At 64.9% G+C, this 54246-nt stretch carries 62 protein-coding genes and 1 other RNA gene (2 of these 63 running past the window's edge); 22 read left to right on the top strand and 41 right to left on the bottom strand.

Annotated features, from left to right (window positions below):
• A protein-coding gene (locus BMI91_RS19260; RefSeq protein WP_078542798.1) for an S-(hydroxymethyl)glutathione dehydrogenase/class III alcohol dehydrogenase crosses the window boundary here: on the bottom strand, positions 1–287 show its 5' portion. It extends 844 nt beyond the left edge of the window; the window shows 287 of its 1131 coding nt (coding positions 1–287); its start codon is at positions 285–287; its stop codon lies beyond the left edge, outside the window.
• A gap of 73 nt (positions 288–360) precedes the next feature.
• On the opposite strand from BMI91_RS19260, the gene BMI91_RS19255 reads away from it, so the two are divergent.
• From BMI91_RS19255 to BMI91_RS19235, 5 genes are all read left to right on the top strand, one after another.
• Entirely contained in the window at positions 361–729 is a 369-nt protein-coding gene (locus BMI91_RS19255) for an I78 family peptidase inhibitor (protein ID WP_078601696.1), read from the top strand.
• 5 nt (positions 730–734) lie between these two features.
• Entirely contained in the window at positions 735–1037 is a 303-nt protein-coding gene (locus BMI91_RS19925) for an I78 family peptidase inhibitor (RefSeq protein ID WP_158522201.1), read from the top strand.
• A gap of 286 nt (positions 1038–1323) precedes the next feature.
• Complete coding sequence (locus BMI91_RS19245) at positions 1324–1671, top strand: DUF2794 domain-containing protein (protein WP_078547833.1); 348 nt, start codon at positions 1324–1326, stop codon at positions 1669–1671.
• A gap of 110 nt (positions 1672–1781) precedes the next feature.
• The gene (gene aroC / locus BMI91_RS19240) at positions 1782–2882 is read left to right on the top strand and encodes a chorismate synthase (protein WP_078606280.1); all 1101 of its coding nucleotides are present in this window, start codon (positions 1782–1784) and stop codon (positions 2880–2882) included.
• Between the two features lie 227 nt (positions 2883–3109).
• Complete coding sequence (locus BMI91_RS19235; protein ID WP_078606279.1) at positions 3110–3730, top strand: TetR/AcrR family transcriptional regulator; 621 nt, start codon at positions 3110–3112, stop codon at positions 3728–3730.
• On the opposite strand, the gene BMI91_RS19230 is transcribed toward BMI91_RS19235, so the two are convergent.
• The 7 genes from BMI91_RS19230 to BMI91_RS19200 form a co-directional block, all read right to left on the bottom strand.
• The gene (locus tag BMI91_RS19230; RefSeq protein ID WP_078571977.1) at positions 3731–4516 is read right to left on the bottom strand and encodes an NYN domain-containing protein; all 786 of its coding nucleotides are present in this window, start codon (positions 4514–4516) and stop codon (positions 3731–3733) included.
• 91 nt (positions 4517–4607) lie between these two features.
• Positions 4608–4955 (bottom strand): antibiotic biosynthesis monooxygenase family protein, encoded by a 348-nt coding sequence (locus BMI91_RS19225; RefSeq protein WP_078606278.1) that lies wholly within the window; start codon positions 4953–4955, stop codon positions 4608–4610.
• Positions 4956–5032: 77 nt separating this feature from the next.
• Positions 5033–5839 (bottom strand): cytochrome c1, encoded by an 807-nt coding sequence (locus tag BMI91_RS19220; protein ID WP_232621623.1) that lies wholly within the window; start codon positions 5837–5839, stop codon positions 5033–5035.
• Positions 5840–5859: 20 nt separating this feature from the next.
• Complete coding sequence (petB, locus tag BMI91_RS19215) at positions 5860–7176, bottom strand: cytochrome b (RefSeq protein ID WP_078520170.1); 1317 nt, start codon at positions 7174–7176, stop codon at positions 5860–5862.
• A gap of 12 nt (positions 7177–7188) precedes the next feature.
• Entirely contained in the window at positions 7189–7749 is a 561-nt protein-coding gene (gene petA / locus BMI91_RS19210) for a ubiquinol-cytochrome c reductase iron-sulfur subunit (protein WP_078520169.1), read from the bottom strand.
• A gap of 377 nt (positions 7750–8126) precedes the next feature.
• Complete coding sequence (locus BMI91_RS19205; RefSeq protein ID WP_078606277.1) at positions 8127–8840, bottom strand: response regulator; 714 nt, start codon at positions 8838–8840, stop codon at positions 8127–8129.
• Positions 8840–9337, bottom strand: a complete 498-nt coding sequence (locus BMI91_RS19200) for a MarR family winged helix-turn-helix transcriptional regulator (RefSeq protein WP_075775697.1) — start codon at positions 9335–9337, stop codon at positions 8840–8842. The genes BMI91_RS19205 and BMI91_RS19200 overlap by 1 nt, the downstream gene beginning before the upstream one ends.
• A 152-nt stretch (positions 9338–9489) precedes the next feature.
• Here BMI91_RS19200 and BMI91_RS19195 point away from each other — a divergent pair, with 152 nt between their 5' ends.
• The gene (locus BMI91_RS19195) at positions 9490–10359 is read left to right on the top strand and encodes a branched-chain amino acid aminotransferase (protein WP_078520167.1); all 870 of its coding nucleotides are present in this window, start codon (positions 9490–9492) and stop codon (positions 10357–10359) included.
• 86 nt (positions 10360–10445) lie between these two features.
• Here the strand turns inward: BMI91_RS19195 and BMI91_RS19190 are convergent, their stop codons facing one another.
• The 14 genes from BMI91_RS19190 to BMI91_RS20265 form a co-directional block, all read right to left on the bottom strand.
• The gene (locus tag BMI91_RS19190; protein WP_078520166.1) at positions 10446–10631 is read right to left on the bottom strand and encodes a hypothetical protein; all 186 of its coding nucleotides are present in this window, start codon (positions 10629–10631) and stop codon (positions 10446–10448) included.
• A 104-nt stretch (positions 10632–10735) separates the two neighbouring features.
• On the bottom strand, positions 10736–11677 hold the full coding sequence (locus BMI91_RS19185) for a DMT family transporter (RefSeq protein ID WP_078606276.1): 942 nt from the start codon (positions 11675–11677) through the stop codon (positions 10736–10738).
• A gap of 46 nt (positions 11678–11723) precedes the next feature.
• The gene (gene queG / locus BMI91_RS19180; protein ID WP_078606275.1) at positions 11724–12764 is read right to left on the bottom strand and encodes a tRNA epoxyqueuosine(34) reductase QueG; all 1041 of its coding nucleotides are present in this window, start codon (positions 12762–12764) and stop codon (positions 11724–11726) included.
• 152 nt (positions 12765–12916) lie between these two features.
• Positions 12917–14443 (bottom strand): FAD-dependent oxidoreductase, encoded by a 1527-nt coding sequence (locus tag BMI91_RS19175; RefSeq protein ID WP_078606274.1) that lies wholly within the window; start codon positions 14441–14443, stop codon positions 12917–12919.
• 213 nt (positions 14444–14656) lie between these two features.
• Positions 14657–15322, bottom strand: coding sequence for an FtsZ-binding protein FzlA (gene fzlA, locus BMI91_RS19170; RefSeq protein WP_078542813.1), 666 nt, complete (start codon positions 15320–15322; stop codon positions 14657–14659).
• Between the two features lie 175 nt (positions 15323–15497).
• On the bottom strand, positions 15498–15842 hold the full coding sequence (locus BMI91_RS19165; RefSeq protein WP_078606273.1) for a TfoX/Sxy family protein: 345 nt from the start codon (positions 15840–15842) through the stop codon (positions 15498–15500).
• Positions 15842–16441, bottom strand: a complete 600-nt coding sequence (recR, locus tag BMI91_RS19160) for a recombination mediator RecR (protein ID WP_078542815.1) — start codon at positions 16439–16441, stop codon at positions 15842–15844. Before recR ends, BMI91_RS19165 begins: the two co-directional genes overlap by 1 nt.
• A gap of 4 nt (positions 16442–16445) precedes the next feature.
• Positions 16446–16790 (bottom strand): YbaB/EbfC family nucleoid-associated protein, encoded by a 345-nt coding sequence (locus BMI91_RS19155; protein ID WP_078520159.1) that lies wholly within the window; start codon positions 16788–16790, stop codon positions 16446–16448.
• Positions 16791–16918: 128 nt separating this feature from the next.
• Positions 16919–18649 carry a DNA polymerase III subunit gamma/tau gene (locus BMI91_RS19150; RefSeq protein ID WP_078606272.1) on the bottom strand — a complete coding sequence of 577 codons (1731 nt, stop codon included), beginning with the start codon at positions 18647–18649 and terminating at the stop codon, positions 16919–16921.
• A gap of 63 nt (positions 18650–18712) precedes the next feature.
• Positions 18713–19624, bottom strand: coding sequence for an MBL fold metallo-hydrolase (locus BMI91_RS19145; protein WP_078606271.1), 912 nt, complete (start codon positions 19622–19624; stop codon positions 18713–18715).
• A gap of 100 nt (positions 19625–19724) precedes the next feature.
• Positions 19725–19821, bottom strand: an RNA gene (ffs, locus tag BMI91_RS19140) — signal recognition particle sRNA small type.
• A gap of 151 nt (positions 19822–19972) precedes the next feature.
• Positions 19973–21019: a YeeE/YedE family protein gene (locus BMI91_RS19135; RefSeq protein ID WP_078520156.1), complete on the bottom strand. Its 1047-nt coding sequence runs from the start codon at positions 21017–21019 to the stop codon at positions 19973–19975.
• 52 nt (positions 21020–21071) lie between these two features.
• On the bottom strand, positions 21072–21371 hold the full coding sequence (locus BMI91_RS19130) for an ArsR/SmtB family transcription factor (RefSeq protein ID WP_078520155.1): 300 nt from the start codon (positions 21369–21371) through the stop codon (positions 21072–21074).
• Between the two features lie 213 nt (positions 21372–21584).
• Positions 21585–22061, bottom strand: coding sequence for a thioredoxin domain-containing protein (locus tag BMI91_RS20265; RefSeq protein WP_244176690.1), 477 nt, complete (start codon positions 22059–22061; stop codon positions 21585–21587).
• 111 nt (positions 22062–22172) lie between these two features.
• On the opposite strand from BMI91_RS20265, the gene BMI91_RS19120 reads away from it, so the two are divergent.
• The 10 genes from BMI91_RS19120 to BMI91_RS19075 all read left to right on the top strand — a co-directional run bounded on the left by BMI91_RS19120 (position 22173) and on the right by BMI91_RS19075 (position 31735).
• Positions 22173–22910: a cytochrome c biogenesis CcdA family protein gene (locus BMI91_RS19120; protein WP_232621622.1), complete on the top strand. Its 738-nt coding sequence runs from the start codon at positions 22173–22175 to the stop codon at positions 22908–22910.
• Positions 22911–22935: 25 nt separating this feature from the next.
• Positions 22936–23490 (top strand): thioredoxin family protein, encoded by a 555-nt coding sequence (locus tag BMI91_RS19115; RefSeq protein ID WP_078606270.1) that lies wholly within the window; start codon positions 22936–22938, stop codon positions 23488–23490.
• A gap of 234 nt (positions 23491–23724) precedes the next feature.
• Positions 23725–24201, top strand: coding sequence for a sulfur oxidation c-type cytochrome SoxX (gene soxX, locus BMI91_RS19110; protein WP_078606269.1), 477 nt, complete (start codon positions 23725–23727; stop codon positions 24199–24201).
• A 37-nt stretch (positions 24202–24238) separates the two neighbouring features.
• Positions 24239–24661 carry a thiosulfate oxidation carrier protein SoxY gene (soxY, locus tag BMI91_RS19105; protein WP_078520152.1) on the top strand — a complete coding sequence of 141 codons (423 nt, stop codon included), beginning with the start codon at positions 24239–24241 and terminating at the stop codon, positions 24659–24661.
• 25 nt (positions 24662–24686) lie between these two features.
• Entirely contained in the window at positions 24687–25013 is a 327-nt protein-coding gene (gene soxZ / locus BMI91_RS19100) for a thiosulfate oxidation carrier complex protein SoxZ (RefSeq protein WP_078520151.1), read from the top strand.
• A gap of 114 nt (positions 25014–25127) precedes the next feature.
• Positions 25128–25988 carry a sulfur oxidation c-type cytochrome SoxA gene (gene soxA, locus BMI91_RS19095; RefSeq protein WP_078520150.1) on the top strand — a complete coding sequence of 287 codons (861 nt, stop codon included), beginning with the start codon at positions 25128–25130 and terminating at the stop codon, positions 25986–25988.
• A 156-nt stretch (positions 25989–26144) separates the two neighbouring features.
• Entirely contained in the window at positions 26145–27836 is a 1692-nt protein-coding gene (soxB, locus tag BMI91_RS19090; RefSeq protein WP_078606268.1) for a thiosulfohydrolase SoxB, read from the top strand.
• Positions 27837–27895: 59 nt separating this feature from the next.
• Positions 27896–29206: a sulfite dehydrogenase gene (soxC, locus tag BMI91_RS19085; protein WP_078520148.1), complete on the top strand. Its 1311-nt coding sequence runs from the start codon at positions 27896–27898 to the stop codon at positions 29204–29206.
• Positions 29187–30308 (top strand): c-type cytochrome, encoded by a 1122-nt coding sequence (locus BMI91_RS19080; protein WP_078606267.1) that lies wholly within the window; start codon positions 29187–29189, stop codon positions 30306–30308. The genes soxC and BMI91_RS19080 overlap by 20 nt, the downstream gene beginning before the upstream one ends.
• 191 nt (positions 30309–30499) lie before the next feature.
• Positions 30500–31735: a glycerate kinase type-2 family protein gene (locus BMI91_RS19075; protein WP_078606266.1), complete on the top strand. Its 1236-nt coding sequence runs from the start codon at positions 30500–30502 to the stop codon at positions 31733–31735.
• A gap of 232 nt (positions 31736–31967) precedes the next feature.
• Here the strand turns inward: BMI91_RS19075 and BMI91_RS19070 are convergent, their stop codons facing one another.
• From BMI91_RS19070 to BMI91_RS19060, 3 genes are all read right to left on the bottom strand, one after another.
• Positions 31968–32561, bottom strand: coding sequence for a retropepsin-like aspartic protease family protein (locus BMI91_RS19070; protein ID WP_078520145.1), 594 nt, complete (start codon positions 32559–32561; stop codon positions 31968–31970).
• 71 nt (positions 32562–32632) lie between these two features.
• Positions 32633–33277, bottom strand: a complete 645-nt coding sequence (locus BMI91_RS19065; protein ID WP_078606265.1) for a MarC family protein — start codon at positions 33275–33277, stop codon at positions 32633–32635.
• A 34-nt stretch (positions 33278–33311) separates the two neighbouring features.
• Positions 33312–33722, bottom strand: a complete 411-nt coding sequence (locus tag BMI91_RS19060; RefSeq protein WP_078606264.1) for a helix-turn-helix transcriptional regulator — start codon at positions 33720–33722, stop codon at positions 33312–33314.
• 187 nt (positions 33723–33909) lie between these two features.
• Between BMI91_RS19060 and BMI91_RS19055 the strand changes: the two genes are divergently transcribed.
• From BMI91_RS19055 to BMI91_RS19040, 4 genes are all read left to right on the top strand, one after another.
• Entirely contained in the window at positions 33910–34137 is a 228-nt protein-coding gene (locus BMI91_RS19055) for a twin-arginine translocase TatA/TatE family subunit (RefSeq protein WP_078520142.1), read from the top strand.
• 77 nt (positions 34138–34214) lie between these two features.
• Positions 34215–34838 carry a Sec-independent protein translocase protein TatB gene (tatB, locus tag BMI91_RS19050; protein WP_078606263.1) on the top strand — a complete coding sequence of 208 codons (624 nt, stop codon included), beginning with the start codon at positions 34215–34217 and terminating at the stop codon, positions 34836–34838.
• Positions 34835–35707, top strand: coding sequence for a twin-arginine translocase subunit TatC (gene tatC / locus BMI91_RS19045; protein WP_078601717.1), 873 nt, complete (start codon positions 34835–34837; stop codon positions 35705–35707). Before tatB ends, tatC begins: the two co-directional genes overlap by 4 nt.
• A complete protein-coding gene (locus BMI91_RS19040; RefSeq protein ID WP_078606262.1) occupies positions 35704–36546 on the top strand; it encodes an ATP-binding protein in 843 nt (280 codons plus the stop codon). Before tatC ends, BMI91_RS19040 begins: the two co-directional genes overlap by 4 nt.
• A 39-nt stretch (positions 36547–36585) precedes the next feature.
• On the opposite strand, the gene BMI91_RS19035 is transcribed toward BMI91_RS19040, so the two are convergent.
• The 3 genes from BMI91_RS19035 to rocF form a co-directional block, all read right to left on the bottom strand.
• Entirely contained in the window at positions 36586–37896 is a 1311-nt protein-coding gene (locus tag BMI91_RS19035) for an NAD(P)/FAD-dependent oxidoreductase (protein ID WP_078606261.1), read from the bottom strand.
• A gap of 69 nt (positions 37897–37965) precedes the next feature.
• Entirely contained in the window at positions 37966–39021 is a 1056-nt protein-coding gene (locus BMI91_RS19030) for an ornithine cyclodeaminase (RefSeq protein ID WP_425274944.1), read from the bottom strand.
• On the bottom strand, positions 39021–39947 hold the full coding sequence (gene rocF / locus BMI91_RS19025) for an arginase (RefSeq protein ID WP_078606260.1): 927 nt from the start codon (positions 39945–39947) through the stop codon (positions 39021–39023). The genes BMI91_RS19030 and rocF overlap by 1 nt, the downstream gene beginning before the upstream one ends.
• A gap of 121 nt (positions 39948–40068) precedes the next feature.
• On the opposite strand from rocF, the gene BMI91_RS19020 reads away from it, so the two are divergent.
• On the top strand, positions 40069–40494 hold the full coding sequence (locus BMI91_RS19020) for an Lrp/AsnC family transcriptional regulator (protein ID WP_078520136.1): 426 nt from the start codon (positions 40069–40071) through the stop codon (positions 40492–40494).
• A 51-nt stretch (positions 40495–40545) separates the two neighbouring features.
• On the opposite strand, the gene BMI91_RS19015 is transcribed toward BMI91_RS19020, so the two are convergent.
• From BMI91_RS19015 to gltX, 7 genes are all read right to left on the bottom strand, one after another.
• Positions 40546–41739, bottom strand: coding sequence for a LysM peptidoglycan-binding domain-containing protein (locus tag BMI91_RS19015; RefSeq protein WP_078606259.1), 1194 nt, complete (start codon positions 41737–41739; stop codon positions 40546–40548).
• A gap of 54 nt (positions 41740–41793) precedes the next feature.
• Positions 41794–42450: a protein-L-isoaspartate(D-aspartate) O-methyltransferase gene (locus BMI91_RS19010; protein WP_078520134.1), complete on the bottom strand. Its 657-nt coding sequence runs from the start codon at positions 42448–42450 to the stop codon at positions 41794–41796.
• Positions 42447–43232: a 5'/3'-nucleotidase SurE gene (gene surE, locus BMI91_RS19005; protein ID WP_078601720.1), complete on the bottom strand. Its 786-nt coding sequence runs from the start codon at positions 43230–43232 to the stop codon at positions 42447–42449. The genes BMI91_RS19010 and surE overlap by 4 nt, the downstream gene beginning before the upstream one ends.
• Positions 43233–43369: 137 nt before the next feature.
• Positions 43370–44044, bottom strand: a complete 675-nt coding sequence (locus BMI91_RS19000; RefSeq protein ID WP_078606258.1) for an SDR family NAD(P)-dependent oxidoreductase — start codon at positions 44042–44044, stop codon at positions 43370–43372.
• Positions 44045–44185: 141 nt separating this feature from the next.
• A complete protein-coding gene (locus BMI91_RS18995) occupies positions 44186–44602 on the bottom strand; it encodes a DUF1284 domain-containing protein (RefSeq protein WP_078606257.1) in 417 nt (138 codons plus the stop codon).
• A gap of 135 nt (positions 44603–44737) precedes the next feature.
• Positions 44738–46033 carry a citrate synthase gene (gene gltA / locus BMI91_RS18990; RefSeq protein WP_078520131.1) on the bottom strand — a complete coding sequence of 432 codons (1296 nt, stop codon included), beginning with the start codon at positions 46031–46033 and terminating at the stop codon, positions 44738–44740.
• A gap of 79 nt (positions 46034–46112) precedes the next feature.
• Positions 46113–47507, bottom strand: coding sequence for a glutamate--tRNA ligase (gene gltX, locus BMI91_RS18985; protein WP_078606256.1), 1395 nt, complete (start codon positions 47505–47507; stop codon positions 46113–46115).
• A 113-nt stretch (positions 47508–47620) separates the two neighbouring features.
• Between gltX and BMI91_RS18980 the strand changes: the two genes are divergently transcribed.
• Positions 47621–49744, top strand: a complete 2124-nt coding sequence (locus BMI91_RS18980) for a ComEC/Rec2 family competence protein (protein ID WP_078606255.1) — start codon at positions 47621–47623, stop codon at positions 49742–49744.
• Positions 49745–49853: 109 nt separating this feature from the next.
• On the opposite strand, the gene lexA is transcribed toward BMI91_RS18980, so the two are convergent.
• The 6 genes from lexA to BMI91_RS18950 form a co-directional block, all read right to left on the bottom strand.
• Complete coding sequence (gene lexA / locus BMI91_RS18975) at positions 49854–50570, bottom strand: transcriptional repressor LexA (RefSeq protein WP_078547774.1); 717 nt, start codon at positions 50568–50570, stop codon at positions 49854–49856.
• A gap of 91 nt (positions 50571–50661) precedes the next feature.
• Positions 50662–51846 carry a molybdopterin molybdotransferase MoeA gene (locus BMI91_RS18970; RefSeq protein ID WP_078606314.1) on the bottom strand — a complete coding sequence of 395 codons (1185 nt, stop codon included), beginning with the start codon at positions 51844–51846 and terminating at the stop codon, positions 50662–50664.
• A 2-nt stretch (positions 51847–51848) separates the two neighbouring features.
• A complete protein-coding gene (gene moaC / locus BMI91_RS18965; RefSeq protein ID WP_078520127.1) occupies positions 51849–52334 on the bottom strand; it encodes a cyclic pyranopterin monophosphate synthase MoaC in 486 nt (161 codons plus the stop codon).
• A complete protein-coding gene (gene trpC, locus BMI91_RS18960) occupies positions 52331–53128 on the bottom strand; it encodes an indole-3-glycerol phosphate synthase TrpC (protein WP_078606254.1) in 798 nt (265 codons plus the stop codon). Before trpC ends, moaC begins: the two co-directional genes overlap by 4 nt.
• Positions 53125–54147 (bottom strand): anthranilate phosphoribosyltransferase, encoded by a 1023-nt coding sequence (gene trpD / locus BMI91_RS18955; protein ID WP_078606253.1) that lies wholly within the window; start codon positions 54145–54147, stop codon positions 53125–53127. The genes trpC and trpD overlap by 4 nt, the downstream gene beginning before the upstream one ends.
• Before the next feature lie 8 nt (positions 54148–54155).
• Positions 54156–54246: the 3' end of an anthranilate synthase component II gene (locus BMI91_RS18950; RefSeq protein ID WP_078520124.1), read on the bottom strand. It continues 503 nt past the right edge of the window; only the last 91 of its 594 coding nucleotides appear in the window; its start codon lies off the right edge, out of view; the stop codon is at positions 54156–54158.

Below are 54246 nucleotides of genomic sequence, written 5' to 3'. Positions count from 1 at the left end.
GGGCATTCGCGGCATTCCGGCGTGTAGAGCGGGATCACGTGATCGCCCGGCTTCAGCGTGGTGACGCCTTCGCCAACCTCGAGCACGACGCCCGCACCCTCATGGCCGAGGATGGTCGGGAAGATGCCCTCGGGGTCAGCGCCCGAGCGGGTGAATTCGTCGGTGTGACAGATGCCGGTGGCCTTGATCTCGACGAGCACTTCGCCCGCTTTCGGGCCTTCCAGCTCCACTTCCATGATTTCGAGCGGTTTTCCCGCCTCGAGCGCGACTGCGGCACGGGTTCTCATGGGCGCATACTCCTTGTATAAATTCCGCAATAGCCTGCGTTATCGGCGCGGCCAATGCAATGAAGGGTGCGACATGTTGAAACGATTTTTCGTCATGGGTTCGATGCTGGCGCTTGCGGCCTGCGATCCCGCGGGTCCGATGAGCGAGACCCCCACGGATGGCGCCGCTCCCGCGCCTCAGGCCGAAGCGCCCGCGCCCTATGTCACCCCGCCTGTCACCCTCACCAAAGGCGGCCTGCAGGAGCGCGAGCCCGACACTTGCGGCGCGGTGAACTACACCTCGGTCCTGGGTCAACCGGCGGCGCAGATCCAGACGCTGGGGATCACCAAACCCTATCGCATCGTGGAATGGCGCGGCGTCGAGGATCAGGTCTACAACCCGCAGCGCGTCGTGTTCCGGCTCGACTCGCGCGGGAACGTCTACAACATCGATTGCGGGTGAGCCTGATGGAACGGGGCAGGGCGCGGATCGGTCTGATCGTCACGCTTGGGGTCGCAGCCTTCGGGCTCGCGGCCTGCCAGCCGTACCGCATGCCGCCGCGGTCGGGTCCGCCCGCGGCCGTCACCTGTCCGCCGCCGGGGCTCGCGGCGCTGGAAGGGCGGCCTGAAGCGGTGCTGGCGGGGCTTACCCTCGCGCGGCCCCATCGGATCATTCATCCGGGCGATGCGGTGACGATGGATTACGCCCCGGATCGGGTGAATTTCGAGATCGACGAGAGCGGCACGATCGCGGCGGTGCGCTGCTACTAGGGCAGAGAGTGCTGCGGATCGGGAAAAGGAAAAGCCCCGTGTCTGACCAGGACACGGGGCTTTTCTGCAGGAGGGAAAAGCGCCCGACGATACGAACTGGGTGGGGGCTGTTTACCGCACCGTCGGGCTTTTAGCGTTTTCCGCTGAATTGAAGGTGGCTTGGAAACCCGGCAGGAAGGCGCAGGAAATCAGGCATTTTCGCGGTCTTATTCCGGCGCGGCAAAGGCGCATGCAACCTTAGCGCGGGTGGGCTTGATTTGCGCCACGCGCGATGTACCCTTTGTAAATGACGGTTCAAACGCCTTCCCCCCATCCGAACCCTTCCGGCGTGCCGGAGCAGATCGCTTTCGATCGCTCCGAGCTTGGCGTGATCCTGTCGCTTTACGGGCGCGCGGTCGCGGCCGGGGAGTGGCGCGATTACGGGATGAGTTTCCTGCGCGATGTCGCGGTCTTCTCGATCTTTCGCCGCGCCGCCGAAGTGCCGATCTACCGGATCGAGAAACGGCCCGCGCTGCGTTCGAAACAGGGGCAATATGCGGTGATCGGGCAGCAAGGGCAGGTGCTTCGGCGTGGCCACGATCTGCGCCAAGTGCTGCGCGTCTTGGAGCGCAAGCTGATCCGCGCGGTGGAGTGAGCGCGCCACGTGCAGTGACGGAGAGTGCCGCGCCCAACGCCATGCGCGTTGCCTCGCAGCCCCTGACTTGCTAAGCCAGCGTCGAAGGAAACCTGCGAGGCGCGTGTCCCATGTCGTTCAACACTTTCGGTCATCAGTTCCGCGTCACCACCTGGGGCGAAAGCCACGGGCCTGCGCTTGGCGCGACGGTGGATGGCTGCCCGCCCGGCATCGAGATCGACGAGGCTTTCATCCAGCAATTCCTCGACCGGCGCCGTCCGGGCCAGTCGAAGGAGACGACCCAGCGCAAGGAGCCCGACGCGGTGCGCATCCTGTCGGGTGTGTTCGAGGGCCGCACGACCGGCACGACGATTCAGCTGATGATCGAGAATACCGATCAGCGCTCGAAGGATTACGGCGAGATCGCGCGGCAGTTCCGTCCCGGTCATGCCGATATCACCTATCACCAGAAATACGGTGTCCGCGACTATCGCGGCGGCGGGCGCTCCAGCGCGCGCGAGACGGCGGCGCGTGTGGCCGCCGGGGGCGTCGCGCAGGCGGCGCTGCGCCAGTTGATCCCCGATCTGCAGATCTATGGCTACATGGTGCAGATGGGCGCGAAACATCTGGACCGCGCGAAGTTCGACCGGGACGCGATCCTGCAGAACCCGTTCTTCCTGCCCGATGCCGAGGCTGCGGATGAATGGGCCGATTACCTCGCCGCGATCCGCAAGGGTCAGAACTCGGTCGGAGCCGCGATCGAGGTGGTGGCCGAGGGCTGCCCGGCAGGTCTGGGCGCGCCGATCTACGCCAAGATGGATACCGAGCTGGCTGCCGCGATGATGTCGATCAACGCTGTGAAAGGCGTCGAGATCGGCGAGGGCATGGCCTCGGCAGCCCTGACCGGCGTCGACAATGCCGACGAGATGGTGATGGGCCCCGACGGCGTCGAATATCTGTCGAACCACGCAGGCGGTATCCTCGGCGGGATCACCACCGGTCAGCCGATCACGGTGCGCTTTGCGGTGAAGCCGACCTCGTCGATCCTGACGCCGCGCCGCTCGGTCAATGTCGCGGGGGAAGAGGTGGAGGTGATCACCAAGGGCCGCCACGATCCTTGCGTCGGCATCCGCGCGGTGCCGGTGGCCGAGGCAATGATGGCCTGTGTGATCCTCGATCAGTTCCTGATGGACCGGGCGCAGACTGGCGGTGTGCGCGGGACGATCGGCTGAGGGGGCGCTGCCCCCGTCGCCGGAGGGCGACATTTGCGGTGGAAGAGGGGGCTCTGCCCCCGCTCCTTCGGAGCCCCCCGGGATATTTTGACCAAGCCGAAGATAGGCTGCAGTCTGCCGGATCGCCGGTGCAGAGCGCCATGACGTCACGTGTGCGACCTTGCGGGATGTGAACCGCCCGGTTTATTCTGCGAGCCCCGGGGGCGTTTCCCGGGACCGGAGGGCAGATGTCACAGGCAGATCAGATCAATCGCGGGCGCAAGTTCGATCAGGTGCTCGAAGGGGCGCGGACGATCTTTCTGCGCGATGGGTTCGACGGGGCCTCGGTCGATGACATCGCCAAGGAAGCGGGCGTCTCGAAAGCCACGCTTTACAGCTATTTCCCCGACAAGCGGCTGATGTTCGTCGAGGTCGTGCGCTCGCAACTGAAAGAGCAGACCGACAGCGCCGTTGCCACGATCGATTTCGGCGCGGCCCCCGAGGTGGTTCTGTCGCTCGCCGCCGCGCAGATTGTCGACTCGATGAGTTGCAAGCTGAATCAGGGGCTCTACCGGCTCTGCGTCGCCGAATCCGAGCGGTTTCCCGAACTGGGCCGCGCCTTCTACGCGGCGGGGCCGGAACTGGTGCATGAACTGCTGATGGACTATCTGCGCTGCGCTGCCGATCGGGGCGAGCTGGTGATCGACGATATCGACCTTGCCGCCTACCTCTTCATCGAGCTGTGCAAGTCGGAGCTGCACCCGAAGCTTCTGTTCGGGATTTGCGACAGCTTCTCCGGCGAGCAGAAAGAGCGCGTGATCCGGGGTGCGGTCGCGATGTTCCTTGCGCGCTACGGGGCGAAGGCCTGATCAGGCCAGATCGCGCACCATCCACTGATTGCCTTCACCGCGCTGCAACTGGAAGCGGCCCGTCTTGATCAGCAGGTCCGACAGCTTCGCGCTGCCATAGGTGCGGGTGTCGAAATCCGGGTTGGCCTGCGTGATGAACTGGCCGAGTTGGCCCAGCGAATACCATTCCTCTTCGAGACCGATCGCTTTCATCGCGTTGACGATGATCGGGATCGCGGCTTTGGGCTCCTGCTTGCCGCCCGAAGATTTCGGGGCGCTGGTGCTGCTGGTCTTGTCCGAAGTCGGCTTGGCGGTGGTGTCGGTGGTGCTGTCGCCATTGCCGAGGTTCTCGACATAGATGAAGCGTTTGCAGGCCTTGCGGAAGGCCTCGGGCGTCTTCTGTTCGCCGATGCCATAGACGTCCAGCCCCTGCTCGCGGATGCGGGCGGCGAGGCGGGTGAAGTCGCTGTCCGAGGAGACCAGCACGAAGCCGTCGAACAGATCCGAATGCAGGAAATCCATCGCCGCGATGACGAGGCCGATATCGGAGGCGTTCTTGCCCTTCGTATTGGCGAATTGCTGATCCGCGACGAGGCCCAGTTCGGCCACGCGCTTGGCCCAGCCCGCGAGGCGCTGCGCCGACCAGTCGCCGTAGATGCGGCGCACCGAGGCTTCGCCCAGCGAGGCGATCTCTTCGAAGATCGCTTCGGCATATCCGGCGGGGACGTTATCGGCGTCGATCAGCACGCACAGGCGCGGGGCGCGGGAGGCGGGGCTGATATGGGGCAGCTCGGAAATGTCGGGCATTGTTACTCCTCTTGTCCCTTCCCAGATAGCCCGCTTGCCCCCGACATCCAAGAGCGCGGACGCTTTGCGCCGCGTCAGCAGAGGGAGAATTTCAGCGCCCCTCGGGCCCGTCATACTGGCGTTCGACCTTGGCGACGCGTAGCGCGTAGTGGCGATACCAGCGGTCCTTGCCGAGTTGCTGCGCGAGCTGGTGCTTCGCCACAGCCTTCCACGCGATCAGCGCCGCCTCGTCGGCCCAGTAGCTGACGGTGAGGCCGAAGCCCGTCGCGTCGCGTGCGCTTTCCATCCCGATATAGCCGGGCTGCTCTGCGGCGAGCGCGGCCATCTGTTCGGCCATCGCGCCATAGCCCTCATCGCTCGCCCCGGGCAGAGAGGCGAAGATCACCGCGTAATAGGGCGGGTCGGGCAGGGGCGCGAAGCCGGGGGGGCGGGTGGACATCGGCCATCTCCAAAGAACGGAAAACGCCCCCTCGCGGGCGAGGGGGCGTTCATCAGTCTAGCAGGTCGAGCCCGGGCTTACAGGTCGAACTTCTTGCCCTTATGGGGCGCCCAGAGCTTCTTGTTGGTCAGGTAGAGCAGCGTGCTCAGCACCGCCAGCATCAGTACCGCGACGAAGCCCCAGCGCTTGCGCGATTCCAGCTTCGGCTCGGCAGTCCACATCAGGTAGGCAGCAACGTCCTGAGCCATCTGTTCGACGGTGGCGGGCGTGCCGTCCTCATATTCGATGAGGTCTTCCGAGAGCGGCGGAGGCATGGCGATCCAACCACCCGGGAAGGTGTGGTTGCCGTAGAAATACGAGCCTGCTTCTTCCTTCTCTTCGCCGGTGTAGCCGGTCAGGACCGAGTAGATATACTCGGGGCCGCCGATGCCGCGGAAGAACTGGTTGATGCCGAGGCCGTAGGGGCCGTGGAAGCCCGCACGCGCTTTCGCCATCAGCGACAGATCCGGACCCATGCCCATGCCGGAGATGAACGGGAAGTGGTCAGTCTCCTTGCCGGGGCGTTCTTCGCCGGTTTCCTTGTCCATCACGGTGAACTCGGCGGCATAGGCACGGACCCATGCCGGGTCCATCATCGGGCCGCCCTGATCAGCGAGCGTGCGGAAGGCGACATAGCGCAGGCCGTGGCAGGCCGAGCAGACCTCCCGGTAGACCTGGAAGCCGCGGCGCAGCTGCTGTTGGTCGAAGGTCCCGAAGGGGCCCTCGAAGGAGAAGTCGATATCCTCGACATGGCTTTCGCCGCTTTCGGCCGCCATCGCCGGGGAGGCCAGGGCGCTTGCCCCGATCACCAGCGCCGACAGGGCAGAGATCAGAAGATGTTTCATTTGGTGTCCCTCTTCCTTACTCATTCAGCCGATTTGATGTCGTAGTGGTGGTTGAAGTCTTCCTCGATCGTCGCCGGCATCGGTTGCGGCTTCTCGATCAGGCCAAGCAGCGGCAGGATCACGAGGAAATAGACGAACCAGTAGGTCGCGCCGATCAGCGAGATGTAGGGGTAGATCCCGTCGGTCGGCATCGCGCCCACCCACATCAGCACCATGAAGTCGATCGCCAGCAGCCAGAACCACCATTTGAACATCGGGCGGTAGGCGCCCGAGCGCACTTTCGAGGTGTCGAGCCACGGGGCCAGCGCCATCACGAGGATCGCGCCGAACATCGCGAGCACGCCGAAGAACTTCGCGTCGACGATGCCGAAGGTGATCCAGTTGACGAACATCACGGCCCAGACGTCCGAGGTGAAGGCGCGCAGGATCGCGTAGAACGGCAGGAAGTACCATTCCGGCACGATGTGTGCGGGCGTCGCCAGCGGGTTCGCCTCGATGTAGTTGTCGGGGTGGCCGAGATAGTTCGGCATGAAGCCCACAACCGCGGCGAAGACCAGCAGGATCACGGCGAGCGCGAAGAGGTCCTTGATCACGAAATAGGGCCAGAAGGGCAGAGTGTCCTTCTCGGCTTCCGCTTTCGAGCCGGTGCGGACCGGAACGCCGGTCGGGTTGTTGTTACCCGTGGTGTGGAAGGCCCAGATGTGAACGACGACGAGCGCCGCGATCACGAAGGGCAGCAGGTAGTGCAGCGAGAAGAAGCGGTTCAGCGTCGCGTTGTCCACCGCCGGGCCGCCCAGCAGCCAGGCCTGGATCGACTCGCCGATGCCCGGGATCGCGCCGAACAGGCCGGTGATCACGGTCGCGCCCCAGAAGGACATCTGACCCCAGGGCAGAACGTAGCCCATGAACGCCGTGCCCATCATGCACAGGTAGATGATCATGCCGATGATCCAGGTAATCTCGCGGGGCGCCTTGTAGGAGCCGTAATAGAGGCCGCGGAAGATGTGGATATAGACGGCGAGGAAGAACAGCGAGGCGCCGTTCGCGTGAATGTAGCGCAGCATGTAGCCGCCATTCACGTCGCGCATGATGTGCTCGACCGAGGCGAAGGCCAGATCGACATGCGGGGTGTAATGCATCACCAGAACGATGCCGGTGACGATCTGCAGCACGAGGCAGAAGGCCAGCACGATGCCCCAGATCCACCACCAGTTCAGGTTCTTGGGGGTGGGGATCATGATCGTGTCATAGATCAGCCCGATGATCGGAAGACGCTTATGCGTCCATTTCTCGAAGCCCGTCTTGGGCTCGTAATGGTCGTGGGGAATGCCCGACATTTAAATGCCTCCTCAGCCCAGCTTGATGGTGGTTTCATCGGTGAACTGGGCCACCGGGATATCGAGATTGCGCGGTGCGGGGCCTTTGCGGATCCGGCCGGCGGTGTCGTAATGCGACCCGTGGCAGGGGCAGAACCAGCCGTGGTAATCCCCGGAGCCGTTGCCGATCGGCACGCAGCCCAAGTGGGTGCACACGCCGATCATCACCAGCCATTCGCCCGCTTCGTCGAGGGTGCGGTTCTCGTCGGTCGCTTCGGCGCCCGGCTTGTTCGCGTTCTCGGCGGAGGTGTCGACCAGATCGGAGAGCGGCACTTCACGCCCCAGTTCGATCTCTTCCTCGGTGCGGCGGCGGATGAAGACCGGCTTGCCGCGCCATTTCACCGTGAGCTGCGTGCCGGTCTCGACGCCCGAGATGTCGACATAGATCGACGAGAGCGCCTTGACGTCGGCCGAGGCATTCATCTGGTTCACCAGCGGCCAGACGGCTGCGCCGGTCACCACCGCGCCGGTGCCGGCGGTGGCGTAGTAGAGGAAATCCCTCCGGGTGCCTGCGTTATTATCTGCGTGGGACACGTTGTCTCTCCTTCCCGGGCCCGCGAGGGGGCCGATAGTGACGTGCCGGGGCACGTCGCGAGGTGCCGCCAAACATGGCCGCTCTCATACCAATCACGAATTTGTCAGTCCAGAACACATTCGCCTGAATTTGTGTTGAGGGGCAGTTAAATGTCGCTCTTGCAACAGATCACCCAAGGTCAATGGCCATGCGCATCGGCGAAGGGGGCCGCGCGAGAAGCTCGACGCACAAATACTGCTCCCTATTGGGGAAAAGCGATTCGTGGCCTTAAAAACATATAACAAATTCGCATTTTTGAAGATGAGCGGGCCCCACGCGGCGCCTATCGCACCCCGTATGGTGGCCCCTCAACATGTAGTATCCGCCGTCCTTCCATTCAGTCGGGCGCGAGCAGGTAGCCCAGACCGCGCACCGTCTGCAGATAACGCGGCTCGCGGGGGTCGCGCTCGATCTTTCGGCGCAGGCGCGTGATCTGAACATCGACCGCCCGATCGCCGCCGCCTTCCTCGCCACTGCCGCGCTCGCGGCCCAGCTCCTCGATCAGTTCCGTGCGGCTGACCACGTCGCCCGCATGAGTCGCGAAGATACGCATCAGCTGCACCTCGGTTGCGGTCAGCTTCACCAGCGCATCGCCATCCCACAACTCGCCCCGCTCCTGATCGTATTTCAGGGGCCCCAGCGAGAGGTATTTCGGACCGCTCTCGGTCTCCTGCGGCACCCGGCGCAGGATCGCGTTGATCCGCAGCAGCAGTTCCTTCGGTTCGAACGGTTTCGCGAGATAGTCGTCGGCGCCCGCTTCCAGCCCCTCGATCCGCTCGCGTGTTTCGCCGCGCGCGGTCAGCAGCAGGATCGGCGTCGCGATCGATCGGGCGCGCAGATCGCGGGTCAGCGACAGCCCGTCCTCGCCCGGCATCATCACATCCATCACGATCAGGCTGAATTCCAGCCCCGACAGCAGCGACCGCGCATGGCCCGCGTCGCGCGCGGCGGTGACGAGAAAACCGTGGCGCTGCAGAAAGCTCTTCAGCAGCGTCCGGATGCGCTCGTCATCGTCGACGATGAGGAGATGAGGGTCGGCCGAGTAGGGCATCAGTCGTCTTTCATCATTTGATAGAGCTTGTGCAAGTCGGGGCCCATCATCGCCTCGAGAACCTGCCGGAAGCCCGCCACCGCCTGCGGTCCCGCCGCGCGATAGGCAGAGCGCATCCGGCCCCGCTGCGCCTCGGACAGCGCGCGTTCCAGCGTCTCGCCCTCGGCGGTCAGATGCAACCGCCGCTCGCGCTTGTCGCGGGTGCCGACGCGGCTTTCCACCAACCCGTCCTCGATCAGCGTGCGCAGCACCCGGTTGAGCGATTGCTTGGTCACGCCCAGAACCGCGAGCAGCGTCGTCACCGTCAGCCCCGGCTGGCGGTTGATGAAATGCAGCGCGCGGTGATGCGCGCGCCCGTAGCCGTATTCTTCGAGCAGACGGTCAGGATCGGCGGTAAAGGCGCGATAGGCGAAGAACATCGCCTCGATGCCCTTGCGCAATTGCTCGTCCGTCAGGAAAAGAAGTGTCTCGCCCCCGGGGCTTCCGCTATCTGCCATATCGTCCCTCTCTTTTGCGTGACTTTATGTCAGCCTTGTTGACTATCCAAGACTCAACTGCTACCGCAGAGCAGTTTTGACGCAACAAAGTGTCCACTTCGGACGCAAGTTGCGCAATATTCGTAAAATGGCGTGACTGCAAGGAGAGTAAGATGTCGGGCTCGTATGACGATCGTGACGGCAAGATCTGGATGGATGGACAGCTTGTGGATTGGCGCGACGCCAATGTCCACATCCTGACTCACGCGCTGCATTACGCGTCCTCCGTCTTCGAAGGCGAGCGTTGTTACAACGGCAAGATTTTCAAAGGCGAAGAGCATTCCGCCCGCCTGCGCAGATCGGCGCAACTGCTCGACATGGAAATCCCCTATTCGGTCGAAGAGATCGAAAAGGCCAAATACGACATGCTGAAAGCCAATGGCTGGACCGACGCCTATGTGCGCGCGGTGGCTTGGCGCGGCGCGGGCGAGGATATGGGTGTCTCGGCGCGCAAGAACCCGGTGCGTCTGGCCGTCGCTGGCTGGGAGTGGGGCAATTACTACGGCGATGCGAAGATGCAGGGCGCCAAGCTCGACATCGCGAAATGGCGTCGTCCCGATCCGCGCACCATTCCCGCCGAGGCGAAGGCCGCCGGTCTCTACATGATCTGCACCATGTCCAAGCACGCCGCCGAAGATCGCGGCTATTCGGATGCGCTGTTCATGGACTGGCGCGGCTACGTGGCCGAGGCGACCGGTGCGAACATCTTCTTCGTGAAAGACGGTGAGGTTCACACGCCCAAGGCCGACGTGTTCCTCAACGGGATCACCCGTCAGACCGTGATCGGCCTGCTGAAGGAAAAGGGCATCACCGTCCACGAGCGCCTGATCGAGCCGACCGAACTGGCCGAGTTCGAACAGTGCTGGCTCACCGGTACCGCCGCCGAGGTGACCCCGGTCAGCCAGATCCGCGACTTCAACTTCGAGGTCGGCGCGCTGACCCGCGATATCGCCGAGACCTACGAGAAACTCGTGCGCGCCTGATCCGCGCTTCGGTCGAGAAAACAGAAGGGCGTGCCCCCCGGCACGCCCTTTCGCGTTTTCACAGCTATTTTGCGCCGATCAGGTCGTCAGGTGGCTTCAGCCCGCTCGATCCGCAGGAACTGTTTCATCCGCGCGCCGTGGTCGGGCCGCCCGCGTTTGCTGAGCTCCTTGATCACCGGGTGGATGCCTTCGCGCCGTTGCAATTCGAGAAACCGCTTCACGCGCGGCCCTTCTGCCTTGAGTTCGGCGCGGTCGATGATGTGACGGGACATATCTTCCTCCTCTCGTCATCGCCTCTGATAGCGGGACTATAGCACGATTCGACTGAGTCGTGACGCAGGGGCAGGCAGGTTTATTGTCGCAGGCGGATCGGCGCTCAGCCTTGGGGGGGACCGGCCTTGCGTGCGCGTTTGCGCTCCAGTCCCAGCTGGTGTTCGCGCAGAATGATCGCGATGCCCGCGACGATGATCAGCGCCGCACCCGCGAGCGTCGCATGGGTCGGAACTTCGGCAAAGACGAAATAACCGATCAGGAGCGCCATGAGCATCGAGGCATAGTCGAAAGGTGCTATCAGCGAGGCGTCGGCGAAGCGATAGGCTGAGGTGATCATGATCTGGCCAGTGCCGCCGATGAGCCCGGCGAGGATCAACAGCGTCGCCTCCCACACTGTCGGCACGACCCAGCCGAAGGGCAGAGACAGGAGTGAAAGCACAGTGGCGGTGCAAGAGAACCAGAAGACGATGGCGGAGGTGCGCTCCGATCCGACCATGCGGCGGATCTGAATTTGCGCGAGCGCGGCGCAGGTAGCCCCCGCGAGTGCCAACCCCGCGCCAAGTGCCTCCGCGCCGCCTTCCGGCCCGCTACCGCCAAGCTTCGGCCAGAGCACGATCAGAACGCCGACCATCCCGAGCCCCACGGCGGAGAACCGGAACACCCGAACCGTCTCGCCCAGCAGGAGCGCCGCGAAGACGACCGTCAGAAGGGGCGCCGCATAGCCCAGAGCGGTTGCCTCGGGCAGTGGCAGGAAGGCGAGGGCGGCGAAACTCAGCGCCATCGCGGTGGTTCCCACGACGCCGCGCATGACGTGGTTGATCGGTCTTTCGACCCGCAACCCGCCCTGCAATTCACCGCGCCACAGCAACCAGAGCAGGATCGGCACGATGCCGAAGAAAGACCGGAAGAACACCGCCTCGCCCGGCGGCACCCGGTCGGAGACCGATTTGATCAGCGCCTGCATGATGACGAAACCGGTGACGGTGCCGAGCTTCAGCGCGATTCCAAGGAGCGGGCGAGGGGTCTGGGTGGTAACCGGTGTCATGACCGCGATCAGATAGGCCGTGAGCGGGGCGCGGCAATCGGTTTCGTCACGCTGCTTGCTCCAGCCGTGATAGCGCCCATTGCGCGGCCTCGGCCACCACTGGATCGGGATCGTCCAGATGCGGGCGCGCAGCCTCGGCCAAACCCGGATCGCCAGAGTTTCCAATCGCATAGAGCACATTGCGCAGGAAGCGGTCGCGCCCGATCCGCTTGATCGGCGAGCCCGCGAACCGCGCCCGGAACCCGGCATCGTCGAGTGCGGCCAATTCCGCCAGAGGCGGCGCGCCGACGCCGCCGTGATAGCGCGCCTCACGCGCCTCGGCGGCGAACTTGTTCCACGGGCAGACGGCCAGACAATCGTCGCAGCCATAGATGCGGTTGCCCATCTTGGCGCGCAGCTCTTCGTCGATCGGCCCCTTATGCTCGATCGTCAGATAAGAAATGCAGCGCCGCGCATCGAGTTGGTAGGGCGCCGGAAAGGCCTCGGTCGGGCAGATGTCGAGGCAGGCCGTGCAAGACCCGCAATGGCTGATCTCCGGCGCGTCGGGCGGCAGCTCCACCGTGGTGAAGATCGCGCCGAGGAAGAACCAGCTGCCCAGATCGCGCGCCAGAAGGTTCGTATGCTTGCCCTGCCAGCCTAGCCCCGAGGCCTCGCCCAAGGGCTTTTCCATCACCGGGGCGGTGTCGACGAAGACCTTGATCTCCGCGCCTTCGGGCGCCTGATCGAGCAACCAGCGCCCGACGCGCTTGAGCCGCTTCTTCACCAGATCATGGTAATCCTTGCCCTGCGCATAGGCCGAGATCACCCCGTGATCGCGCGCTTTCAGCAGGTCCAGCGGGTCGTAATCGGGCGTGTAGGTCTCGGCCAGCATCACCACCGAGCGCGCCTCGGACCACAGCGCCGCCGGGTCGCCGCGCCAGCCCATGCGCTCTTCCATCCAGCCCATCTGGCCATGCATCCCCGCGCCCACGAAGGCGGCCAGCCGTTCGGCGGCCTGCGGGATGGCGTCGGGCGTGGTGATGCGCGCCTTCGAGAAACCCTCGGCAAGGGCCGTCTCGATCAACCGCGCTTTCAACTCCGCACTCATGGCTTCGCCTTGGTCCAAATATCCCGGGGGGCCGCGCCGCAGGCCGGCGGGGGCAGAGCCCCCTCGGCGCGTGACGGATGCGGCCCGCATCGCACCGTCGCCGTATCCTTTCGAAGCCGGGCGGGCAAGACAAGGGCCGGGAGCAGCGCGCGTCAGGTGGCGAAATGCGCCGCTGCGTAAGCCTCCACCGCGCGGGCCGTGTCGGCAAGCGGCGCGCTCAGTGCCACGTAGCCGTCGGGTCGCACCAGCACCGCCGCGCCGTCATGGCCGAAGATCTGGGCGAACGCCTCCGCGTGGTCGGGGGCAGGGCGCAGTTTCAGGCTTTTTGCAAAAGGACTCTGCGGGGCGGGGCCATCCCCGGCGCAAAGCAGAACGAACCCCGACGGATCGACCAGATCCTGCGCGCGGGCCGGATGCCATGCCCCATCGCGCGCCACCTCCAAGAGCGGGTCGGGAAGCCGCGCACCCGGTGCGATGGTGCCGCGCGCATGCGGGCCGTCGGCGAGCGGCCCGCCCTCATAGCCGATCGCGATCTGGCCCATCCGGGCCGCGACTTTCTCCTGCACGAGGTCGCGGCTGCCGAGATAGGGGCTGATATGGTCGATCAGCATCCGACGCACCGGCGAGGTCGAGGCCATGTTGGCGGTCAGCGCTTCGGTCCCGTGCAGCAGGTCACGGATCACCGGCAGCCGCTCGGCCTCGTAGCTGTCGAGCAGGTTTTCGGGCGCCGTCCCCTCGATCACCCGCGCGAGTTTCCAGCCGAGGTTCATCATGTCCTGCATGCCGGTGTTCATTCCCTGACCGCCCGCGGGCGAGTGGATATGCGCGGCATCGCCGCCCAGCAGGAAGCGCCCAACGCGCAGCGTCCCGACCATCCGGCTGTTGATCGCGAAGCGCGAGGACCACGAAAGGTCATGGAGCGTGGCGGGTAGATGGGCGCGGGCGTCGAAGATCTCCTGCAGCGTTTTCAGATCAGGCTGCTCGCTGCCCGCGACATCGGAGGCGATGAGCCGGAAACGTCCGCCGCCCAAGGGGAACATGCCCAGAAAGCCCTCGCCGGAGGAGAAGATATGCAGTTCTTCGGGGTCGAGCGCGCCGCTGACCATCTGATCGCTCAGCACGAAACCCTGACCCACGGATTTCCCCTCGAAGGGCAGATTGAGCGTGCGGCGGATCAGGCTATGCGCCCCGCCGCTGGCGATTACCCAATCGGGGCGTAGCTCTTCGAGCGTGCCGCCGGGGCCGCGCAGCACCGCTGTGGGCCGCGCCTGAGCATCATGGCCCTCGCGGGCGATGGCGACGAGTTCGGTGTCCCATTCCGTTTCCACACCGAGGGCCGCGCAGGCGTCGCGCAGCACGGTCTCGGTTTCGACCTGTGAGACGAAGAGGATATAGGGGAAGCGGCTCTCGAGATGGGCGAAGTCGAGCCGGAAGAGCGGGGCGCCCTCGCCATAGAACTGCGCGATCCGGGTCTGCACGCCGCGCGCCACAAGGGTGTCCGCCAGACCGCGCTGCGCCAGCATCTCCAGCGTGCGGGCCTGAACCGCGATCGCGCGCGAGGTGGTGGCGGGGCTTGCAGATTTCTCGATCAGGCGGACGGGCACGCCCTGGCGGGCCAGTTCGTAAGCGGCGGTGAGACCGGTCGGGCCGGCCCCCACGATCAGCACGGGATGGGGCATGGCAGTCCTCGCTTTGCAGTCCGGGCCAAGCTCTGGATCGGCTTGGGCCTGTCCCTGAGGTAGCGAAGCGAATGATTAAATCAAATGTTTGAATTTTGCGAGACGCGCACCTTTCCGTGAGCCAGCACCGTGCCGCGCCAAATGACTGCGCCGCCCGCTGGGGCGGACGGCGCAGTGTAAGAATGGCGAGTTTGGGTAGGACGCGCGCGGCGCTTAGAAATCCAGCTCCGCATATTGCGACGCGGGCGGCATGCCGGGCAGCTGATCGGCCAGAAGCGAGCGGAAGGCCGGGCGCGACTTGATTTTCGCATACCAGTCCTTCACGGCCTCCTGCCGGTTCCAGTCGACGTCGGAAATGTAATCGAGGCAGCTCAGATGCGCGGCCGCCGAGAAATCCGCGAGCGTCATCACGTCGCCCGCAAGCCAGCGCCGCTGTTCCAGCAGCCAGCCCATGTAATCGAGGTGATACTTGATCGCCGTAAGGCCCGCCTTCACCGTCTTGCTGTCCGGATAACCTTCCTTGCGGACCTTCTTCCAGACCCGCTCGCCCATGATCCGCGCGGTGACCTCGGCGTTGAACTTGTCGTCGAACCACGCACACAGGCGGCGCACCTCGTAGCGCGCGGCCGGATCGCGCGGCATCAGCGGCGCGTCGGTATGGGTCTCGTCGATATATTCGCAGATCGCCTGGCTCTCGGCCATCATCATGCCGTCCATCTTGAGAACCGGGACCTTGCCCGCCGGGTTGCGGCGCAGGAAATCGGGCTGCTGTTCCCAGTAGCGTTCCTCGACGAGTTCGACCTCGAGTTTCTTCTCGGCCAGCGTGAGGCGGACCTTGCGGCAGAACGGGGAGAGGGCGACATGGTAGAGGCGGATCATCGGGGCGACGCTCGCAATTCTCGTTGGGGGATTTGAGAAACTGATAACGGCGGGCGCGGGCGGGTTCAATGGCGACAATCCCGCCGATGGCGCTCCCTTGCCGGAAGGTGATCGGGACGGCACAGGTCGGATGCCTCCGGCGGGGATATTTTTACCAAGCCGAAGGGGGCCGGGACTAGGCTTTCGGTTTGGGTTTGCGTTTTGGTTTGGGGGCGGGCAGGGCGGCCTCGATCACGCTCAGAAGACCCACGAGCCACTCCGTGTCTTCCCAGAGGTCCGGGTCGATCTGCCAGTGATCCTTGGCGCGCGGATAGGGTTTGCCTGCGACGGGCGCGTGGCCGCTGTCTTCAAGGTAGCGCGTGGCCTCGGGCAATTGCCGCACGAACAGCGTGTCGTCGCACAGAAGCGCCACCGTCTTGCCGCCCATATAGACGGCGTATTCGCCGAACATTGGCCGGGTCGCGATCCGGTCTCCGAGGCAGTCGCGCAGCAGCGCCTCCGTCTCGGGCCGGGTGCCCATCAGAAACTTTTGCGGGCGCGCAGCGCCGCCTGAATCGTGCCGTCGTCGAGATAATCCAGCTCGCCGCCGATCGGCACGCCTTGGGCAAGGCTGGTGACGGCGATGCCGCGCCCTTCGAGCGCCTCGGCGATGTAATGCGCGGTGGTTTGGCCCTCGACGGTGGCGTTGAGGGCGAGGATCACCTCGGTGATGCCTTCCTCGGTGGCGCGTTCGAGCAGGTCGGGGATGCGCAGGTCCTCCGGGCCGATCGCATCGAGCGCAGACAGCGTGCCGCCAAGGACGTGGTAGCGGCCCTTAAAGGCGTGACCGCGCTCCATCGCCCAGAGGTCGGCGACATCCTCGATCACGCAGATCTCGCCGGTGGCGCGTTTGGGGTCTTCGCAGATGTCGCAGACCGGCGCGGTGGAGATATTGCCGCAGCGCTCACATTCGCGCGCGGTGCGGGCCACTTGCGCCATCGCCTCGGCCAAGGGGCCCATCAGCTGTGCGCGTTTCGAGATCAGATGCAGCACCGCACGCCGGGCGGAGCGGGGGCCGAGCCCCGGCAGCCGCGCCATCAGGGCTATCAGCGCCTCTATCTCGTCGCGCGCGCCGCTCATCGGATCAGACCGGCAGGTCCATGTTCTCGGGCAGGCCCAGTTCGCGCAGGAGGCGTTTCTGCTCTTCCTGTTCGCGGAACTTGGCCTTTTCCTGCGTGTCCTTGATCGCGGCGAGGATCAGGTCTTCGACGACTTCCTTCTCGGAGGCCTGCAGGATCGAGGGGTCGATGGAGAGCCCGGTCAGTTCGCCCTTCGCGGTGGCGCGGGCCTGCACGAGACCGGCCCCGGCCTCGCCGGTGACCACGATGGATTTGAGCTCTTCCTGGAGTTCGCCCATCTTCTCCTGCATTTCCTTGGCGGCCTTCATCATCTTGGCCATGTCGCCCATGGCGCCCAATCCCTTGAACATCGCTTTCTCCGTCACGTTTGGCTTGAGTGAGAGATACGCATCGCTGCGCTAAGGAACAAGGGACAAGGCGGGAAAACGGCGCGGCAGGGCGGCGCGTGCGGATTGCGCGGGGCCGCCCTTGGCGTGGCTCAGCCTTCCTCGAAGGGGTCCCATTCGTCTTCGACCTCGGCCAGGGCCTCGGCCTCGATCGCGGCGGTGTCTTCCTCGGGCAGGATTTCGATCTTCGCGCCGGGGAAGCGGGCGAAGATCTCCGCCACCAGCGGGTTCTTCATCGCCTCGGCTTCGGCCTTCGCCATTTCCTCGGCCTTCACCTCGGCAATCGTGGGCGCGCCGCCTTCGGAGACGACCGAGACGCCCCAGCGCGCGCCGGTCCAGCCTTGCAGCCGTGCCGAGAGCGTCGCGGCGAGATCGCGCGAGGCCTGCGGGGTCGGTTCGAACTCGATCCGGCCGGGGCGGTAATTCACCAGGCGCAGGTTGCTCTCGACCTCCAGCAGCAGGGTCATGTCGCGCATCCGGGCGATCAGGTCGACCACGTCGTCGAAGCTCGCGAAACGGGCGAGCGCGTCGGCCATCGGATCGTGCTGTTGCGCAGGGGCCGCCGCGGCGACAGCCCCGCCACCGGCACGTCGGGCGCGCAGCGTCGCGCCATGGACCGGCCCGGTCGAGGGTGCGGGGCCCCGGCCTGCGGCTTGCGTGTTCGTGTTGCCCTGCTGGATCTTCTTGATCAGCGTCTCCGGGTCGGGCAGGTCGGCCACATGGGTCATGCGGATCACGGCCATCTCGGTCGCCATCATCGCATTGGGCGCGCTCGCGACCTCTTCGAGCGCTTTGAGCAGCATCTGCCAGAGCCGCGAGAGCACCCGCATCGGCAAAGCGGCTGCCATTTCCTGACCGCGATTGCGTTCCTCGGGCGGAACGGTCGGGTCTTCGGCGGCCTCGGGCGTGACCTTGATGACGGAGACCCAATGCGTGATCTCGGCCAGATCACGCATGATCGCCATCGGATCGGCGCCATCGGCATATTGTGCGGCAAGTTCGGTCAATGCCTCTGCCGCCTGACCGTGCAGGATCATGTCGAAGAGATCGAGGACGCGGGCGCGGTCGGCCAGACCCAGCATCGCGCGGACCTGTTCGGCGGTGGTCTCGCCTGCGCCATGCGCGATTGCCTGATCGAGCAGCGAAGTCGCATCGCGGGCGGACCCTTCGGCGGCGCGGGTGATCAGTGCGAGCGCGTCATCGGCGATCTCTGCGCCTTCCGCATCGGCGATCCGGCGCAGCAGCGCGATCATCTCCTCGGGCTCGATCCGGCGCAGATCGAAGCGCTGGCAGCGCGAGAGCACGGTGACGGGCACCTTGCGGATCTCGGTGGTGGCGAAGATGAACTTCACATGGGCGGGCGGTTCCTCGAGCGTCTTTAGGAGCGCGTTGAACGCGCTCGTGGACAGCATGTGAACCTCATCGATGATGTAGACCTTGTAGCGCGCCGAGGCGGCCCGGTAATGCACGCTCTCGATGATCTCGCGGATATCGCCCACACCGGTGCGCGAGGCCGCGTCCATCTCCATTACGTCGACATGGCGGCCTTCCATGATCGCGCGGCAATGTTCGCACACGCCGCAGGGATCGGTCGTGGGGGTGCCGTTGCCGTCGGGGCCGATGCAGTTGAGCCCCTTGGCGATGATCCGCGCCGTGGTGGTTTTCCCGGTGCCGCGAATCCCCGTCATGATGAAAGCCTGCGCGATCCGGTCGGCCGCGAAGGCGTTCTTCAGCGTGCGCACCATTGGCGCCTGTCCGATCAGGTCGGCGAAGGTCTCGGGACGGTACTTGCGGGCGAGAACCTGATATTGGGTGTCGGTCATCGAAGCTCCGGTGTCATAGGCAGCCGTCAGACTAGGCCCCCGGGGCGTCGGCGTCCACCCGGCTCATTCCCATTCCATCTGGCTGAACACCGCCTGCGCGTTGCGTTTGGCGAGCGTGTCGAAACCCTCGAGGTATTCGAACTGCGACTGGTCGACATTGACCGAACCGATGATGTCGCCACCCTCGTCGATATAATCGGCCATCTGACTGCGCAGATTGGTCAGGTAATCATAGGTGTCCTTCGTCGCGGTCGCGAGATCGGTGGCGGGGCCGTGGCCCGGAACGACATGGGCGGGCTCATAGGCGGCCATCGCCTCGAAGGCCTCGACCCAGCCGATTGACGAGGACATGTCGAGCACGCCGAGGATGCGTCCCACGAAGACGATATCGCCGGTGAACATCACCTTTTCCGCAGGAAGCCAGACGAAGCTGTCGCCGGGCGTGTGGGCGGGGCCGGGATGGGTGATCTCGATCTCGCGCCCGCCGAGGGTGAGCGTGTAGCTCTCGTCGAAGGTCGTGTCGGCATAGACGGGTTCAGTGCCTGCAAGCGCGTCCTGCCCGACCAGCGCATCGAGCATCGTCAACTCCAGCGAGGCGCGGGCCTTCTGGTCGGCGAGCGCATCCTCGGAGGTGATGATCTCGGCGCCATGCTCTTTCCAGTAGCCATTGCCGAGCCAGCGGTGATCCTGCCCGCCGGTGTCGATCACGTATTTCACCGGCTGATCGGTAAGGGTGCCGATCACTTCGTCGAGCGCCGCCGCCCCCTTATAGGTGCCGCCCGCATCGACCAGCACCGCGCCCTCATCCGTGACGATCAGCCCGAAGGTCGCGTTATTGCCAAGATTCTCGGCATCGCGCTGTCCGAAGGGTCCTTCGATGGCATAGGTGTTCGGTGCGACTTCGACGGTGGTAAGCGTGCCTGCGAAGAGCGGCACAGGCATAATGGCCAGAGCGGCCAGAGCAAAACGCAACATGGTGAAACCTCCCCTTTGACGGGAAGTTTAGCTTGGCGACGTCGTCGCACAATCGGGCATGGTGACGCGGCGGCAAAGCCAAGGGAGTTTGTGGGGGGAGGGTGAGAGGCTGGACAGCGACCCAAGCGGGGCTCGTTGCGGCTGCTTCCTTCCGGACCTGACCGGGTTGGCGAGGCGCTCGCCCGCGCCAACCTCTCGAGGGGCGATATAGGAAACCCGGATCAGATTCGCAAGCGTTGTGCGGGAAGAGTTCGGGGGAGAGGGGGCTCTGCCCCCTCGGCGCGTCCGCGCCTCACCCCCGGGATATTTCAGCCAAGCCGAAAATGGGTCGATTTGCGCGGCTGGGACTTACTCGGGCTGGAAGCCGTGGATCAGTTGGCGCAGGCCGATCAGCCCGCCGATCACGATTGAGGCCAGCGTGACCGGTGCGGAGAAGGAGAGCACGGCCATCGCGCTCACCCCCTGGCCGATCGAGCAGCCGACCGCGATCGTGCCGCCGATCCCCATCAGGGCCGCGCCGCTGACCTGACGGCCCAGTTCGCGCGGGTCTTCACAGGCTTCCCATTTGAAGAGGCCGCGAATGGCCGAGCCGAGGAAGGCTCCGCCCAGCACGCCTGCGACGAGACCCACGGAGAAGGTGAGCCCGCCTGCGGTGGAGGTCATGAAATAGAGGATCGTACGCCCGAGTGGGGCGGTGAAGGACGGTGCCTCGACGCCGGTCGCACCCATGCTCTGGTTGAAGAGATAGGAGGTGCCGACGTAACACCAGACCACTGCGAGACCCGCGGCCACGCCCCAGGCGAGGCGGCGTTTGTCGGCGCGCAGCGGCTGATAGCTCAGCGCCCAGGCAAGGAAGCCGGCGGCGACGGGCAGGGCGAAGACCAAGGGCGGAAGCCCGGTCCGCGCCGAGAGCCAATGCGCGATGCCTTGCGGGGTGTCGGCGGCCTGCTGGTCAAAGATCAGAAGGCGCAGATGGGCGAGGGGGCCGGACAGCGTCACGAAGGCGAAGATGCCCATCACCACGACCACGACCATCGCGCGCAGATCGCCGCCGCCGAAACGCACCAGCGCACCGAAGCCGCAATTGCCGGCGAGCGCCATGCCATAGCCGAAGACGAGCCCGCCCACGATCGAGGCGAGCGGCGACCATTTGATCGTGTGATAGAAGCTGCGGGTGATGTCGGCATAGCCCAGGGCCTCGGCCACGAAGGCGCCGGTGATCGCCACGCCCAGCACGATCCCCCAGAGGCGCAGGCGCCTCTGGTCGTCGCCATAGGCCGCGCTCTCCAGCGCACCGAGGGTGCAGAAATCGCCCAAGCGCGCAGCGAGGCCGAGAATGATGCCGCCGATCGCCCCGACCATGGCTGCCAAGGCACCCATCGGAATCTGTTCCATTGCCCTTCTCCCTCCCGGATCACCCAGTGTCCGGTCTCATGGCTCACCGGCGTCAGTCGGTGGCGCAGAACATGTCGTAAATCGTCTCGACGAGGCGACGCGCACGCGGATCCGAGAGCGTGTAGTAGATCGCCTTGCCTTCGCGGCGTGCGCTGACGAGCCCCTCGAGACGCAGCCGTGCCAATTGCTGGCTCACCGCGGCTTGGCGCGATTCCAGCAGGTTTTCCAGCTCGGTCACCGATTTCTCGCCCGAACTCAGATGGCACAGAATCATCAGCCGCCCCTCATGGGCGAGCGCCTTCATGAGGTTGGAGGCGTCTTGCGCGCGATCGAGTAGCTCTTCTGCATCCATGCGGGAACATCTCGACTCGGCCGTGGCAGAGGCAAGCTTTTCGGCATGACCGTCAGGCACCAGATGCCGCACCGCATCGTCCTTCTTTGGAAGCCGCACAGAGTGCGACCGTATTGATCGAATGACTCAGGCTTTAGCATGTCGATTCGCTGGAACAAAGCCCGAGAGCGCAAAAACCCGCCAAAAGCGAGACAAAAGCGCGCAGGTCAAACCTCAGTTCGATGGGGCCTGATACGTCGCGCCATTCTTTTTCAGGGCCTGATCGAGCAGGCCCCAGAAGAAATCTTCGCTCGCATAGCCTTCGATGCGGGCGACTTCGACCCCGTCTTGCAGCAGGATGAAGGTCGGTGTGAAAAGCGGTTTGCCCCCGGTGATGGTGATGTCCTCGGGGAAGGGTTTGTGCAGATCGACTCGCTGCAGAGGGGCCGTCTTGCCCTCGGGAGTCTTCGGATAGATCGGCGCGAGGTCGTTGTTCCACATCCGGCAATAGATGCAGCCAACCTGCTCGACCATCAGGAGCCGGAATTCGCTGTCGGCTATCGCCTCGCCGGTCTCGGCCTCCGATGTGGCGGCGACCGTCGTGTCGACGGTTTGCGCTGCGGTCTCGGCGCGCGCGACATCGCCCGTCGCGCCCAGCGTGACCGCCAGCGCCGCGGTTATGGAAATCGTATGCCACACAATGCGGAACATTGACGGACCCCTTTTTACATATAAAGATCGTAATGTGTTTGGCGGGCCCCTTCAAGGACGGTTGGGAGACCGAGGCCATATAGGCTAGGGCGCGTCACGAGGGAGGAAACAGTGCCGATCGATATTACCTATGGCGGGGCGTTTTTTGCTGGCCTGCTGTCTTTTCTGACGCCGTGCATTCTGCCGATGGTGCCGTTCTACCTGTCCTACATGGCCGGGCTGTCGATGTCGGAGTTGCGTGGCGACGGCAAGATCGCCCCGGGTGCACAGGCGCGCATGGTGGCGTCTTCGGTGGCCTTCGCGCTGGGCGTGACGACGATCTTCGTGCTGATGGGGATGGGGGCGACGGCGCTGGGGGCTGCATTCCGCGAATGGATGGGGCCGCTGAGCTGGGTGGCCGCGGCGATCCTGCTGGTCTTCGGTCTGCATTTCCTCGGTGTGATCCGCATCCCGTTCCTCTATCGCGAGGCTCGGATGGAGGCGAAGACCGATCCTACGACTTTCCTCGGTGCCTATGTGATGGGGCTCGCCTTCGGCTTCGGCTGGACGCCCTGTGTCGGTCCCGCGCTTGCCGCGATCCTGATGGTGGCGTCGGGCATGGGCGATATCTCCAAGGGTGGGTTGCTGCTCTTTGCCTATGGGATCGGGATGACCTTGCCCTTCATCATCGCGGCCTTCTTCACGCGGCCTTTCCTCGCCTTCATGGCGAAGCACCGCGCGAAGCTCGGCTATGTCGAGAAGGCGATGGGGGTTATGCTGATCCTGTTCGCGGTTCTCATCGTGACCGGGGGGCTGCGCTACATTGGTGAGTTTCTGATCGACGTCATGCCGAGTGGGAGTCTCGGCTGACCGTCTGTTTCTAGGGAGGACGATCATGCGTCATTTTCTGACTGCCGCTTTCACCGCCGCGATGCTGGCCCTTCCGGTCCATGCGGCCGAGATGGGCGATGACGGGCTGCACAAGGAGCCGTGGTTCCACGACACGTTCAAGGACATGTCGGACGATCTCGCGACGGCCAATGACGAGGGCAAGCGCTTCATGGTCATCTGGGAGCAGCGCGGCTGCATCTACTGCAAGAAGATGCACGAAGAGGTCTTCTCCGACCCCGAGATCGCGAAATACATCACCGACAACTACTACGTCGTGCAGATGAACCTCTTCGGCGATGTCGAAGTGACCGATTTCGACGGCGAGGCTTTGCCGGAAAAAGAGATGGCGATGAAGTGGGGCGTGATGTTCACGCCGACCATGATGTTCTTCCCCGAAGAGGTCTCCGATCAGCCCGCCAACAAGCAGGCCGTGGCGCAGATGCCGGGGGCTTTCGGCAAGGGCACGACGATGGCTCTGCTCGAGTGGGTAAAGACTCACGGCTATGAGAGCGGGCAGAACTTTCAGAAGTACGTTGCCGAGAAAGTTATGGCGAAGTGAGCGCTCTCTTGGCGATTCTGACAGAGTCGTGATCGCTTGCTTGCCAGTGCAGCATTCGTGCTGCACCCGCGAATGTTTCTGATTTTGCTAAAAAAATCTTGGGTATACGGCTGTATGCTTCGATATATCCGAGTGAACATATTGGAAAATATGCGGTTTTTTGAATTTATCCATTGCACCACTGTAGCGCGCTCGCTTAAAAGTGAGTCAGGGAGAGAATTTGGGAGGACTTCTATGAAACGCCACGTTGCGTGGGCCGCAATGGCCGTCACCTTCGCAGCCAGCGCCGCGATCGCAGAAACCGCGCCGATGGATGTCAAATTCACCGATGTGGGCGCGGTGGCCGAGTCGCTGACCGGCCAGCCGGGCGATGCAACTAAAGGCGCAGAAGTCGCGGCGACCAAGTCGCTGGGCAACTGCGTGGCCTGCCATAAGGTCTCGGCGCTCGACGCGTCGTTCCAAGGCAATGTCGGCCCGGAGCTGAACGGCGCCGCCGACCGCTGGGACGAGTCGCAGCTGCGCGGCATCGTCGTCGATGCCAAGCACACGTTCGAAGGCACGGTAATGCCGGCGATGTATAAGACCGGCCCCTTCATTCGCCCCGGCGACGGGTACACCGGCAAGGCTGCGCCTGCCGATCTGCCGCCGATTTTGAATGCACAACAGGTTGAGGATGTGGTCGCTTTCTTGATGACCCTCAAGGAAGAGTGACCCTCTGAACGACAAACCCGAGAGGAGAAGATACAACATGACCATGACCAGACGTGACGCGCTGGCGCTGGCGATGGGCGGCGTTGCCGCTTCCATGCTGCCGCTGCCCGCGCTGGCCGATGCCGGTGCCGACGCCATCGCCAAGTTCACCGGCGGCGCCGATGCCGCAATGGGTGACGGCGTCACCCTGACCGCGCCGGAAATCGCCGAGAACGGGAACACCGTTCCGATCTCCGTGGATGCGCCCGGCGCAACCGAGATCGCGGTCTTCGCGACCGGCAACCCGACGCCCGACGTCGTGACCTTCAAGTTCGGTCCGTTGGCTGGCTCGCAGATGGCTTCGACCCGCATTCGCCTCTCGAAGACCCAGGACGTGATCGCTGTCGCCAAGATGGCTGACGGTAGCTTCGTCCAGGCGAAATCGACCGTGAAGGTCACCATCGGCGGCTGCGGCGGCTAAATTCGGTATCTGAGGAGACAAGACCATGAAAGGCGTGAGACCCCGCGTAAAAGTGCCGAAAAAAGCTTCGGCCGGTGACACGATCACCATCAAAACCCTGATCTCGCACCCGATGGAATCGGGCCAGCGCAAGGATAAAGACGGCAACGTCATCCCGCGCGAGATCATCAATCGCTTCACCTGCGACTTCAACGGTGAGAACGTCGTCGACGTGACCCTCGAGCCGGCGATCTCGACGAACCCCTACATCGAATTCGAGGCGAAAGTCCCGGAATCGGGTGAGTTCAAGTTCACCTGGTACGATGATGACGGCTCGACCTACGAAGACAGCCAGAAGATCGAAGTGAGCTGATCGGCCGAATGGCTAGCGGCGCGTGAGGGAGCGCGCCGCCTCACCAAGAACAGAGAACCGCGCCTGTTTGGGGAGATCGATGGGCGCGGGGCACACCCAGGGAGGACACAGAATATGACGTTGCGCACCAGCCGCACCATCCTAGCCGCCACTGCAGCCTTCGCGCTCAGCACCGCGGCGCTGCACGCCGAAATGGCTGACGACGAACTCGTCATCAACGGCGACACCCCGATCACGGTGAAGGCGCCCGCCGCCGATCACCTCGAAGGGCACCTCGACGAGGTCTATTCCGGCTGGCTCTTCCGCACGGACGAGACCCGCGCGATGGAACAGGACGACTTCGACAACCCGATCATGATCTTCGCCGAGCAAGGCCAGGAAACCTGGTCGACCGCTGACGGCTCCGAAGGCAAATCCTGCGCGGATTGCCACGGCGACATCAGCGAAGGCATGAAAGGCGTCCGCGCCTCGATGCCGAAGGTGAACGAAGCCGGCAAGCTGTGGTCGATGGAAGATTACATCAACGATTGCCGCACCAACCGCATGGGCGCCGAAGCCTGGGGCTGGGACAGCACTCCGATGCACAACATGACCACCGCGATCGCGGTCGAGTCGCGTGGCATGCCCGTCAGCGTCAAGATCGACGGCGACGCCCAGCCGTTCTGGGAGAAGGGCAAGGAGATGTACTACACCCGCTACGGTCAGCTCGAACTGTCCTGCGCGTCGTGCCACGAAGAGAACTACGGCAACTACATCCGCGCTGACCACCTCAGCCAGGGCCAGATTCAGGGCTTCCCGGTCTACCGTCTGAAGAACGCGGGCGTGGTGTCGATCCACAACCGCTTCAAAGGCTGTATCCGCGACACGCGCGCGGAAACCTACAGCCCCGGTTCGGACGAGTTCCGCAATCTTGAGCTCTACGTCGCCTCGCGCGGCCTGGGTCTCGACATCGAGGGCGGCGGCGTCCGTCCCTGACCTTTGACTTGATGCGCGGGGCAGGGGCCTCCCTGTCCCGCGCATTTCGTTTCAACATATTCAAAATTTCATATCTGTCTGAATTTGTTTGTCAATTTACCCGAATGAAACGACCGCCGGGCGCACGGGCCCGGTGAGAAGAAGGAGACACATCGCATGATTTCCCGGCGGGAATTTCTTCAGGCGAGCTTGGCCGCCTCGACTATCCTCGGTGCTTCGGGCCTGTCGCGCTGGTCGCGCGCCATGGCGCAGCAGTCGCTGACTCAGGACCAGCTCCTGCAGTTCGAGCCGCTGGGCAACGTCACGCTGATCCACATCACCGACATCCACGCGCAAGCGATGCCGATCTATTTCCGCGAGCCGGAAATCAACCTCGGCGTGGGTGAGGCCAAGGGCCGTCCGCCGCATGTCACCGGCGCGGACTTCCTCAAGATGTTCAACATCGAGCCGAACACGCCTGACGCCTACGCGCTGACCTACGAGAACTTCACCGATCTCGCGAAGTCCTACGGCAAAATGGGCGGCATGGACCGCGTGGCGACGATCGTGAAAGCGATCAAGGCCGAGCGTCCCGACGCGCTGCTTCTCGATGGCGGCGACACCTGGCATGGCTCGATGGTCGCGCTGAAGACCAAGGGCCAGAACATGGTCGACGTCATGAACACGCTCGGCGTCGAGGCGATGACCTCGCACTGGGAATGGACCTATGGTCAGGACCGCGTGAACGAGATCGTCGACGGCCTTCCCTTCCCCTTCCTCGGCGCGAACATCTTTGACGCCGAATGGGACGAGCCCGCCTACGAGCCCTACAAGATCTTCGAGCGCAACGGGACGCAGATCGCGGTCATCGGTCAGGCCTTCCCCTATATGCCGATCGCGAACCCCGGCTGGATGTTCCCCGACTATTCCTTCGGTATCCGCGAAGAGCGCATGCAGGCGATGGTCGACGAGGTTCGTGCGAAGGGCGTCGATCTCGTCGTCTGCCTGTCGCATAACGGCTTCGACGTGGACCACAAGATGGCGAGCCGCGTGAAGGGCATCGACGTAATCCTCACCGGTCACACCCATGACGCCATTCCGGAGCCGGTCCTCGTGGGCGAGACGATCCTGATCGCCTCGGGTTCGAACGGCAAATTCGTCTCCCGCGTCGATCTCGACGTGCGCGACGGCAAGATGATGGGCTTCCGCCACAAGCTGATCCCGATCTTCTCGGATGTGATCGAGCCCGACAAAGAGATGACCGACGTCATCATGGGCCATCGCGAGCCCTACAAGGCCGAGCTCGAGGAAGTTGTGGGCGAGACCAACTCGCTGCTCTACCGCCGCGGCAACTTCAACGGCACCTGGGACGACCTGATCTGCGAAGCGATGCTGTCCGAGCAGGACGCCGAGATCGCGATGAGCCCGGGCGTGCGCTGGGGGCCGTCGCTGATCCCGGGGCAGAAGATCACCATGGAAGACGTGCTCAACGCCACTTCGATGACCTATGGCGAGAACTATCGCACCGAGATGACGGGCGAGCTGATCAAGACCATTCTCGAAGACGTGGCCGACAACATCTTCAACACCGACCCCTACTACCAGCAGGGCGGGGACATGGTTCGTGTGGGTGGCATGGGCTACCACATCGACGTTTCGAAGCCGATCGGCGAGCGGATTTCCAACATGACGCTCCTGAAGGACGGCTCCGATATCGACCCGGCACGCAACTACGTCGTGACGGGCTGGGCCTCGGTCAACGAAGGCACCGAAGGGCCGCAGATCTGGGACGTGATCGCCGATCACCTGCGCAAGATCAAAACCGTTGACTTGAAACCGAATGACTCGGTGGTCGTGACCGGCGTTTAAGCCGGTCCCGCCCGTCGATGATTGCGCCCCGCAGGGGGTTAGAGACTGGAGGAAAACACATGGACGACAAGGAACGCCAGGGCAACCCGGCCACCAATGCCGCCCTCAGCCGCCGCGGGTTCCTCCGCGCAGGGGCTGCGGTCGGTGCGATGGCCGCAGGTGCTGGTGCCGCGCGCGCGCAAACGCAACCCGATCCGTTGATCACCGAAGTTCAGCCTTGGGCTTCGGGCTGGGGCGACGGGGTCGATGCAACCCCCTATGGCCTGCCGATCGAATTCGAAGATGACGTCATCCGCCGCAATGTCGGCTGGCTGACGGCGGATACGATTTCGTCGATCAACTTCACGCCGATCCACGCCCTCGACGGCACGATCACCCCCACCGGCTGCGCCTTCGAGCGTCACCACTCGGGCGCGATCGAGCTGAAGAAGGAAGACTATCGTCTGATGATCAACGGCCTCGTCGATAAGCCGCTGGTCTTCACCTACGAGGATCTGGAGCGTTTCCCGCGTGAGAACCGTACCTACTTCCTCGAATGTGCGGCGAACTCGGGCATGGAATGGGCTGGTGCACAGCTCAACGGTGCGCAGTTCACCCAGGGCATGATCCACAACATGCAATATTCGGGCATCCCGCTGCGGACGCTGCTCGAAGAAGCGGGGATCACCAATCTCGGCGACCAGATCAAGGACAAGTGGGTCTATGCCGAAGGCGCCGACGCGTCCTCGAACGGCCGCTCGATCCCGCTGGAGAAAGCGCTCGACGACTGTCTCGTGGCCATCAAGGCCAACGGCGAGGCGCTGCGCAAGGAGCACGGCTATCCGGTGCGCCTCGTGGTTCCGGGCTGGGAAGGCAACATGTGGGTGAAATGGCTGCGTCGCCTCGAAGTCACCGACGAGGCCGTGCAGTCGCGCGAAGAAACCTCGAAATACACCGACACGCTCGCCGATGGCACGTCGCGCAAGTGGACCTGGGTCATGGACGCCAAATCGGTCGTCACCTCGCCCAGCCCGCAGATGCCGATCAAGCACGGCAAGGGCCCGCTGGTCATCACCGGCATGGCCTGGTCGGGTCGCGGTCACATCACCAAGGTCGACGTGTCGATCGATGGCGGTGCGAACTGGCAGGAAGCCCGTCTGGCCGAGCCGGGCACCGACAAGGCGGTCTCGCGCTTCTACCTCGAGATCGACTGGGACGGTTCGGAGATGCTCCTTCAGTCCCGCGCTACCGATTCCACCGGCTACGTTCAGCCGACCAAGGACGCGCTCCGCGCGATCCGTGGCGAGAATTCGGTCTATCACAACAACGGTATCCAGACCTGGTGGGTCAAGGAAAACGGGGAGTCCGAGAATGTCGAAGTGTCGTCGTAATCTGCTGCTGGCCACGCTTCTGGCCGCTCCGCTCGTCGCGACGCCCGCTCTGGCCGAGAAATACGGTCTGGGGCGCGAAGCGCTGCCCGAGGAAATCAACGCCTGGACCGTCGAGGTCTTCCCCGATGGCAAGAACCTTCCCGAAGGGTCGGGTTCGGTTGCCGATGGCGAGAAAATCTTCGGCGACAATTGCGCGGCGTGTCACGGCGACTTCGCCGAGGGCGTCGACAACTGGCCGAAACTGGCCGGGGGCGATGGAACGCTGGCCGACAAGGACCCGGTGAAAACCGTCGGTTCCTACTGGCCGTACCTGTCCACCGTCTGGGACTATGCGCACCGCTCGATGCCGTTCGGCAACGCGCAGACGCTGACCGTCGACGAGACCTACGCCATCGTCGCCTACATCCTCTACTCGAACTATCTCGTGGACGACGATTTCGTCCTCACGAAGGATAACTTCCTCGACGTGGAGATGCCGAACGCCGATGGGTTCATCGTGGATAACCGCGATGAGGTCGAAGTGCCGAAGTTCTCGGAAGCCGCTTGCATGAGCGACTGTAAGACCGACGTGCAGATCACCAAGAAGGCGACCATTCTCGACGTGACCCCCGATGAGGGCAACGGCGAGGATACGGCGGCTGCCGATACTTCTGCGGAAACTGACACGGCCCAAAGCGATACGGCCCAAACCGACACTGCCGAAGCTCCGGCGCAGGACGCTCCGGCGGCTGCGGAGGAAGCCAAGGCAGAGGCCGCACCGGCGGAAAGCCTCTCGGCTGACCCGGAGCTGGTCGCGGCTGGCGAGAAGGTCTTCAAGAAGTGTAAGGCCTGCCACCAGGTCGGCGACGGCGCGAAGAACCGTGTCGGTCCCGTGCTCAACGGGCTGATCGGGCGCCAGGCCGGGACGGTTGACGGCTTCAAATACTCGAGCGCGATGACCCAGCACGGCGAGGACGGTCTCGTCTGGACCGAGCAGACGGTCGAGGAGTATCTCGCCGATCCGAAGGGCTACATTCCGAAGAACCGGATGTCCTTCGCCGGTCTGAAAGACCCCGAAGACGTCAAGGCGGTGCTCGCCTATATCGAGAGCCAAGGTGGCTAATACCCTCCCCGGGCGGGGGCTTCGGTCCCCGCTCACTTAAACCGACAGGGGCCTTCCGCCTGATCGTGTTTCGGCGCCCGCGCTCCCCGCGGGCGTCTTTTCTTTAGCTCCCGCCTTTGGCTTGTCTTCCGCCGGCGGGGTTGCAGCCCGCCGTTCCACGGGGATACTTGAGCCAAACCAAGGGGGCAGGAATGGATCTGGAAGCACGCGCGCGCGAATTGTTCGACATCGGGGTGAAGACGGCCGATCCGGCAGCGGGGGTGACCCGGGCGATGGGTTGGGCGATGGAGAACCCGCCGGGACCGGGCGGGCGCTGGCAGGTGATCGCGCTCGGCAAGGCGGCGCTGGCGATGACTGCCGCGGCGCTGGACGCTCTGCCCGCGGAGGCGCAGGCGCTGGTCGTCACCAATCCCGAGAATGCCGAAGCGGCCTCGCCGCGCGCGGGCGTTACGCTGATCGCGGGCGACCACCCGGTGCCGGGCGAGGGCAGCGAGCGGGCTGGGCGCGCGATTCTGGAGTGCTTGCAGGGCTGTGGGCCGGAGGATCGGGTTCTGGCGCTGATCTCCGGCGGCGGCTCCGCGCTGGCCGTCGCGCCTGCCGAGGGGCTGAGCCTGTCGGACAAGGCCGAGGTCAGCCGTCTGCTGCTCGGCTGCGGGGCGGACATCACGCAGATGAACCTGATCCGCCAGCAACTGTCCCAACTCAAGGGCGGCGGCTGGCTGCTTGCCAGCGCGGCCCCCGTGACGGGTCTGATCCTGTCGGATGTGCCGGGCGACGATCTGCGCGTGATTGCCTCGGGGCCTACGGTCGAGCCGATCGGCACGCGGGCCGAGGCGGCGCAGCTCTGTCGTGATCTCGGGATCTGGGAGGCGCTGCCCGCCCCTGTGCAGGCGCATCTTGAGGCCTCGGGCGCGGAGCCTGCTTTGCCCGCTGCCCGCAACCGTCTGATCGGGGCGAACGGGCTGTCGGTCGCGGCGATGGTCTCGGCGGGGGCCGAGGCGGCGCCCTTCGCGCTCGACGGGGACGTGGCCGATCTTGCGCCGCAGATCGTGGCTCTGCTGCGCGACATGCCCGCAGGCGCTTTGGTCATGGGCGGGGAGACCACCGTGACGATCAAGGGCGACGGGCGCGGCGGCCGCAATCAGGAACTGGCGCTGCGGGTGGCTTGCGCGGCAGAGGCCGTCGGGATCGAGGGCGCGTGGCGCTTCCTCTCGGGCGGCACCGATGGCCGTGACGGGCCGACGGATGCGGCGGGCGGTCTGGTGGGGCCGGAGACCTGCGCGGCGGCGCGGGCGGCTGGCGTCGATTGCGATGCGGCGCTTGCGCGCAACGACAGCTATCACGTTCTGCAGGCGGCGGATGCGCTGCTGATGACGGGGGCGACCGGAACGAATGTGGCCGATCTCGCGGTGCTGGTGAAAGGCTAGCTTAGCCGCGTTCTGCTTCGGCAGAGCGCATCATCGGGCGCAGGCGGAGATAGGCTTCGCGAATGGCGGCGACGGTGATGATCGCGAGAGCGAAAGTGTCGAAAGCAACCATGCGTGTTTTCCTCGTAACGAAGCCTGAGTGGCGCGGCCTGAGCGGCGGGCGCCCTCGGAGCCTCGGCAAAGATTGAGGCGCAAAAAAGGCAGGATCACGACGATTGCGGGCCGGGCCCGCTCAGCGTTCGAGGATCAGCGTGCCCCGCGCGAATTCCACCTTCGCGAAGCGGGTGAGGTAGGTCATGCCCAGAAGCGAGGTGTCCATCGAGCCGCGATTGACCACGGCACGCAGGTTGCTGTCGTGGATCGGCCCCAGATCAAAGCGCTCCAGCCGCACCGGCGCGGTCGCGACGATGCCATTGGCGGTGCGCGCCTGCCCGATATAGGCGAGATCGGAAGTGTTGATGCCCGCGCGCTCGGCGGCGCGCTGGGTCAGCACGATCTGGCTCGCGCCGGTATCGACGACGAAGCGGATCGGCGTGCCGTTGACCTCGGCGGTGAGGTAATAATGCCCGTCGGGCGCTTGCGGCACCTCGATGCGGCCATCGCGCATCACCGCCTGATCGGGGATCGAGACTTGCCGCTGGATATCGGTCCAGAGCCCGACCGCGGCGAGCGTGCCGAGAAAGATCAGTCCCCAGATCGCAGCCTGTTGCATGGTGCGCCCGGGGCGGCGGCGGATCTCCAGCACGAAATACCCGCCCACGGCGACGAGCAGGAGGCTCAGATAGACCAGCCGTCCCCAGTTTTCGCTGATGATCGTCTCCACCATGATCCTCGTTACCCCTACCGATCTCTTTCAGATAGGTCCGCTCAGGTGACTTTCCCAGAGGGCGGATTGCCTCAGCCGGTCGGGACGCCGCCCATCAACCCCGCACCGTGCAGCCCGTCGAGGATGAACTGGATCGCCAGCGCGGCCAGCAGCATCCCGAGAAGCCGGGTGACGACCATCGTGCCGGTGCGCCCCAGCGCGCGCTCGATCGGCGTGGCGAGCAGGAACATCACGAGGACACAGCCCAGCACCAGAAGCATCATGGCGATGATCGCCACGACATGCAGCCAGTCGCCGCCCTCGCGCCCTGCCAGCAGGATCATCGTGGCCATCGCGCCGGGACCTGCCAGCAGCGGCGTCGCCAGCGGGAAGACGGAGGGATCGGTCTCGGGGTCGGCCTCGTGCTCCTCGCCCTGCGCCTCGCGGCGTTTGGTGCGGCGTTCGAACAGCATGTCGAGCGCGGTGAGGAACAAAAGCACCCCGCCCGCGATGCGGAAGGCGGGCATGGAGATGCCGATCCCTGCAAGGATCTTGTCGCCGAAGATACCGAACAGCGTCAGCAGCACGGCAGCGATGATGAGCGAGCGGAAGGCGATGCGCAGACGCGCGCGGTGGCTTTCGCCCAGCGTCAGCGCGATAAAGACGGGGGCCAGCCCGATCGGGTCGATGATGACGAAAAGCGTCACGAAAGCAGTGATGTATTCGGCACCGATCACGTAGGGGCATCCCTTCCAAGTTTCGCGGGCGAGCCTAGCGTGATCCCGGCCCCCCCGCCAGCCCTTCCCCGGCGTCTTCGGGAGAGGCTTCGGCGGACGGTTCGGGCGGCGCAGAGGGCAGGGCGGCGCGGATCTTCGCGGCGAGGCTCGCGGCCCCTCCGGCAAGGCGCGGATCGTCCACCGCCTCGGCCAGATCGAGCAGGTGATCGAGCGCCGACAGCTCCTCGCGGGTCAGCACCAGAGGCGGAAGGCCGACGGCCCGGCGCAGGATGTAGCCCACGCCGCGCTCGCCCTCGACAGGCACGCCATAGGCCGAGATTTCGGCCATGTCGCGCCAGATCGTGCGGGCGGAAACGCCCAGCCGCTCGGCCAGGTCGCTGGCGCGATGCATCTTGCCGTCGCGCAAGATGGCGATGATCTGTTGCAGCCGCTCGTCGCGGGTCATGGGGCTCTCCCGTCGGGTCGCTAGAAGGGTAACGCGAGGGAGGGCAACTGACAATGAACTGTCAGTAATCTGCCCCTCAAAGCCCCGTTTGGGCGGAATCGCTCTAGGATTGAGGCCCGCATGATCCTAAAACTCGGGACCGACATAAGGCGCGGGCGGCGGGCCCGTGACCAGAGGAGAGACAACAATGCTCAACAATATCGGCCTTCCCGGCCTTCTTCTGATCGCCGTCGTGGTTCTGGTTCTTTTTGGCCGCGGCAAGATTTCCTCGCTCATGGGTGAAGTCGGCAAAGGCATCACCGCCTTCAAGAAAGGCGTGAGCGACGGCTCGAAAGAAATCGAGGACGGCACCGTCGACGAGGCACGTGACGTGACCCCGGCTGACGAAGTCCAGAAAGAAAAAGACAAGGCCTGAGCCTGATCGCATTCGGGGGTTGCGGGCTGGTGCCCGTTTGCCTTTGCGTCCTCAATCGGCCGGAGGCCTGAGCACTCATGTTAGACATCGGTTGGAGCGAGCTTCTGCTGATCGGCGTCGTGGCGCTGATCGTCGTGGGGCCGAAGGATCTGCCCAAGATGTTCCACCAGCTTGGCCGCATCACTGCGAAGGCCAAGGCGATGGGGCGCGAGTTTTCGCGGGCGATGGAAGATGCGGCGAAGGATACCGGGCTTGATGAAGCCGCGGGCTCCGTGCGCGATCTGAAATCGCTGGCGTCCAAGAAATCGCTCGGGCTCGACGCGCTGGAAAAAGCGACCGATGCGTTCGAGAAATGGGAGCCGGGCCGGTCCGAGAGTGGGAAGACCTCGCTCAAGCCCGATCCCGACGCGGAGCCGCCCAAGCCTGAGGCAGCCCAACCCGAGGCGAGCCCGGCCGAGACGGCCAAACCCGAGACATCCAAGACGGCAAGCAAGCCGGCGGCCAAGCCCGCTGCGAAGAAAGCCGCGCCGAAGACTGGCGCCAAGACGACTGGCACCAAGACGGGCACTTCGACCGCAGCGAAATCCAGCGCCAAGCCGGCAACCAAGTCGAGCAGTAAACCCGCCGCGAAAACCGGTGCCAAACCGGCGGCCAAAAAGACGGCGGCGAAGAAACCCGCCGCGAAGAAGGGTGACGCATGAGCGACAATAACGAGATCGAGGAAAGCTCGGCCCCGCTGATCGAGCACCTTGCCGAACTGCGCACGCGCATCCTCTATTCGCTGGGGGCCTTCATCGTCGCGATGGTGGTCTGCTACACGGTCTGGAACCCGATCTTCAACTTCCTGACCCGCCCGGTCTGCTCGGCACTGGAATCGCGCGGCGAGCAATGCGGCCTCTACCTGATCAAGCTGCAGGAAGGCTTCTTCGTCGCAATCAACATCTCTTTCCTCGGCGGTTTTGCCCTGGCTTTCCCGATCATCGCCTATCAGATGTGGCGGTTCGTGGCGCCGGGCCTCTATCGCAACGAGAAGAACGCGTTCCTGCCCTTCCTGATCGCCTCGCCGGTGATGTTCTTCCTTGGCGCGGCGTTTGCCTATTACATCATCCTGCCGCTGGCCTTTAACTTCTTCCTCGGCTTCCAGCAGGGCGAGATCGGCGCGACTTCGGGCGCGAACGAGATGGCCGCCATCGGCTTCCAGGGTTCGGTGCAGGAATATCTCAACCTGACGATCAAGTTCGTCATGGCTTTCGGGATCTGCTTCCAGCTGCCCGTGCTGCTGTCGCTGATGGGCAAGGCGGGGCTCGTGTCCTCCGAAGGTCTCGGCAACATGCGCAAATACGCGGTGGTCGCGATCCTCGTGGTGGCGGCGATCGCCACGCCCCCGGATGTGATCTCTCAGGTCATTCTGTTCACGGTGGTTTACGGTCTCTACGAGATTTCCATCCAGCTCGTGAAACGGATCGAGAAGACCCGCGAAGCCCGGATGCGCGCCGAAGGCACCTGGATCGACCCCGACGAATGGGACGATGACGAGGACGAAGAGGACGAGAAGGACGGCAAGGCATGAGTGACGCGGCGCTGAACCGGATCGCCACGGCGCTGGAGCGGCTCTCGCCCGCTCCGCAGCCCGCGCCCGACTTCGCCTCGGCCAGCGCGTTCATCTGGCACACGGCGCCGGATCGGCTGGAGCCCGTGCCGCAGGTGAACCGCGTCGACCTCAGCCTGCTGCACGGCATCGACCGCTCGCGCGACACGCTGCTGGCCAACACGCTGCAGTTTGCGCGCGGGGCGGCTGCGAACAACGCGCTTCTCTGGGGCGCGCGCGGGATGGGAAAGTCCTCGCTCGTGAAAGCGGCCCACGCGGCAGCGGTGGCCGAGGGGCTGCCGCTCAAGCTGGTGGAGCTTGCACGCGAGGATCTGCCCTCGGTCGGCCGTCTGCTCGCGCATCTGCGCGACGCGCCCGAGATGCGCTTCATCCTGTTCTGCGATGACCTCTCGTTTAGCCATGACGACCAGCATTACAAATCGCTCAAGGCGGTGCTGGATGGCGGGATCGAGGGGCGGCCCGCGAACGTGATCCTCTATGCGACGTCGAACCGCCGCCACCTGATGCCGCGCGACATGATCGAGAACGAGCGTTCGACTGCGATCAGCCCGTCCGAGGCGGTGGAGGAGAAAGTCTCGCTGTCCGATCGTTTTGGGCTGTGGCTGGGCTTCCACCCGTGTTCGCAGGACGAATACCTCACGATGATCCGCGGCTATTGCGACAGCTATGGCGTGGAGATTTCCGACGAAGACCTGCGCGCCGAGGCCATCGAATGGCAGGCGACGCGCGGGGCGCGTTCGGGCCGCGTGGCTTGGCAGTATTTTACCGATCTGGCCGGGCGGCGCGGCGTCGCGCTGTAAGCGCGTCTCTCCGCATCACTGGCGTCGCGGGCAGGGGGCTTACACCCCCAGCCGATCGCGCAGCGCATACCACCACGACCCCGCGACCGAGTAGGGCACCCGGAAGGTGCGCCCGCCGGGGAACGGGATCCACGGCAGTTTCGCGAACGTGTCGAACCGGGTCAGATCGCCGTTGATCGCCTCCGACAGGATGCGCCCGAAGGTATGCGACCCGGTCACGCCGTGGCCCGAGTAGCCATGCGCGAAATAGGTGTTCTGCCCGATCCGGCCCATCTGCGGCACCCGGCTGAAGGACAGCGCGAAATTGCCCGACCATGCGTAGTCGATCTTGGTGCCCTTGAGCTGCGGGAAGACCTTCTCGAGGTTCTTCCAGAGCTTCGCCTTGATGTCCTTCGGATCCGCCCCGCCATAGACCGTGCCGCCGCCGAACAGCAGGCGGTTGTCGGCGGACATGCGGTAATAGTCGAGGATGTAGCGCACGTCCTCGATACAGGCATCGGACGGCATCAACTCGTGGGCCTTCGCCTCGCCCAGCGGTTCGGTCGCCATCACCTGCGTCGAGACGGGCATCACGCGGCGCTCCAGCGTGGGCACAACATGGCCGAGATAGGCATTGCCGCACAGCACAAGCGTCTTCGCGGTGATCTGGCCCTTCGCGGTCTTGATCACCGGGCGCGCGGCTTCGGTGTCGACGGACGTGACGGGCGACATCTCGTAGATCGTGCCGCCGAGCTTCTCGACCGCCGCCGCCTCGCCAAGCGCGAGGTTCAGCGGATGCAGATGCCCGCCCTTGTGATCGATCATGCCGCCCGCATAGAGGTCAGAATTCGCGTGCTCGCGCATCTGCTCGCGGCTCAGCATATCCTGACTGTCGATGCCGTAGCTGCGCCAGAGCTTCCAGCGCGCTTCCAGTTCCTGCATGTGCTTGGCCGTCAGCCCCGCAAAGACATTGCCGGGCTTCAGGTCGCACTGGATGTCATAGGTCGCGACGCGCTCGCGGATGATGTCGCCGCCTTCCATCACGAGGCCGGCTACGAAATTCGCGGTGTCCTGCCCGTAGCGGCTCTCGATTACGTCGAGGCTGGCGTTCAGCCCGTTCACGACCTGACCGCCATTGCGGCCCGAGGCGCCCCAGCCGATGCGTGCGCCCTCGACGACGGTGACGCTATAGCCCTTTTCTGCCAGATGCAGCGCGGTGGACAGCCCCGAGAAGCCTGCGCCCACGACGCAGATATCCGCCTCCTGTTCACCCACCAGTTCTGCGCGCAAGGGCGCCGGATTGGCCGAAGCCGCGTAGTAGCTGCCGGTGTGGCTGCCGTCGCCCGCATAGGGATGGGTCTGATGGGTCATGTCGCGCACTCGTCTGAAAGGGGCGTTTGGCTTTCGGTGCCACGCGCGCGCGCCGAGCGCAAGCGGGGCTCAGCCCGCCCGCGTCAGCATCCCGAACAAATCGCGCGGATCGTCGGGGTCTGCCATAAGATCGAGCATCTGCGCGTAGTCGCCACCCTTCACGCGGTCATGGATGTAGCGCAGCGCGCTGAAATCCTCGATCGCGAAGCCCACGCTATCGAACAGCGTGATCTGTTTTGCGTCGCGACGGCCTTCCGCCTCGCCGCGCATGACTTTCCACAGCTCGGTTACCGGATGGTCTTCGTCGAGCGCCTGAATCTCACCCTCGATGCGGGTCTGCGGCGGGTATTCGACGAAGATCTCCGAGCGGGTGAGGATGTCGCGATGCAGTTCGGTCTTGCCGGGGCAGTCGCCGCCGATCGCGTTGATATGGATGCCGGAGCCGACCATGTTGTCGGTCAGGATCGTGGCATATTGCTTGTCGGCGGTGCAGGTGGTGATGACCTGCGCGCCCTCCACCGCTTCCTCGGCCGAGCGGCATTTGGTGACGCTGAACCCTTGCGCGGTCAGGTTCTTCGCGGCCTTCTCGGTCGCCGTCGGGTCGATGTCGTAAAGGCGCAGCGTGTCGATCCCGCAGATCGCGCGGAAGGCCAGCGCCTGAAACTCGCATTGCGCACCATTGCCGATCATGCCCATGACGCTCGCGCCTTTCGGGGCGAGGTATTTGCCCACCAGCGCCGAGGTGGCGGCGGTGCGCAGTGCGGTCAGCATCGTCATCTCGGTCATCAGCAGCGGGTAGCCCGTCGCGACCGAAGACAGCACGCCGAAAGCCGTCACGGTCTGGTGCCCGGTGCGGCCGTTCTTGGGGTGGCCGTTGACGTATTTGAAGCCGTAATTCTCGGCGTCCGCGGTCGGCATCAGCTCGATCACGCCCTCCGCCGAATGGCTTGCCACGCGCGGGGTCTTGTCGAAATCCGGCCAGCGGCGGAAATCCTCTTCAATATAGGCGGCGAGGTCGCGCATCACCTGTTCGGGGCCGATCTCGTTCACCAGCTTCATCATATTGGCGACGGAGACGAAGGGCACGAAGGCCAGTTTGGAGGGGGCGAGAGGGAACATATCCATCAAAAGCTCCGTGTCATGCGGTCGAGAACGCGGCGGCCAAAGAGGCTGGCTGCGAGGTCGCAGAGCAGTTTCGCCGTGCGGCCGCGTTCGTCGAGGAAAGGGTTGAGCTCGACAATGTCGAGCGAGGTCACGAGGTCGCTGTCGCCGACCTCTTCCATGATCAGATGCGCCTCGCGGAACGTGGCGCCGCCCGGCACGGTGGTGCCCACGGCGGGCGCGATGCCGGGGTCAAGGAAATCGACGTCGAAGCTGACATGTAGAAGGCCGTTGGCTTCGCGCACGCGGTCGAGGAAGGCGCGCAGGGGCGCCAGCACGCCGGTCTCGTCGATGGCGCGCATGTCATGGACTTCCAAGCCGATCTGCTTGATGCGCGCGCGTTCCGCCGGATCGACCGAGCGGATGCCCATCATGCAGAAATTCTTCGGATCGATACTGGCTTCTAGCGGCGGGAAGGCCTCGAAGTCGGGTTGGCCGGTGACATAGGCCACGGGGGTGCCATGCAGGTTGCCGCTGGTCGTGGTTTCCAGCGTGTGCAGGTCCGGGTGGGCGTCGAGCCACAGGACGAACAAGGGGCGATCTTGCGTCTTCGCGTGCCGTGCGAGGCCGCTCAGCGTGCCTGCGGCCAGCGCATGATCGCCGCCGATGAAGATCGGGCGGTCATGGGTCTGCGCGGCATCGAACGCCGCCTGCGAGAGCGCCTCGATCCAGGCACGGGTTTCGGCCAGATCGTGGATCGCGGGATTCTTGTGCGGCACCGGCTCTTGCGGGGCGATCGACAGGTCGCCCAGATCATCCACCTCCCAGCCCAGCTCGGTCAGGATGTCGCCCAGCCCCGCGATGCGCAGACTGGCCGGACCCATGATGCAGCCGGGTTGCGAAGCGCCAGTTTGAATAGGCGCGCCCAGAATCGAAACTGTGCGTGTCATCGAAATCTCCCTTGTTGGTCTTAGTCTGACGAAATGGCGCAGAGGTTTCGCTTGTCAATTTGCGCAAAACGGAACTAAATTTGATCAATTTGATAAGTCAGTTGATCAAAACGGAGGGGTAATGCAGCTCGACGATACGGACCGCGCGATCATGGCCGCGCTGCGCGCGGATGCGCGGCTCTCGATGACCGATCTGGCGCTGCAGGTGGGCGTGTCGCGCACGACCGCGCGGGCCCGGCTGGAGGCGCTGGTCGCCTCGGGGCAGATCCGGCGCTTCACCATCGAGACAGAGACGGATGTTGAGGGGCAGGTGCGCGCGATCACGCTGGTCGAGTTGCAGGGCAAGATGTCGCGCGCGGTGATCCGGGCGCTGCACCGCATCCCGGAGGTGACGACGGTCTTCGCGACCAATGGCAACTGGGATCTGGTGGCGGAAATCCGGGCCGAGACCCTGGGCGAATTCGACCGGGCCTTGCGCGATATTCGGGAAATTCCGGGGGTGCTCAACAGCGAGAGCTGTCTGCTGCTTGCGCCTGTCGCGGGATGAGCGGGCAGGGCGTGCGGGCGGGCCGGAACATCTCTGGCCCGCCGCGCAAGATCAGTTGAGGTAGGGCATCGGATCGACGGAATCGATCCCCTTGCGGACCTCGAAATGCAGATAGCCCTGATCGCCGGACGCGACCTTGGCGATGGTCTGGCCGCGCTTGACGCTCGCGCCTTTCTTCACCGTGATCCCGGTCACGTTGTAATAGACCGTCACCAGATTGTCGGGATGCTTGATCGCGAGGAAGGCGACATCGTCGGTGTCCTGGCTGATCAGCAGCACGGTGCCGCTCTCGGCGGCTTTCACCGAGGTTCCGGCCGTGGCCGAGATGTCGACCCCGTCGTTCGAGCCCTTCTTGTAGGGTCGGATGATCGAACCCGGCACCGGCATCGCCATCTTCGACGTGTCCGACGCCTTGGTGCGATCGGTGCTCATGTCCGGGGTCTTCGTTTTGACCGGCTCGGACGCTTTCGGCGGTGTCTTCTGGGGCAGGGGCTCTGCCGCGGAGGGCGGCACCGGGGTCGGCGAACCGGTGCCCGGCGCAGTCGTGGCCGTTGCCGTTTCGACCTTCGCGGGCTGGCGGCTCGACGCGACCGGGATGATCAGCACCTGACCTTCGCGCACCCGCAGATCGTTCGGCAACCCGTTCCACTCGGCCAGCGCCTTCACCGGCACCGAGTAGTAGCGCGCGATGGAATAGGCGGTCTCGCCGCGTGCGACCTTGTGGCGGATCGGCTCGGCGCTGTTGGTGGAGACCGGGGCCGAGGCCGGGGTCGGTTTGGCGGGCTGGTTCGCCTGCGATCTATCGATCGCGTTCGAGGCGAGCGAGGTGATGTCGATCGTTTCCGACGTCAGGGCACTGGAGTTGCCCGGCGTCGTGGAGCCGCCCGTGGTCGCGACCTTGTTGGGCAGGGCCAGCACTTCGCCCGCGTTCAGCACCGCATCGGGCGAGACCGCGTTGTAGCGAGCCAGCGCGCCGGGATCGGTGCCGATCCGCTGCGCGACGGAATTGACCGTATCGCCGCGGCGCGCCACGACGACCTGATAATTCGGGTAGGTGATGATGCCCTGATCATTCGGGCGCGGGCGATCCTGCACCGCCTGCCGGGCGGCGGCGCTCGTGTCGAGCCCGCCATTGCCATAGCCGCGCATGTCCAGATCGAACCCGTTCGGGTTACAGGCGGCCAACGCCGTCAGCGCGACGCCACCTGCCAGGATCAGCCGCAGCCGGGAAATCTTCGTTGCCATCCGCTCGTCCTCACTGTCTCTCAGACCTCTTCGGGGTCCGTTCTTACCTGCCACTTAGTCGTTTGCCACGCCCTCTACGAGGGGGACAAAGCGCACCGGACGTAATTCTTCGTAATCGAAACCCGTCTCGAGCCGGCGCACCCGGATCAGGCTTTGCACCGTGTCCGACTGGCCCACGGGCAGAACCATGATACCCCCGATCTTCAGCTGGGCCAAGAGCGGCCCGGGAGGGTCTTCCGCAGCGGCAGTCACGATGATTCGATCAAAGGGCGCCTGATCGGGCAGCCCGTGCGAGCCATCCCCGGAAATCGCGACGATATTGGTGAGCCGCAGCGCGTTGAAGACGCCTTCGGCTTCGCGCACCAGCCTGCGGTGTCGGTCCACCGTATAGACGCGGCGGGCGAGCTGGCTCAGGATCGCGGCCTGGTAACCCGAGCCGGTGCCGATCTCGAGTACGGTGTCGCGCGAACCCACATCCGCGGCTTGCGTCATCAGCCCCACGACCGAGGGTTGCGAAATGGTCTGCCCGCAGGCGATGGGCAGCGGCATGTCCTCATAGGCGCGATCGGCGAAGATGCCGCGCACGAACTGGCCGCGGTCGATCCCCTCCATCGCGTGCAGGGTGCGCGCGTCGGTCACGCCCTTGGAGCGCAGTGCGAAGAGGAACCGCATCTTGCGCTCGGCCAGATCCTCTTCCGCATCCTCGCTCATCCCAGACGGGCCTCCAGATCGGCGATCACGTCATGCGCCGTCAGATCGGCGCGCATCGGCGTGACCGATATATAGCCGTCGAGATTGACGGCGGCATCGGTGCCCGGCTGCGTCGGGGTGTGCTGCGGGCCGCCCTTGATCCAGAGGAAACGTCGCCCCGAGGGCGCGTGATGCGCCTCGGTCGAGAAGAAGCAATCCTTGCGGAAGCCTTGAGCGGCGACCTTGTGGCCTTTGACGTCTTTGGCCAGCACCGGCGGGAAATTGACGTTGTAGAAGACCCGGTAATCGCCGTCGTCCCAGATGCCATCATCGATCAGCTTGCGCACCAGCGCCGCGCCATGGACCCGGGCTGCCTCGAACATGTCGGGGGCGTTGAAGACCTCGGGGCCGATGAATTGCGACAGGGCGATCGCGGGCACGCCTTGCAGTGCCGCCTCCATCGCGCCGCCCAACGTGCCGGAATAGAGCGCGTTATCTGCGGAGTTGTTGCCCCGGTTCACACCCGAGAGCACCAGATCGGGCCGCTGACCTTCCAGCACGTCATACAGCCCAGCCATCACGCAATCGGCGGGGCTGCCTTCGGCTGCGAAACGGCGCTCTGCCAGTTTCGAGATCATCATCGGCCGGGTGTAGGAGATGCAATGCCCGACGCCCGATTGCTCGAAGGCCGGCGCGACCGTCCAGACCTCGCCATCGGGGCCTGCAAGTTCTTCGGCGATCTCGCCCAGAACGGCCAGTCCCGGTGCGTCGATCCCGTCGTCATTGGTGATGAGAATACGCATGTTGCCCCCAGTTCGCCGTCGCGTCACCCGATGCTTACCGTGCGGCGGATGAAGGGTAAAGCGGGGGCGGGCGACAGCGCGGATGTGTCGCCAAAGCGCCGCAGCCGAAGGGCATTTCGGCGGCGCTTTGGTCGTTCTCAGAGCGTGTCGAGGATGCGCCGTGCCTCGGCGTGGCGATCGGCCAGCGCCTCGCGGTCTTCGCCGGGGAAGAACCGTCCGCGCAGCGCGGTCGCCATCGGTGCAGGCTCCGCAATCATCACGCGCGGCCCGATCTTCACGGTCTCGGCCTGCCACGAGCGCATCATCGCCATCTGCGCGGCTTTCGTAGCCCCATAGATGCCGAAGAATTTCTGCCCTGCACGCGGATCGTCGAAGGCCAGCGCGGTGCCTTCGCGCGCGAGCAGCAGCGGCTCCATCAGCCCGATCAGCTGCGCGGTCGCGGTCACGTTCACCTTGACCGAATTGGCCAGTTCCTTCGCGTCGATATGACCCGTCGGCGAGAGCGGTGCGGCATGGATCGCAGTATGGACCCACAGATCGAGCCCACCCCAGCGCGCACCGATCGACTGCGCGAGATGCGCCATCTGATCGGGTTCGGTCACGTCGAGCGGACCGAGCGAGGCGGTGCCGCCCTTCGCCTGAATGCGGTCGTCGAGCTCTTCCAGCGCGCCGGTGGTCCGCGCGACGGCCATGACGTGCCAGCCGTCTGCGGCCAAAGCTTCGGCGATCGCCCCGCCAAGGCCACGCGAAGCGCCTGTGACAAGCGCCAGTTTCTTGCCCTGAGAAGGGTCTTGGGTCTGATCCGTACTCATGGCGCATTTCTTGCCACCACGCCCGCCGTCGCGCAAGCGTGCAGATGCACGTCCCGAGCCTTTCCCGCTGTTTTGCAAATTTGCGCGCAGGCCGGGTTGGTCAGCTTTGCAGCGCCGCCACCCTCCTGACGGGGGGCGGCGCTACGCCTCGTCCTGAAGTCGGGCGAGGGCGGCGGCGCACATGCCCGCGCCCAGCCATTGGCATTCGGCGCAGATCGTCTGATGCACATCGGCGGGCAGGGCGGCCATCCGCTCCAGCGCCTCGCCCCATGTCAGCACATCGCCCGGCGCAATATCCAGCGCCTCGGCATGGGCCGCGTCCAGCCGGTCGATCTTCGCCTGCGCGGTGCATCCCGATCCGCGCCGCGACGGGCAGGGGCCGCAGATGTCATCCGCCGCGCCCACCACCTCGATCTCCACCGCCGCGCCGTCCGCGCGCCGCAAGCGTCCTTCGACGATCTCGGTCATATTCGCGGTGAAGCGATCCGAATATCCCTTCCCCTCGAAGCCGAGCGAGCAGAGGAAATGATGCGGGCGATATGTCAGACGGTCAGCCATGTCTTCGCTCTTGGGTAAATATCCCGGGGGATGAATGGCGCAGCCAGAAGGGGGCAGTGCCCTCTTGTCCCGGGTATCAGAATAGAAAACGGGCCGGAAGGTCTCCCCTCCGGCCCGCAATGACTTGGCATACGCTCAGCGCTTGGCGATATCGACGTAATCGCGATAGGTCGCGCCGGTGTAAAGCTGACGCGGGCGACCGATCTTGCCGGTCGGATCCTCGATCATCTCTTTCCACTGCGAGATCCAGCCGACGGTGCGCGAGAGCGCGAAGATCGGGGTGAACATCGAGGTCGGGAAGCCCATCGCCTCGAGGATGATGCCCGAGTAGAAGTCGACATTCGGATAGAGCTTCTTCGAGACGAAATAGTCGTCCTCCAGAGCGATCTTCTCGAGTTCCTTGGCGACCTGAAGGGTCTCGTTGTCGTGGATGCCGAGCAGGTCGAGAACCTCGTCCGCCGATTCCTTCATGACCTTCGCGCGCGGGTCGAAGTTCTTGTAGACGCGGTGGCCGAAGCCCATCAGGCGGAAGGGATCATCCTTGTCCTTGGCGCGCTTGATGTATTCCGGGATCTGATCGACGGTGCCGATTTCGCGCAGCATCTCGAGGCAGGCCTGGTTTGCACCGCCGTGGGCCGGGCCCCAGAGGCAGGCGATGCCGGCTGCGATACAGGCGAACGGGTTCGCGCCCGAGGAGCCTGCCAGACGCACGGTCGAGGTCGAGGCGTTCTGCTCGTGATCGGCATGGAGCGTGAAGATACGGTCCATCGCCTTCGCGAGCGCCGGCTCGATCTTGTAGTCTTCGGCCGGGACCGAGAAGCACATATGCAGGAAGTTCTCGGCGTAGCTCAGCTCGTTCTTCGGATAGACGAAGGGCTGGCCGATCGAATACTTGTAGGCCATCGCGGCGATCGTCGGCAGCTTCGCGATCAGACGGATCGAAGCGACCTCGCGCTGCCACGGGTCCGAGATGTCGAGGCTGTCGTGATAGAAGGCCGAGAGCGCGCCCACGACGCCGACCATGGTCGCCATCGGGTGGCTGTCACGGCGGAAGCCCTGGAAGAACTGCTTCATCTGCTCGTGGATCATCGTGTGACGGGTCACGCGATATTCGAAATCTTCCATCTGCTGCTTGCTCGGCAGTTCCCCGTAGAGAAGCAGGTAGCACACTTCGAGATAGTGCGATTCCGAGGCGAGCTGGTCGATCGGGTAGCCGCGATACAGCAGCTCGCCCTTGCCACCATCGATGAAGGTGATCTTGGACTCGCAGGCTGCGGTCGAGGTGAAGCCCGGATCGTAGGTGAAGACGTCGGCTTGACCGTAGAGCTTGCGGATATCGAGCACGTCGGGACCAGCCGAGGGCGAGAGCACGGGAAGCTCATAGGTTTGTCCGTCAAGCGAGAGCGTGGCGGTCTTCGAGTTGTCTGCCATGTAAATTCCCTTTCATCCTCCGGCTGGGCCGCGCCGGTCTATCGCGTCCGGACAGGCGTCCGGAGAGGGCGGCCAGGCCTCAGGCCGCCTGATCGTCGAGTCGTGCCAGAGTTTCCTCTTGGCCCAAAACGAGCATCATATCGAATACGCTGGGGGTAGCCGCTCGCCCCGCCAAGGCCGCCCGCATCGGAGCAGCGACCTTCCCAAGGCCCAGTCCATGCGCTTCGGCAACCTGTCCGACGGCGGCTTCCAGGTCTTCCCGCGACCAATTAGCGCGTTGCAGCGCAAAGGTCAATTCACTCAGTATACCACGGGATACATCATCGAGCGCCTTGGCCGCTTTCTCTTCGATCTCGATCGGGCGCTGCGTCAGAGAGAAATGCGCCTTTTCAAGAAGTTGCGGCAACATCTTCGCCGAGCCCTTCACGATGGGAAGCGTGCGCATAAGCGCAGATTTCTGTGCGTCACCCAGCGGGGGTTTTTCTGCAGCTGCGAGATAACCTTCGATTTCGCGCAGCAATTCGGCCTCATCGGTGATCGCGAGATGCTGGCCGCAGATATTTTCGAGCTTCTTGAAATCGAGCCGCGCCGGCGCCTTGTTGATGCCGGTGATGTCGAACCATTCCTTCGCCTGATCGTCGGTGAAGAATTCGTCGTCGCCATGGCTCCAGCCGAGCCGCGCGAGGTAGTTGCGCATCCCCGTCGCGGGGTAGCCCATCGCCTGATACTGCTCGAGGCCGACCGCGCCGTGACGCTTCGACAGCTTCTTGCCGTCGGGGCCGTGGATCAGCGGGATATGCGCGAAGGTGGGCACGTCCCAGCCCATCGCGCGATAGACCAGCATCTGCCGCGCGGCATTGACGAGATGGTCGTCCCCGCGGATCACATGGGTCACGCCCATATCATGGTCATCGACGACAACGGCCAGCATGTAGGTGGGTGTGCCATCAGAACGTAAACAAATCATGTCATCGAGCTGATCGTTGCGGATCGTCACCTCGCCCTGCACGGCGTCGGTGATCACCGTCGTGCCCTCGCGGGGCGCTTTCAGACGGATCACGTAGGGCGCATCCGGATGCGTCGCGGGATCGGCATCGCGCCACGGCGAGGGGAACATCTGCCCCTTGTTCGCCGGGTCCTCGCGGAAGGCTGCGATCTCTTCCTGCGTGGAGAAACACTTATAGGCGTGGCCCTTCTCGAGCATCTGATGGGCGACCTCGGCATGGCGGGCCGCGCCCGCAGCCTGGCTTACCACGTCGCCGTCATAATCGAGCCCCAGCCATTCGAGCCCCTGAAGGATCGCCGCCGTCGCCTCGGGGGTGGAGCGTTCGCGATCGGTATCCTCGATACGGAGCAAGAATTTGCCGCCGCGCCCACGGGCATAGAGCCAGTTGAACAGGGCCGTGCGCGCGCCGCCGATATGCAGATAGCCGGTGGGCGAGGGGGCGAAACGGGTGACAATCTGGTCGGACATGTCGGGACCTTTCTTCGCGGGTTCTTACCGACCCGCGTTAACCTATCGGAAACCATCAAGCGCATAGGCTTTCTCGGCTCGATGCATAAGCAGGGACGGGGCCGAGGACAAGCATGGCGATCAATGCCGAACCCGGGGACTGGGCGCAGGCGGAGGGTGCGACGGGCGCGGGCCGCGCTCCGCGTGTGATCGCGGCGCTCTTCGGGGGGCTCTCCGATCCGCTGGGCGCGCTGGCGCGGGCGCGTGCGCAGCTTTTCCTGTGGATGCCGGTGGCGCTCGGCGTCGGGGTCGGGGCGTATTTCACCCTCGGCGTCGAGCCGAGATGGCCTATCTACCTGAGCACGCTCGTAATCTGCGCGCTCTCGCTGACGCTTTGTCTGCGCGGCGCGGCGTGGCTCCGGCTGCCCGCGGCGCTGATCGCCCTCGCGGCTCTGGGGCTGTTGCTCGCGGGGCTGCGCGCCCATCTCGTCGCCGCCCCGGTGCTGCAGTATCGCTATTACGGCCCCGTCAGTGGGCGGATCGTGAAGATCGACCGCGCGCGATCCGACCTGATCCGGCTGACGCTGGACCGGGTGCGGATCGACCGGATTCCCCCCGCCAAGACCCCGGCGCGGGTGCGCGCGACGCTGCACGGCGATCAAAGTCAGTTCAGCCCCGAGCCGGGCGCGCAGGTCATGCTCACGGCGAATCTCTCGCCCCCGCCGCCGCCCGCCGCGCCCCGGGGTTGCGATTTTCGCCGCACCGCCTGGTTCGACCGGCTCGGCGCGATCGGTTATACCCGCGCGCCGGTGATGCGGGTCGCGCCGCCCGATCCCGGCGATTGGGCGATGGCGGCGCATCGGGCGCGGATGCGGCTTTCTGCGGCGATCCAATCGCGGATCGCGGGACAGCCCGGCGCGGTCGCGGCGGCGCTTATGACCGGCGACCGCTCGGGATTGAGCGAGGCCACGCGCGAGGTGATGCGCCGCTCCAGCCTCGCCCATCTGATCGCGATTTCCGGGCTGCATATGGGGATGCTGGCGGGCTTCGTCTTCGGTCTGGTGCGGTACGGGTTGGCGCTGGCGGGGCGCCCGGCCCTGATCTGGCCCACGAAGAAACTGGCCGCCATTGCGGCGCTGATAGCGGCCAGCGCCTATCTCTGGCTCGCGGGGCCTGCGGTCTCGACCCAGCGCGCGTGGATCATGGTGTCGATCATGCTCCTCGCCGTGCTCTTCGACCGGCGCGCGCTGAGCCTGCGTACCGTCGCGCTCGCCGCCACGCTCCTCATGATCTGGCAGCCCGAGAGCCTGACCGAACCCGGCTTCCAGATGTCCTTCGCCGCGACCACCGCGCTGATCGTGGCGCTGGGTCCGTGGACCCGCGCGGCGCGCCATCTGCCGCGCCTGCTACGCCCGGTGCTGATGCTGGTCGCGACCTCTCTGATCGCAGGCGCGGCCACCGCACCGATCGTGGCGGCGCAGTTTCACAGGCTCTCGGAATACGGGGTGCTGGCCAATCTCTTCGCGGTGCCCGCAATGGGGCTCGTGATCATGCCGATGGGCGTGCTCGCGGCGCTGCTCGCGCCCCTCGGCCTCGCCGGGCCCGCGCTTTGGGCGATGGGGCAGGGCACGGCGTGGATCTTGCGCGTGGCGGAGTGGGTGAGCGACCTCGACGGCTCGGTTCTTGCGGTCGTTCAGCCGGGGCCGTGGGTGATCCCTTTGATTGCGCTTGGCGCGTTGGGGGCGATCCTGACGCGCGGGGCCGGGCGCAGCGCGAGCGGTGTGCTGATCGCCGTGGCTTGCGCCCTTTGGCTGCGCGCCGGGGCGGAGCCTCCGGCGCTGCTGATCGCGCCCGAGGCGCAGCAGGTCGGTCTGATGACCTCGCAAGGCCGGGCGCTGTCGAAGCCGGGCGCGGGGTTCATCTCCGAGCGCTGGTTGGCAGCGGATGGCGATCCGGCTTCGCTGGATGAAGCCGCCGCACGCCCCGCCTTTTCTGGGGCGCGCGGCGCACGGATTGCGCAGTTTGGACGCGCGCCGCTCGCCCATCTCACGGGAAAATCGGCAACAGAGGCCCTGCCTGCAATTTGCGCGAAGGGCGGCATCGTCGTGATTTCCAGTAAGATCGAAGCGCCCACGGGCCTCTGCGATCTATGGGACGCCGCGCGCCTGCGGGAGGCTGGCGCTGTCGGCTTCAGCGCCACGGGCGAGGTCACGACGACTGCGCAAATCAAGGGTCGTCGCCCTTGGACGCGCCCCTGATCTTCGCTCTTTCCAAATATCTCCGCCGGAGGCTCCAGCCCACGCCACCCGCGCGACATACGAAAAAGAGCGCCCCGCAGGACGCTCTTTCCCAGGAATTCACCAAATCTCAGTAGCTCCGGATCAGCCCGACGAGCCGCCCCTGCACCTTCACCTGATCGTCGCGCAGCAGCCGCGTCTCATAGGCCGGGTTCGCGGCTTCCAGCGCGATCATCCCGCTGCGCCGGTAGAAGCGTTTCAGCGTCGCCTCATGGCCCTCGACCAGCGCGACCACGATATCACCATTGTCGGCGGTGCCCTGTTCGCGGATCACCACGACATCGCCGTCGTTGATGCCCGCCTCGATCATCGAGTCGCCTTTGACTTCAAGCGCGTAATGCTCCCCACGACCGCTCAGCATGGAGCCGGGAACGGCAACATGATGCGAGACTTCCGAGATCGCCTCGATCGGGACACCGGCGGCGATCCGGCCCATCACCGGCAGTTCCAGCGCGTGGATCACGTCGACCGGCATCGCGCCGCGCGGCGGGTCGGTCTTGTCGCCCTCGATCACCTGCGGCGCGAAGCTGCCAGCGCTATCGCCTGCGGGCGCGCCGAATTTCTTCTCCAGCGCCTCGGGCAGTTTCACGATCTCGATCGCGCGGGCCCTATGGGCGAGGCGGCGGATGAAGCCACGTTCTTCCAGAGCGGTAATCAAACGGTGGATGCCGGATTTCGAGCGCAGGTCCAGCGCGTCCTTCATCTCGTCGAAAGAGGGTGGAACACCGTCCTTCATCATCCGTTTTTGAATGAATTCCAGCAATTCCAGCTGCTTGCGCGTCAGCATCCGCGACCCTCCGTTCCCCGGTCAAGGCACATGTTCAAGGATTGTTCTACCCTTGTTCACGGAGGCTGTCAACGCCCGAGGCGGGTGCGGCTCAGTCCAGCGGGAGGATTTCGACCGTCTCGCCCGCCTTGCGCGGCCCGTCGCCCAAGGGCCGGATCAGCAGGCAATCGGCCTGCGACAGGATACTCAGCATCGCGGAATCCTGATTGTCGAAGGGCGTGACGCGGGGCAGGGGATCGCCGGGTGCGAGGGTTGCGCGCATGTAATGGGTGCGCGGGCCGGTCGGGCCGGTATCGGTCGCGAGGATCGCCTGTTGCACGCGGCTTTCAGGCGGCAGGCCCGAAAGCTTGCGCAGCATCGGGCGCAGGAACAGCTCGGCGCAGACGGTGGCCGAGACGGGGTTGCCCGGCAGGCCCAGCATGGCAGCATCGCCCATCCGGCCCGCCATCAAGGGCTTGCCGGGACGCATCGCGATCTTCCAGAAGCTGCGGTCGAGCCCCAGTTCCGCAGCCACTTCGCCCACCAGATCATGCGCGCCGACCGAGGCGCCGCCCGAGGTCACCACCAGATCGGCGCCTTTCGCGAGGTCGAACACGGTGCGCAAGCTGTCGCGGTCGTCGCGCGCGATCGGCAGCATGCGGACCTCGGCGCCCATGCGTTCGGCCAGTGCCGCGACGATGAAGCTGTTGGAGCAGATGATCTGGTCCGGTCCCGGCTCTTCGCCCGGCATCACCAGCTCGTCGCCGGTGGCGATGATCGCGACGATGGGGCGGCTGCGCACCGTGACCGCGGCCACGTTCATCGCGGCCAGCAGGCCCAGATCGCGCGCGGTCAGCGGGCGGTCGGGGCAGAAGCTTCCGCCTTGCGCGAAGTCCTGGCCCTTGGGGCGGATATTGTTATGGGTTTCAAGCTCTTGTGGCAGGGTGATCGTGTCGCCTTCACGCGTCACGTTCTCCTGCAGAACGACTACCCCATTCGGGCCCGGCACCGGTGCGCCGGTGAAGATGCGCACGGCTTGGCCCGGAGTCGGCGTGCCGTCATAGGCGCGACCGGCGGCGGCCTCGCCCTCGACAGTGAGCGTCGCGCCGGGCAGGTGGTCGGCCACGTCGATCCAGTAGCCATCCATCGCCGAGCCCGAGAAGGGCGGCTGGGTGAGCTGCGCCGTGGCGGGCTCCGCCATCACACGGCCAAGGGCGTGACGCAGGCCCACGCGCTCGGTGCCCAGCGGTTCGACCAGTGCCAGAACCTTTTCCAGCGCCTCTTCGACGGGCAACAGGCTCATGATGCGCTCCCTTCGGCCTCGTATTTGCCGGATTTCCCGCCGTCTTTCAGCACGACGCGGATACCTTCGATCTGCATGGATTTCTCGACCGCCTTGAGCATGTCATAGACCGTCAGCGCCGCCGCCGAGACCGCCGTCAGCGCCTCCATCTCGACGCCGGTCTGCCCGGAGGTCTTCACGGTGGCGCGGATGCGCACTCCGGGCAGGGCCTCGTCGGGCTCCAGGTCCAGCGTGACCTTGGTGATCGGCAGAGGGTGGCAGAGCGGGATCAGATCGGAGGTCTTCTTCGCGGCCATAATGCCCGCGATCCGTGCGATGCCCAGAACGTCCCCCTTCTTCGCGGTGCCCTTCAGGACATAGTCCAGCGTCTCGGGTAGCATCACCACGCGGCCCTCGGCCACGGCGATGCGGTCGGTCACCTCCTTATCGGAGACGTCGACCATATGGGCCTGACCGTCCTTGTCGAAATGCGACAGGCTCATGCGACCTCCAGAAGCGTCCGGGTGGCGCCTGCGACATCGTCCTGCCGCATCAGGCTTTCGCCGATCAGGAAGCGGCGCGCGCCGACCTCGGCCATCGCGGCCATGTCGTCGCGGGTGAAGATGCCGCTCTCGCAGACCAGATCGCGGCCTTCGGCGAGGATGCTCGGCGCAAGTTCGCGGGTCACGTCGAGCGTGACTTCGAAGGTCTTCAGGTTGCGGTTGTTCACGCCCAGAAGCGGCGATTTCAGGTGTTTGAGGGCGCGTTCGGTCTCTTCCATGTCATGCACTTCGACCAGCACATCCATGCCCCAACCGAAGGCTGCGTCTTCCAGCTCGGCGGCGAGGGTATCCTCGACCGAAGCCATGATGATCAGGATGCAATCGGCGCCCCAGGCACGGGCTTCCGCGACCTGATAGGTGTCATAGAGGAAATCCTTGCGCAAAGCGGGCAGCGAGCAGGCCGCGCGCGCCGCACTCAGGAACTCGGGCGCGCCCTGGAACGAGGGCGTGTCGGTCAGCACCGACAGACAGGCCGCGCCGCCCTCTTCATAGGCTTTCGCGAGCGAAGGCGGGTCGAAATCGGGGCGGATCAGCCCTTTCGAGGGCGAGGCCTTCTTGATCTCGGCGATCAGCCCGTAGCCCGTTTCCGCCTTCGCGGTCAGGGCGTTGGCAAAACCGCGCGTGGGCGCCTGCGCCTTGGCCTGAGCTTCAACCTCGCTCAGCGGGCGCGCGGCCTTGGCCGCTTTGATCTCTTCCAGCTTATAGGCTTTGATCTTGTCGAGGATCGTGCTCATCCGGCGACCTCCTGCGTGATGCGGGCGAGCGTTTCCAGCGCGGTCTTCGCTTTTCCGCTGTCGATGCTTTCGGCGGCCATTTCCGCCCCGGATTTCAGGTCTGCGACCTTGTCGGCCACGACAAGCGCGGCGGCGGCGTTGAAGATCACCGCGTCGCGATAGGCCGAAGCCTCGCCATCCATCAGCGCACGCAGGGCGGTGGCGTTCTCGGCCGCCGTGCCGCCGACCAGATCCTTGAACTTGTGCACGGGCAGGCCCGCATCCTCAGGATGGATCTGGATCGACTCGATGCGGCCATTTTCCAGCGCGGCGACTTCGGTCGTGCCGCAAATGGTGATCTCGTCGGTGCCGTCCGAGCCATGCACCAGCCACGCCTTCTCGGAGCCGAGCACCTGCAGCGTCTCGGCCATCGGGAAGATCAGGTCGGGCGCGAAAGCCCCGGTCAGCTGACGCTTCACGCCTGCGGGGTTGGTCAGGGGGCCGAGGATGTTGAAGATCGTCTTGCAGCCCAGTTCCTGACGCACCGGCATGACGTGGCGCATCGCGGGGTGGTGGATCTGCGCCATCATGAAGCCGATCCCGGCCTCGGCCAGACCACGCTCGGTCGCCTCGGGACCGGCCATCACGTCGATGCCCAGTTCGGATTGCACATCCGCCGTGCCCGATTTCGACGAAGCCGCGCGGTTGCCGTGTTTCGCCACCGGCACGCCCGCGCCTGCCACGACGAAGGCCGCAGCCGTCGAGATGTTGAGCGTGTGCATCCCGTCGCCACCGGTGCCCACGATATCCATCGCGCCCTCGGGGGCTTTCACCGGCACACATTTCGCACGCATCGCGGCGGCAGCGGCGGCATATTCCGACACGGATTCCCCGCGCGCCCGCAGCGCCATCAGCAAACCGCCGACCTGTGCGGGCGAGGCTTCGCCTTCGAACAGCAACTGGAATGCCATTTCGGCCTGCGCGCGGCTCAGCGGACCTTCGGACGCCGCAAAGATCAGCGGCTTCATCGCTTCGCTCATCGGTTGGCTCATGCGGGCACCTTCAGGCTGACGCCTGCCTCTGTCAGGAAATTCTTCAGCATCGCGTGGCCATGCTCGGAGGCGATGGATTCCGGGTGG

The sequence above is a fragment of the Thioclava sediminum genome, from assembly GCF_002020355.1.
In the GTDB taxonomy this organism is placed as follows: domain Bacteria; phylum Pseudomonadota; class Alphaproteobacteria; order Rhodobacterales; family Rhodobacteraceae; genus Thioclava; species Thioclava sediminum.
The sequence above is the reverse complement of the archived record's forward strand: the minus strand, read 5'-3'. Positions and strand labels throughout refer to the sequence as shown.

Bases quoted from the DNA above. Each gene is read 5' to 3' on its own strand.
- BMI91_RS19255 (WP_078601696.1), top strand. From the start codon at position 361: ATGTTGAAACGATTTTTCGTCATGGGTTCGATGCTGGCGCTTGCGGCC.
- BMI91_RS19925 (WP_158522201.1), top strand. From the start codon at position 735: ATGGAACGGGGCAGGGCGCGGATCGGTCTGATCGTCACGCTTGGGGTC.
- BMI91_RS19245 (WP_078547833.1), top strand. From the start codon at position 1,324: ATGACGGTTCAAACGCCTTCCCCCCATCCGAACCCTTCCGGCGTGCCG.
- aroC (WP_078606280.1), top strand. From the start codon at position 1,782: ATGTCGTTCAACACTTTCGGTCATCAGTTCCGCGTCACCACCTGGGGC.
- BMI91_RS19235 (WP_078606279.1), top strand. From the start codon at position 3,110: ATGTCACAGGCAGATCAGATCAATCGCGGGCGCAAGTTCGATCAGGTG.
- BMI91_RS19230 (WP_078571977.1), bottom strand. From the start codon at position 4,516: ATGCCCGACATTTCCGAGCTGCCCCATATCAGCCCCGCCTCCCGCGCC.
- BMI91_RS19225 (WP_078606278.1), bottom strand. From the start codon at position 4,955: ATGTCCACCCGCCCCCCCGGCTTCGCGCCCCTGCCCGACCCGCCCTAT.
- BMI91_RS19220 (WP_232621623.1), bottom strand. From the start codon at position 5,839: ATGAAACATCTTCTGATCTCTGCCCTGTCGGCGCTGGTGATCGGGGCA.
- petB (WP_078520170.1), bottom strand. From the start codon at position 7,176: ATGTCGGGCATTCCCCACGACCATTACGAGCCCAAGACGGGCTTCGAG.
- BMI91_RS19205 (WP_078606277.1), bottom strand. From the start codon at position 8,840: ATGCCCTACTCGGCCGACCCTCATCTCCTCATCGTCGACGATGACGAG.
- BMI91_RS19200 (WP_075775697.1), bottom strand. From the start codon at position 9,337: ATGGCAGATAGCGGAAGCCCCGGGGGCGAGACACTTCTTTTCCTGACG.
- BMI91_RS19195 (WP_078520167.1), top strand. From the start codon at position 9,490: ATGTCGGGCTCGTATGACGATCGTGACGGCAAGATCTGGATGGATGGA.
- BMI91_RS19190 (WP_078520166.1), bottom strand. From the start codon at position 10,631: ATGTCCCGTCACATCATCGACCGCGCCGAACTCAAGGCAGAAGGGCCG.
- BMI91_RS19185 (WP_078606276.1), bottom strand. From the start codon at position 11,677: ATGACACCGGTTACCACCCAGACCCCTCGCCCGCTCCTTGGAATCGCG.
- queG (WP_078606275.1), bottom strand. From the start codon at position 12,764: ATGAGTGCGGAGTTGAAAGCGCGGTTGATCGAGACGGCCCTTGCCGAG.
- BMI91_RS19175 (WP_078606274.1), bottom strand. From the start codon at position 14,443: ATGCCCCATCCCGTGCTGATCGTGGGGGCCGGCCCGACCGGTCTCACC.
- fzlA (WP_078542813.1), bottom strand. From the start codon at position 15,322: ATGATCCGCCTCTACCATGTCGCCCTCTCCCCGTTCTGCCGCAAGGTC.
- BMI91_RS19165 (WP_078606273.1), bottom strand. From the start codon at position 15,842: ATGGGCACCCGGCCCGAGACGGAGGCGCTGCTGCGCGACTGCCTCGGA.
- recR (WP_078542815.1), bottom strand. From the start codon at position 16,441: ATGAGCGGCGCGCGCGACGAGATAGAGGCGCTGATAGCCCTGATGGCG.
- BMI91_RS19155 (WP_078520159.1), bottom strand. From the start codon at position 16,790: ATGTTCAAGGGATTGGGCGCCATGGGCGACATGGCCAAGATGATGAAG.
- BMI91_RS19150 (WP_078606272.1), bottom strand. From the start codon at position 18,649: ATGACCGACACCCAATATCAGGTTCTCGCCCGCAAGTACCGTCCCGAG.
- BMI91_RS19145 (WP_078606271.1), bottom strand. From the start codon at position 19,624: ATGTTGCGTTTTGCTCTGGCCGCTCTGGCCATTATGCCTGTGCCGCTC.
- BMI91_RS19135 (WP_078520156.1), bottom strand. From the start codon at position 21,019: ATGGAACAGATTCCGATGGGTGCCTTGGCAGCCATGGTCGGGGCGATC.
- BMI91_RS19130 (WP_078520155.1), bottom strand. From the start codon at position 21,371: ATGGATGCAGAAGAGCTACTCGATCGCGCGCAAGACGCCTCCAACCTC.
- BMI91_RS20265 (WP_244176690.1), bottom strand. From the start codon at position 22,061: ATGTTCCGCATTGTGTGGCATACGATTTCCATAACCGCGGCGCTGGCG.
- BMI91_RS19115 (WP_078606270.1), top strand. From the start codon at position 22,936: ATGCGTCATTTTCTGACTGCCGCTTTCACCGCCGCGATGCTGGCCCTT.
- soxX (WP_078606269.1), top strand. From the start codon at position 23,725: ATGAAACGCCACGTTGCGTGGGCCGCAATGGCCGTCACCTTCGCAGCC.
- soxY (WP_078520152.1), top strand. From the start codon at position 24,239: ATGACCATGACCAGACGTGACGCGCTGGCGCTGGCGATGGGCGGCGTT.
- soxZ (WP_078520151.1), top strand. From the start codon at position 24,687: ATGAAAGGCGTGAGACCCCGCGTAAAAGTGCCGAAAAAAGCTTCGGCC.
- soxA (WP_078520150.1), top strand. From the start codon at position 25,128: ATGACGTTGCGCACCAGCCGCACCATCCTAGCCGCCACTGCAGCCTTC.
- soxB (WP_078606268.1), top strand. From the start codon at position 26,145: ATGATTTCCCGGCGGGAATTTCTTCAGGCGAGCTTGGCCGCCTCGACT.
- soxC (WP_078520148.1), top strand. From the start codon at position 27,896: ATGGACGACAAGGAACGCCAGGGCAACCCGGCCACCAATGCCGCCCTC.
- BMI91_RS19080 (WP_078606267.1), top strand. From the start codon at position 29,187: ATGTCGAAGTGTCGTCGTAATCTGCTGCTGGCCACGCTTCTGGCCGCT.
- BMI91_RS19075 (WP_078606266.1), top strand. From the start codon at position 30,500: ATGGATCTGGAAGCACGCGCGCGCGAATTGTTCGACATCGGGGTGAAG.
- BMI91_RS19070 (WP_078520145.1), bottom strand. From the start codon at position 32,561: ATGGTGGAGACGATCATCAGCGAAAACTGGGGACGGCTGGTCTATCTG.
- BMI91_RS19060 (WP_078606264.1), bottom strand. From the start codon at position 33,722: ATGACCCGCGACGAGCGGCTGCAACAGATCATCGCCATCTTGCGCGAC.
- BMI91_RS19055 (WP_078520142.1), top strand. From the start codon at position 33,910: ATGCTCAACAATATCGGCCTTCCCGGCCTTCTTCTGATCGCCGTCGTG.
- tatB (WP_078606263.1), top strand. From the start codon at position 34,215: ATGTTAGACATCGGTTGGAGCGAGCTTCTGCTGATCGGCGTCGTGGCG.
- tatC (WP_078601717.1), top strand. From the start codon at position 34,835: ATGAGCGACAATAACGAGATCGAGGAAAGCTCGGCCCCGCTGATCGAG.
- BMI91_RS19040 (WP_078606262.1), top strand. From the start codon at position 35,704: ATGAGTGACGCGGCGCTGAACCGGATCGCCACGGCGCTGGAGCGGCTC.
- BMI91_RS19035 (WP_078606261.1), bottom strand. From the start codon at position 37,896: ATGACCCATCAGACCCATCCCTATGCGGGCGACGGCAGCCACACCGGC.
- BMI91_RS19030 (WP_425274944.1), bottom strand. From the start codon at position 39,021: ATGGATATGTTCCCTCTCGCCCCCTCCAAACTGGCCTTCGTGCCCTTC.
- rocF (WP_078606260.1), bottom strand. From the start codon at position 39,947: ATGACACGCACAGTTTCGATTCTGGGCGCGCCTATTCAAACTGGCGCT.
- BMI91_RS19020 (WP_078520136.1), top strand. From the start codon at position 40,069: ATGCAGCTCGACGATACGGACCGCGCGATCATGGCCGCGCTGCGCGCG.
- BMI91_RS19015 (WP_078606259.1), bottom strand. From the start codon at position 41,739: ATGGCAACGAAGATTTCCCGGCTGCGGCTGATCCTGGCAGGTGGCGTC.
- BMI91_RS19010 (WP_078520134.1), bottom strand. From the start codon at position 42,450: ATGAGCGAGGATGCGGAAGAGGATCTGGCCGAGCGCAAGATGCGGTTC.
- surE (WP_078601720.1), bottom strand. From the start codon at position 43,232: ATGCGTATTCTCATCACCAATGACGACGGGATCGACGCACCGGGACTG.
- BMI91_RS19000 (WP_078606258.1), bottom strand. From the start codon at position 44,044: ATGAGTACGGATCAGACCCAAGACCCTTCTCAGGGCAAGAAACTGGCG.
- BMI91_RS18995 (WP_078606257.1), bottom strand. From the start codon at position 44,602: ATGGCTGACCGTCTGACATATCGCCCGCATCATTTCCTCTGCTCGCTC.
- gltA (WP_078520131.1), bottom strand. From the start codon at position 46,033: ATGGCAGACAACTCGAAGACCGCCACGCTCTCGCTTGACGGACAAACC.
- gltX (WP_078606256.1), bottom strand. From the start codon at position 47,507: ATGTCCGACCAGATTGTCACCCGTTTCGCCCCCTCGCCCACCGGCTAT.
- BMI91_RS18980 (WP_078606255.1), top strand. From the start codon at position 47,621: ATGGCGATCAATGCCGAACCCGGGGACTGGGCGCAGGCGGAGGGTGCG.
- lexA (WP_078547774.1), bottom strand. From the start codon at position 50,570: ATGCTGACGCGCAAGCAGCTGGAATTGCTGGAATTCATTCAAAAACGG.
- moaC (WP_078520127.1), bottom strand. From the start codon at position 52,334: ATGAGCCTGTCGCATTTCGACAAGGACGGTCAGGCCCATATGGTCGAC.
- trpC (WP_078606254.1), bottom strand. From the start codon at position 53,128: ATGAGCACGATCCTCGACAAGATCAAAGCCTATAAGCTGGAAGAGATC.
- trpD (WP_078606253.1), bottom strand. From the start codon at position 54,147: ATGAGCGAAGCGATGAAGCCGCTGATCTTTGCGGCGTCCGAAGGTCCG.